Genomic DNA, 47,801 nt, shown 5'->3' with positions numbered 1-47,801 from the left:
CGGCGCCGCCCCCACCCCGCGGGGGCGGTCGGACGCCCTCCGGTGACCTCCGAACAGGCCGGCCGCGCACGGCCCCCACCCCGATGACGCCCGGCCGCCCCGCGGCAGCCCCGGCGGCCGGGGCCTACGCTCCCCCGCCGGCGTCTCGACCCCCGCACGCTCTGGCCCAACATCCTGGAGGCGGTCAAGAACCGCCGTCGCTTCACCTGGATCCTCCTCAGCCAGAACGCCCAGGTGGCCGGCTTCGACGGCACCACCCTCCAGATCGCCTTCGTCAACTCCGGCGCCCGCGACAACTTCGTCAGCAGCGGCAGCGAGGACGTGCTGCGGCAGGCGCTGGCCGAGCTGTTCAACGTCCAGTGGAAGATCGACGCGCTCGTCGACCCGTCCGGCGGCGGCTCCGCACCCCCACCGTCCGGCGGCTTCGGCGGTCCTCCCGCTTCGCCCGGCCCCGGCGGGGCGAACACCGGGGGCGGTGGCTACGGCGGCGGCGCCCCCGGCGCCGGTACGGGCGGCGGCACGACGGCCCCCAGGCGCACTCCTCCGCTCCCCCCGGCCCACCGCAGGCCCGGTCGGCCCAGCCGCAGGCCTCCGCCCACGCCTCCCCGAGACCCCAGTCCCCGGCCCGGGAACACGTCTCCGCGGAGGACGACATCCCCGAGGACGACGACCCCGACCTCAACGAGTCGGCCCTCTCCGGGCACGAACTGATCGTGCGTGAGCTGGGGGCGACCGTGGTCGAGGAGTTCACCAACGAGTAGCGGGCGACGCCCTACGCCCGGCAAGCGGCACCAGGCCGCCCGGTCGGCACCTGCCCGGGAGGGCATCTGCCCAGCTCGCAGCCTCGCTTCGGCGGAACCTACGAACGCCCCGCCCGCCGCCCTTCGGAAGCCCGCACAAAGCACGCACGGCCTGGCCGTTAGGCTGGCCCCGTGAACGTCCTCGTCATCGGCAGCGGCGCCCGCGAACACGCCCTGTGCCGCTCACTGTCCCTCGACCCCACGGTCACCGCTCTGCACTGCGCCCCCGGCAACGCCGGCATCGGCGAGGTCGCCGAGCTGCACCCGGTCGACGCCCTGGACGGCAAGGCCGTATCCGCGCTGGCCACCGAGCTGGGCGCGCAGCTCGTGATCGTCGGTCCGGAGGCACCGCTGGTCGCCGGGGTCGCCGACGCCGTGCGTGAGGCGGGTATCCCGGTGTTCGGCCCCTCCAAGGAGGCCGCGCAGCTGGAGGGCTCGAAGGCGTTCGCGAAGGACGTGATGGCCGCGGCCGGCGTGCCGACCGCCCGCTCCTACGTGTGCACCACGCCCGCCGAGGCCGCCACGGCCCTCGACGCCTTCGGACCGCCGTACGTCGTCAAGGACGACGGTCTGGCCGCCGGCAAGGGCGTCGTCGTGACCGACGACCTGGAGGCCGCGAAGGCGCACGCCGCCGGCTGCGAGCGCGTGGTCATCGAGGAGTTCCTCGACGGCCCCGAGGTGTCCCTGTTCGCCGTCACCGACGGCGAGACGGTCGTCCCGCTCCGGCCCGCCCAGGACTTCAAGCGTGCCCTCGACGGCGACGAAGGCCCGAACACCGGCGGCATGGGCGCGTACTCCCCGCTGCCCTGGGCCGATCCCAAGCTGGTCGACGAGGTCATGGAGACCGTCCTGCAGCCGACCGTCGACGAGTTGCGCCGCCGCGGCACCCCGTTCTCGGGTCTGCTCTACGCCGGGCTCGCGATCACCGGCCGGGGCGTGCGGGTGATCGAGTTCAACGCCCGCTTCGGTGACCCCGAGACGCAGGTCGTCCTGGCCCGCCTGAGGACGCCGCTGGCCGGCCTCCTGATGGCCGCCGCCACCGGCAACCTCGCCGACCTGCCGCCCCTGCGCTGGAGCGACGAGGCGGCCGTCACCGTGGTCGTGGCCTCGCACAACTACCCCGGCACCCCGCGCACCGGCGACCCGATCAGCGGCCTCGACGAGGTGGCCGCCGAGGACGCCCCGCACGCGTACGTCCTGCACGCCGGCACCCGGCGGGACGGCGACGCGGTGGTCAGCGCGGGCGGCCGCGTCCTGTCCGTCACGGCGACCGGCGAGGACCTCGCGCAGGCACGGGAAAGGGCGTACCGGGCGGTCGCGCGGATCGGCCTCGACGGCTCTCAGCACCGTACGGACATCGCCGCGAAGGCGGCGGCGGAGGCGTAACCCTCAGAGCACACTGCCCGCACGGTGCACGTGTCCCAGGGAGCACCTCCCTCAGGGACCACACGGCCCCCAGCAGGCACTTTCCGGCCCCGGGTTCAGGATGGGAACGCCCATCGAACTCGGGGCCTGTTCTTTGCCCACAGTCATCCACCTTTCCCCAAAGCCATTCCATCGAGTGAGCGCTGTTCCAACCGCCTGACGGAGGCCGACGTGCCAACTAGGGTGCGGCGCAAGCGTTCCGGCACTTGGCCCACCGGCATTGCGGTGTCAGTGGCGGGTGCCACAGTGGGGGAGTGAGCAAGACCAGGAGAGCCAGGACGGCCTGCACTGAGGGGAGGGGGTGAGGTCCCGCGTGACCGGTATCGGAGTGGAGGCGCGCGCACAGGGCGCGCGGGCGAGGGCGCTGGCGGTGCTGCGGATCCGCGGCCGGGCGCTGGCGGTCGCGCTGCTGCCCGCCGCGGCGGCGGTGATCCTGCTCGCGGGCGGTTCCAGCGGCCACTTCACGGGCCACGGCTGGGACATCGCCCGCTGGGTGACGTCCGTCTTCGCGGTCCTGGTGCTGCTCGCCGCCGGGGTGATCGCCCTGGTCGTCGCGCGGGCCCGGCCCGCCGTCACCCCCACGGTCGCGATCGCCGAGAGCGCGGCCCCCGATCTGTACCGGCTGGTGCGCGACCTCGCCGACCGCCTCGACGTCCCCGCGCCCTCCGCGATAGCGCTCACCCCGGACTGCGACAGCTGGCTGGAGGACCGCACCCACCCGGCCCACGGCCCGCCCCCCGCCCCGCGCGCACGACGAGATATCCGGCCCCGGCCACCACCCCCACCGCCGTACGACGACGGCGCCGGTCCTCGTCATCGGCTCCCCCTTCCTGTGGTGGATGCGGGTGGGTGAGCTGCGCGCCGTCCTCGCGCCGGTCGTCGCCGGTACGGGCCCGTCGGCGCACCCGGACATAGCGGCGGCCCGGCGTTTCGTGCGCGGGCTGGACGCCGCCGTGGCCGCGGCGGCCGACCGTGACCGCAACCCCGCCGTCCGTCTGCTCTGCGTGGGCATCGGCTGGGTCGTCCGCCTGCTGCTGCGGAGCTGCCAGGTGCACGCCGCGGAGATGGAGCGGGGGGTGGCCGCCGCGGCGGCCGAGCGGGCCCAGTCCGTGGACTACGGGGTGCGGATCGTCGCCCAGGAACAGGTCGGGCTGGCGTACGCCGGCTGGGACCGGCTCCTCACGCGCGTGGCGCTGCCCGCCTGGCGGATGGGCCGCTGGCCCTCCCGTCTGGACGCGGGGGTGGTCGCCGCCCTCACCGAGCTGTCCCGGCGCGACCGGCTGGCCGAGGGCTTCACCTCCCGGCTGGGCGAGCGCCCCGCCTGCGATCTGCTCGAGGAGCCCGGCGCGTCGACGAGGCCACGTCCCTCCTCGCCGCCCGCCTCTTCCACGGCGGCCCCGCCGAGACCGGTCCCGACTGGTCCCCGGTCGCCTGGCAGGAGTATCCGGACGAGGTCGTCGACCGTAAGAGCGTCCGCCGGTAGGGCCTATTTGGCGCAACTGGCAGGTTGAGGCAGCGAAGATTCGTTACGCAGGGTAGTGGCTGGAGGTTCAGGAACTCCATGATCAACGAAAGCCGCACCCGCCGTGCCCACCCCCATGCCATCTCGGCCTATCGGCGGACGCTCTAAGTGGCGCACCGACGCGGCCCGTCTCCACCGCGTCCTGGACGTCCTGGGCGTCCGCCGCACCACCCCGGCCGCCGACGGCCCCACCCTGGCCCGGGTACTGAACCACCTGACCGACCAGGGTCCCGCCGGGGACGGAGAACCGGGTCCTCACCCCGCCTCCCCCGCCTCCCGCACTTCCTTCGGCGACGAGGAGGAGGACGACGATCTCCCCCAGAACCCGCGCAGTGCGGCCCTGGCCACCCGGCTCGGGGCCGCGGTCGCCCGCGAGGAGGCCGAGGCCATGCCGACGGGGCCGGGCGGGCCGCCGGCCGGCCAGGGGCCCGAGGCGGCGCTCTGGGACGACCGCGCGCTCCCCCTCTTCCCGCTGCAGCCCCCGCGCACCGACCGCGAACTCCTCGCCGACCACGTCACGGCGATGGTCTGCTGCGCCGCGATGGACACCGTGGGCGCCACCCCGGGCCTCGACTGGCTCGACGGCCCCACCCTCCTGCTCGACGGCGAGCGGGTGACCGACCTGACGCCCCGCGTGCTCAGCCTGGTCGAGGACGGCGACGCGATCCCCCTGCGCACCTGGCTGGTGGAGGTGGGCATACGCCCGGAGAAGCCGGTACGACTCGGCTGAGGCGGCCCAGCCGACGGAGGACGCCCGCCACCCGCTCAGCCCGCCGTCGCGGACCCTGCGGAGCACTTAGTTCCACTTTCAGCCAATTCGCAACGAAGTGTGACTGTCCGCGCGCGTTATGTGATGTGCTGGGACCGATCCCGCCCATGGCAAGCGCTGGCGACATAGGACAAACACAAGAACTGTCCCATCACCACAGGCCACGGGCGCGACACGACGGAACCAGCGCACCCGAACGCTCAGGCCGCGGGGCGGATGCCCGCAACCGGCCGGGCGTGCGCAGCCGCACCACACGCACCGGCAACACGGGGGTCAGAGGGAGGGAAGCACCATGGGACACAAGCAGATACGCCGATGGGAATCGGGAGCGCTGGCGCACGCCGTGACGGATCCCTTCGGCCAGGGGCCCCTCCCGTGGCTGCGCGGCAGTGAGACCTACTTCGACGACACCGGCCAGGTCGTCCCCTGGTACGTCGACCCGGTCCCCGCCCCCACCCCGGACGCGACCGCCCGGATCCCCGTCCCCCCGCTCCACCGGAGGCCCCCGCTCCGCCGACGACGTCCGCCGCCAGATCAAGGGCTTCGCGTCCACCGGCGCGGTCGCCCCGGGCGAGGCCGTCGACTTCCGCATCACGGTCGACCCGCCCCAGGAATTCAGCGTCGACATCTACCGCATCGGCCACTACGACGGCGACGGCGCGGCCAAGATCACCACCAGTCCCCGTCTCTCCGGCATAGTCCAGCCCCCACCCCTGACCGCCGACCGCGCGGTCTCGTGCCACCACTGGTGGCTCTCCTGGCGCCTCCAGGTGCCCTCGTACTGGAACGTCGGGGCGTACGTCGCCGTCCTCACCACCGCCGACGGCTACCGCTCCCACATCCCGTTCACCGTCCGCGACGACCGCCCCGCCGACCTCCTGGTGCTGCTCCCCGACATCACCTGGCAGGCCTACAACCTCTACCCGGAGGACGGCCGCACGGGCGCCAGCCTCTACCACGCCTGGGACGAGGACGGCCGCCTCCTCGGCGAGGCCGACGCCGCGACGACCGTCTCCTTCGACCGGCCGTACGCGGGCGCGGGCCTCCCCCTGCACGTCGGCCACGCCTACGACTTCATCCGCTGGGCCGAGCGCTACGGCTACGACCTCGCCTATGCCGACGCCGGCGACCTGCACGCCGGACACGTCCAGCCCACCCGCTACCGCGGCCTGGTCTTCCCCGGCCATGACGAGTACTGGTCGACGGCCATGCGCCGCACCGTGGAACTCGCCCGCGACAGCGGCACCTCGCTCGTCTTCCTCTCCGCCAACACCCTGTACTGGCAGGTGGAGCTGGGCCCTTCCCCGTCCGGCGTCCCCGGCCGCCTGCTGACCTGCCGCAAACGCAAAGGCCCCGGCCGGCCCGCCCTCTGGCGCGAGACCGACCGCGCCGAACAGCAACTGCTGGGCATCCAGTACGCGGGCCGGGTCCCCGAACCCCACCCCCTGATCGTCCGCAACGCCGGCCACTGGCTGTGGGAGGCGACCGGCGCGCACGAGGGCGACGGCATCGACGGCCTGGTCGCGGGCGAGGCCGACCGCTACTTCCCGCGCACCCCCCTGCCACCCCACGAGGAACGCACCCTCCTCGCCCACTCCCCGTACACCGACGGCCGGGGCGCCAAGCGCCACCAGGAGACCTCCCTCTACCGCGCCCCCTCCGGCGCCCTGGTCTTCGCCTCCGGCACCTTCGCCTGGTCCCCGGCCCTGGACCGCCCCGGCCATGTGGACCCCCGCGTCCAGCGCGCCACGGCGAACCTCCTCGACCGCATCTGCAAGCGCGACTGACACCCGCCGACCCAGCCGCGGCCATGCCCCGACCCCGCTGTCCCCGGCCAATCCCGATGTACGGGACAATCGAGCCACCAGGCCCGCCCGTCTCCCACCGCACCCATTCGAGCCCTGCGGGCCCCCCATTTTGATGCAGACCACGGGGAGGAACCGTGTCCGGATTCGTAGAGAAGCCCGAGCCCCTGGAGGTGCCGGGCCTGGTGCATCTGCACACCGGCAAGGTGCGCGAGCTGTACCAGAACGAGGCCGGCGACCTCGTGATGGTCGCCAGCGACCGCATCTCCGCCTTCGACTGGGTCCTGCCCACCGAGATCCCCGACAAGGGCCGCGTCCTGACGCAGCTCTCCCTGTGGTGGTTCGACCAGCTCGCCGACCTGGTCCCGCACCACGTCCTGAGCACGGAGCTGCCCGCCGGTGCCCCCGCCGACTGGGCCGGCCGCACCCTCGTCTGCAAGTCGCTGGAGATGGTCCCCGTCGAGTGCGTGGCCCGCGGCTATCTCACCGGCTCCGGCCTGGCCGAGTACAAGGAGTCCCGCACGGTCTGCGGCCTCGCCCTCCCCGAAGGCCTGGTCGACGGCTCCGAGCTGCCGGCCCCGATCTTCACCCCGGCCACCAAGGCCGCGGTCGGCGACCACGACGAGAACGTCTCCTACGAGGAGGTCGCCCGCCAGGTCGGCGCCGACACCGCCGCCCGGCTGCGCCAGGCGACCCTCGCCGTCTACGGCCGGGCCCGGGACATCGCCCGCGACCGGGGCATCATCCTCGCCGACACGAAGTTCGAGTTCGGCTTCGAGGGCGACACGCTCGTCATCGCCGACGAGGTCCTCACCCCGGACTCCTCCCGCTTCTGGCCGGCCGACACCTGGCAGCCGGGCCGCGCGCAGCCCTCGTACGACAAGCAGTTCGTACGGGACTGGCTGACCTCACAGGCGTCCGGCTGGGACCGGGCGAGCGAGCAGCCGCCGCCGGAGCTGCCGCAGGAGGTCGTCGACGCGACCCGCGCCAAGTACATCGAGGCCTACGAGCTACTGACGGGCACGAGCTGGTCGTAGGACGGACACGGAAAAGCCCCCCGGCCGAGACCGGGGGGCTTGTTTCCAGAGCGGACGACGAGGCTCGAACTCGCGACCTCAACCTTGGCAAGGTTGCGCTCTACCAACTGAGCTACGTCCGCAGTGCGCCGTGGCGCGAGAGCAACTATACCCAACCCCGCTCACGTGCGAGACGTACCGCCGCGTGACGGTTCTCGGCCCCCAGCTTGGAGACGGCCGAGGAGAGATAGTTGCGCACGGTCCCCGGCGACAGCGCGGCCCGCTCCGCGATCTCCGTGACGGGCGCCCCGTCGGCGGCGAGTTCGAGCACCTCCGCCTCGCGCGAGGTCAGCGGGGAGTCCCCGGCGGCGATCGCGTCGGCGGCCAACTCCGGGTCGACGTAACGGTTTCCGGCGTGCACGGTCCGGATGATCTCCGCGAGCCGCTGTGCGCTCACCGTCTTCGGGACGAACCCGCGCACACCCGCCGCAAGCGCCCGTTTCAAGTGCCCGGGGCGCCCGTGGCTGGTGACGATCAGGGCTTGGCAGCCGGGCAGTTCGGTGCGCAGCGATGTGGCCACCTTCACACCGTCGGCGCCCGGCATCTGCAGATCCAGGACGGCCACGTCCGGCCGGTGCGCCAGCGCCATCGCCAGGGCCTCGGGTCCGGTGGCGGCCTCGGCGACGATCACCAGATCGTCCTCCAGGGAGAGCAGCGCGGTCAGCGCACCCCGGATCAGGTGCTCGTCGTCGGCGAGCAGCACCCGCACCACGCCGCTCATGAGAGGACCTCGCTCGCCACGGAGTCCTCCACGACCAGCGGCACCTCAGCCACCACCCGGAAGACACCGGCCCCGGCGATCCCCGCCTCCAGCGTTCCGCCCACCTTCCCCAGCCGCTCCGCCAGCCCGGCCAGCCCGGACCCGCCACCGACCGGCCCGCCACCGACCGACCCAGGACCGGTCAGCCCAGGACCGGTCAGCCCAGGACCGGCCGATCCGAGGCCGCCCGATCCGCCGCCGTCCGCGCCGGCCACGGCCCTGGACCCCTCGCCGTCCGCCCCCTCGCCGTCCGCCCCGTCGTTCTCCACCGTCAGCACGACCTTTCCACCCGTCGCCCGCACCTGCACCGCACACCGCCCCGCGTTCCCGTGCCGCAGCACGTTCGTGGTCGTCTCCCGCACCACCCAGCCGAGCGCCGACTGCACCTCGGCGGGCAGCCCGCGACCTCTCCACGCACCTCGCACTCGATCCCGGCAGCCGTCAACACCCCTTGGGCGCCGAGGAGTTCGACCCCCAGGTCGGCCTCCCGGTAACCGCGTACGACATCGCGTACCTCCCGCTGGGACTCCCGCGCGATCCGCTGGACCTCGATCATCTGCTCGACCGCCTCGGGGCGCCCCCGGCGGGCGAGTTGCACGGCCAGCTCGCTCTTGAGGGCGATCACCGCCAGGTTCCGGCCCATCACGTCGTGCAGGTCCCGGCCGAACCGCAGCCGCTCCTCGGCGACGGCGAGCCGGGCCCGGGTCTCGCGGGCCTCGTCGAGCCGGTAGACGGTGTCGAGCAGCCAGACCGAGAACACCGAGGTGGTGGCCATGAACCCGCCGCCGAGCAGCACCGCCGCCACCGAGACCAGGACGGCCGGGGCGGGCGCGCCGAGGAGCAGCGCCAGGGCGCCGGCGGCCGCGGCGTAACCGGCGACGACGGCGAGCGCCTGCCGCCAGCCGCGGACACCGAGCGTGGTGACGCACGCGGCGAAGATCAGGGCGACGCCGAAGACCCCGCCCGCGGCGGTGTCGACCTCCTCGCCACCCGGACCGTGTTCCGCGGTCCACAGCGCGACGGCCGCGACGGCAGCGGTGAGGAGGGCGAACGCCACCATGAGCCGCACCGGCCGGGGCCGCCTGCCACGCGTCCAGTCCAGCGCCCGCGAGGCCGTCACCGCGGACAGCGCGCAGTGCGCGGCCATGATCAGCGGCAGCCACAGCACCGGCCCCTGCCACACCCCGCTGCCGAACGGCACCCCCACCGACGCGAACTCGGCCAGGGCGAAGAAGTGGAACGACCACCGCGTGTAGGTCTCGACCTTCGCCGTCGAACTCTTCCGCCGCCACCAGCCACCCGCCCCCCGCAGTTCCGCGCGAAAGTCGGTGTCGCGCCGCCCGCGCGGACCCGCCTCTTCCCGTACCGCCCCGCGCATCCGTGTCTCTCCCCCGTCGCCCGGCTCCGTCAGCGCCGCGGCTCCCACCGGAACCACCGCCGTACAGCAAACACCGCGAGCACGGTCCAGGCCAGCGCGGTCGCCAGCGCACCCAGGGCCTCGTACGCCGAGAGGTCGCCGCTCCACCCGCCGCGAACCAGGGTGATGACCGGGCTCAGCGGCAGCAGTTCGAGGCCGGAGGCGACCCGGTCGGGCATCAGCTCCAGCGGGACGGCCACCCCGGAGGCGACCATCGACACCAGCACGAACGGCATGGTCGTCACCTGCGCGCTCTCCACGGTCCGCGTCACACTCGCGGTGACCGCTCCCAGCGCCGAGCACATCACGAGGCCCAACAGCACTCCCAGTACGGCGAGGTGGGGCGCCTCGGGGGCGGGCACGTCGAGGAAGGCCGTACAGCCCACCGCCAGCACCAGGCACTGCACCAGCCCCATGGCGAACACCGGCAGCGCGGACCCGGCGACGACCTCGGTGTCCCGCAGTTCGCCGGTGCGCAGCCGCTTCAGCACGAGTTCCTCGCGCCGGGCGGTGTAGATGCCGGTGAGCGCCGAGTACACCCCGAACAGCAGTGAGAACCCGATCGCGGCGGGCAGCAGCACCAGCCCGACGCTGAGCCCGGAGTCCTCGACGTTCATGTCGTCCACCACGGGCCGCAGGCTGAACGGCAGCCCCAGGGGCACCAGAACGGCCGCGATGATGGTGGCCTTGCTGCGCCCGAGCAGCGTGAGTTCGGCGCGGGCGAGGGCGGACATCCGGCTCATGGGAGTGGTCACCGCACCCCTGACCGAGCCCTCCGGAGACCTGGTGACCGTACCGCCGCTCATGCCGCGACCCCCTCGTTCTTCTCCGAGGCCTCCCGGGCGATGCCCAGGAACGCCTCCTCCAGCGAGGCCGACCGCAGGTCGAGCCCCCGCAGTTCCACCCCGGCCGACTCGGCCCACACCAGCAGCGCGGTGGCCGTCCGCTGCAACTCCCGGGTCCGCAGCCGCACCTGACGGCCGTCGATCTCGTGGTCGCACACGCCGAGCGCGTCCAGCGGCGGCAGGTCGCCCACGAAGTACCCGTCGGGCAGCCGGAAGGAGATCCGGGACGGCTGCTCGGCCGTCACCTCGGCGGGGGTCCCGGAGACCGCGATCCGGCCCTTGTGCAGGATGGCCAGCCGGTCGGCGAGGCCCTCCGCCTCTTCCAGGTAGTGCGTGGTCAGCAGCACCGTCGTCCCGGCGTCCCGCAGGGCGCGCACCAGGTCCCAGGTGTCGCGCCGGCCCTCGGCGTCCAGCCCGGTGGTCGGCTCGTCGAGGAACAGCACCTCCGGCTCCCCGAGCAGCGCGAGCGCCAGATCGAGCCGCCGCCGCTCACCCCCGGACAACTGCTTGACCCGCACGCCGGCCTTCCCGGCGAGCCCGACCAGCGCCAGCGCCTCCGCGACCGGCCGGGCCCCGCTGACACAGCCCGCCCACATCCGCGCGGTCTCGGCGACGCTCAGCTCGGACGGGAAGCCGCCCTCCTGGAGCATCACGCCGGTCCGCGGGCGTACGGCGGCCCGCTCGGTGTACGGATCGTGGCCGAGGATCCGCACCCGTCCGCCGTCGGGCCGCTCGAGTCCCTCGAGCAGTTCGACCGTGGAGGTCTTGCCGGCGCCGTTGGTGCCGAGCAGCGCGAAGACCTCCCCGCGTCCGACGTGGAAGGAGATCCCGCGGACCGCCTCGAACCCGCCCCCGTACACACGCCGGAGGTCGGTGACCTCGATCACGTGTTCATTCGTGTCCCTGGCTTCCATGCCCCCAGCGTCCCGGCCGCGGGCCACCGACGGCAGTGCGCGTTGTCATCGCTCCGTATGACAAATGTCAGAACGGAGAGAGAAGGCAGGCCGGGGAAGCGGGAAAGGGGCATACGCCGAAGGCCCCGGTCGGTGACCGGGGCCTTCGAAGTGGAGCGGACGACGAGGCTCGAACTCGCGACCTCAACCTTGGCAAGGTTGCGCTCTACCAACTGAGCTACGTCCGCATTGCATCCGACTGGCTTTCACCGGTCGGCGCGGGCACCAGCCTACCTGATCCACACGTGTGATCGGGACGGCGATGCAGAGCGGGTGACAGGAATTGCACACTGCGCCTTCCCCCTGGAAGGGGGATGTTCTACTACTGAACTACACCCGCACGACCTCTGTGAGCTGGGCTTTTCGGCCCCGCCCCGCTGGCGTGCTCCAGACATTAGCCGACCATGTGGGGGGTAGCGCAAGTCGGTTGCCCCCGGGGCCCGCTGACGGACCCCGGGGCACCACGCGGAGCCCGTACCGGCCGGTGTTCGCGACCGGACCCGCGCTCGGGACCGGACCCGCGCTCGGGACCGGACCCGCGCTCACGACCGGACGAACGCTCACGACCGGATCGAACCGCCAGGCCGCCACCCCGATCCGCCAGGCCACCCCGATCCGTCAGCCCGGACCGTCAGCCCGGACCGGACCGACAGGCAAGGGCGCCCCCGCGGGTTCACTGCGCCTCGGCGAACGCCTCGTACACCTTCTTGGGAATGCGTCCGCGCGCCGGCACGTCCAGCTTGTTGGCCTGGGCCCAGGCCCGGACCGCCGCCGGGTCGGGGGCGACCTCCGTCTGCTTGTACGCCTTGCCGGACCTCGACCGCTTGCGGCCGGCGTCCACGTAGGGCGCGAGCGCCTTACGGAGTTTCCTGGCATTGGCTTCATTCAGGTCGATCTCGTACGACCTGCCGTCGAGTCCGAAGGCGATCGTCTCCGCCGCTTCCGAGCCGTCGATGTCGTCAAAGAGAGTGACCACGACCTTCTGCGCCACGAATATCGGTCCCTTCGTGCGACAGCTCTGCGATGACGTGCCAAGACGCCACGGAGATGTCGACTGTCCGCTAGTTATGGGGCAAAGTATCGGCTAATGCCATTTCATTTGTACAGTGCCCGGCAATCGAATGTGAAGCCCGACTAAATCTCTCAGCGTGTCTCAGGAATCACGAGGGAGCGTGAGCGACTTCGATTGAGGGTGGGGGTGGGAGACGGGCGGGCGCAATAGGCAGCCGGGACGCATCACGGATCTTTCCCGTAATTTTTCGTGAACTGCCTGCTCCGTCACCCGATCCGGTACCCGATCGTGATCACGCTCACGTAGTTTCCTACAACTCTACCCGCGTAGAAATTTTGTACGGGTAGTCTGAAGACACACGCAGGAACCTGCTCAGCACCACAACACCGGGAGTGCCAGTGGCACGCGTCGTAGTCGACGTCATGCTCAAGCCGGAGATCCTCGACCCCCAGGGCCAGGCGGTGCAGCGCGCACTGCCGCGGCTGGGTTTCGAAGGCATCTCGGACGTACGTCAGGGAAAGCGATTCGAACTGGAAGTTGACGGCCCGGTCGACGAGGCCGCGCTCGCCCGCATCCACGATCTTGCGGAATCCTTCCTCGCCAACACCGTGATCGAGGACTTCACCGTCAAGGTGGAGGAAGTCGCGGAGGCCGTGAAGTGACCGCTCGTATTGGCGTCGTCACTTTCCCGGGCAGCCTGGACGACCGGGACACCCAGCGCGCGATCCGACTCGCGGGCGCCGAGCCCGTCGCTCTCTGGCACAAGGACAAGGACCTCCACCAGGTCGACGCCGTGGTGCTGTGCGGTGGTTTCTCCTACGGCGACTATCTGCGCGCCGGTGCCATCGCGCGCTTCTCGCCGGTGATGGAGCCCCTCATCGAGCAGGCGAAGGCCGGACTGCCGGTCCTCGGCATCTGCAACGGCTTCCAGATCCTCACCGAAGCCCACCTCCTCCCGGGCGCGATGCTCGGCAACGACCACCTCCACTTCATCTGCCGCGACCAGAAACTGCGGGTGGAGAACGCGGACACCGCCTGGACGACCGACTACTCGGCCGGCCAGGAGATCCACATCCCGCTGAAGAACATGGACGGCCGCTACGTCGCCGACGAGTACACCCTCGACAAGCTCGAGGCCGAGGGCCGGGTCGCCTTCCGCTACCTGGACCTGAACCCCAACGGTTCGCTCCGTGACATCGCCGGCATCAGCAACGAGGCCGGGAACGTCGTAGGCCTCATGCCGCACCCGGAGCACGCCGTCGAGCCGCTCATCGGCTCCGGCCGCACCGACGGCCTCCCCTTCTTCACCTCGATCCTCAAGAAGCTGGTCAACGCATGAGCCGGACGCCTCTGGACACGGTCGAGCACGCGGCCGCTACCCCCGACGTCGAGCTGCCCTGGGCCGAACTCGGTCTGAAGAAGGACGAGTACGAGCGGGTGGTGGAGATCCTCGGCCGCCGCCCGACCGGTGCCGAACTCGCCATGTACTCGGTCATGTGGTCCGAGCACTGCTCGTACAAGTCCTCCAAGGTCCACCTCCGCCAGTTCGGCGAGAAGGCCCCCCAGTCCGACGCCCTGCTCGTGGGCATCGGCGAGAACGCGGGCGTGGTGGACGTCGGCCAGGGCTACGCCGTCACCTTCAAGGTCGAGTCGCACAACCACCCGTCGTACGTCGAGCCCTACCAGGGCGCCGCGACCGGTGTCGGCGGCATCGTCCGCGACATCATCGCGATGGGCGCGCGCCCGGTTGCCGTGGTCGACCCGCTGCGCTTCGGCGCGGCCGACCACCCCGACACCAAGCGCGTCCTTCCCGGCGTCGTCGCCGGCATCGGCGGCTACGGCAACTGCCTGGGCCTGCCCAACATCGGCGGCGAGGTCGTCTTCGACGCCTGCTACCAGGGCAACCCGCTGGTCAACGCCGGTGCCATCGGCGTGATGCGGCACGAGGACATCCACCTCGCGAAGGCGTCCGGCGCGGGCAACAAGGTCATCCTGTACGGCGCCCGGACCGGCGGCGACGGCATCGGCGGCGCCTCCATCCTGGCCTCGGAGACCTTCGACGACGCCAAGCCGTCGAAACGTCCGGCCGTCCAGGTCGGCGACCCGTTCCAGGAGAAGCTCCTCATCGAGTGCACCCTGGAGGCCTTCGCCGAGAAGCTGGTCGTCGGCATCCAGGACCTGGGCGCGGCGGGCCTGTCCTGCGCGACGAGCGAGCTGGCGTCCAACGGCTCCGGCGGCATGCGCGTGACGCTGGACGACGTACCGCTGCGCGACTCCACGCTCTCGCCCGAGGAGATCCTCATGAGCGAGTCGCAGGAACGCATGTGCGCGGTCGTCGAGCCGGAGAAGGTCGACCGCTTCCTGGAGATCTGCGACAAGTGGGACGTCATCGCCACCGTCATCGGTGAGGTGACCGACGGCGACCGCCTGGAGATCTACTGGCACGGCGGCAAGATCGTCGACGTCGACCCGCGCACGGTCGCCCATGACGGCCCGGTCTACGAGCGCCCGTACGCCCGCCCGGACTGGCAGGACGCCCTCCAGGCCGACGACGCGAACAAGCTGCCCAGGCCGGCCACGGGCGAGGAGCTGAAGGACCAGGTCCTGAAGCTGGTGTCCTCCCCGAACCAGGCCTCCAAGAAGTGGATCACCTCCCAGTACGACCACTTCGTGCAGGGCAACACGGTGCTGGCCCAGCCCGAGGACTCGGGCATGATCCGCATCGACGAGGAGAGCGGCCTCGGCGTCGCCATCGCGACCGACGGCAACGGCCGGTACGCCAAGCTCGACCCGTACGCGGGCGCGCAGCTGGCGCTCTCGGAGGCCTACCGCAACGTGGCGACGACCGGCGCCAAGCCGCTCGCCGTCTCCGACTGCCTGAACTTCGGCTCCCCCGAGGACCCGGCCGTCATGTGGCAGTTCGCGGAGGCCATCCGCGGGCTCGCCGACGCCTGCCAGCAGCTCGGCACCCCGGTGACCGGCGGCAACGTCTCCCTCTACAACCAGACCGGCGAGGTGGCCATCCACCCGACCCCGGTCGTCGCGGTCCTGGGCGTCATCGACGACGTGGCCCGGCGTACCCCGGTCGCCTTCGGGGAGGAGGGCCAGCTGCTGTATCTCCTCGGCGACACCCGTGAGGAGTTCGGCGGCTCGGCCTGGTCCCAGGTGATCCACGACCACCTCGGCGGGCTGCCGCCGAAGGTCGACCTGGAGCGCGAGCGGCTGCTCGCCGAGATCCTGATCTCCGCCTCCCGCGACGGCATGATCGACGCCGCGCACGACCTGTCCGACGGCGGTCTGATCCAGGCCGTCGTCGAGTCGGCGCTGCTCGGCGACAAGGGCGCCCGCCTGGTCGTCCCGGACGGCCTGGACGCGTTCACCTTCCTCTTCTCGGAGTCGGCGGGCCGCGCGGTCGTCGCCGTCCCGCGCTCGGAGGAACTCCGCTTCACCGACATGTGCGGCGCCCGCGGCCTGCCGGCCACCCGCATCGGTGTCGTCGACGGTGACACGGTCGACGTCCAGGGCGAGTTCGCCCTGCCGCTGACCGAACTGCGCACCGCGCACGAGGAGACGATCCCGGCGCTGCTCGCGTAACCGCCCCAGCCCGTACGACGCCGAAGCCCCCGCCCGGAAGCGCGCCCCACGCGCTCCCGGGCGGGGGCTCTCCGCGTCTCCGGCGGAGCCGGGCTGGGCGGACCGGCATCGGGGCGTCTGAACCGGCCTCCCCTCCCGCTCCGGCGAACTCACGGAGCCGGCCTCCCCTCCCGCTCCCGCCGCCTAGGCTGCTTGGCATGTCACCGGCCAAGAAGCGCCCCCGCGCCTATGACCCCGCCAAGATCCGCACCGCCGTGCTCGCCCAGCTCGGCAACGTGCGGGAAGCCGTCCGCACTCTCACCCCCGAGCAGCTCGCGCTGCCGACGCGGCTGGGGGAGTGGACCGTACGGGAACTGGTCGCGCACATCGGGATGGCCGTCACGGCGGTCGGGCGGTCGCTCGATCTGCCGGAGCCGGCGAAGCCGGACGCCACGCTGCTCGACTGGCCGTTCGCGACATCCGTGAGCGCCCCGGCCATCGACGCCTTCACCCGGCGGCTGTCCGCGGAGCACCCGGACCTGGACGCCTACCTCACGGGCGTGGAGCAGGGCCTCGTCGCACAGCTCGACACCCATCCGGGCTCCCGGCTGCTGGAGACGAACGCCGGTGCGCTGCCGCTGGCCGACTACCTGGTCACCCGCACCGTCGAACTCGTCGTCCACACCGACGACCTGAACGCGGCCGTCCCCGGCCTGGACATCCCCCACGACCGCCAGGCCCTCGCCGCCGCCACCCGGCTGTTGGCCGACGCCCTGGCCGTCAAGGCGCCCGGCGGCTCCACCGAGGTGCGGATCCCGCCGTACGCCGTCGTGCAGTGCGTCGAAGGGCCCCGGCACACCCGTGGCACCCCGCCCAACGTCGTCGAGACCGACCCGCTGACCTGGGTCCGGCTGGCGTCCGGGCGCCTCACCTGGAAGGCGGCCGTCGAGGAGGCGAAGGTCGCCGCGAGCGGGGAGCGGGCGGACCTCGCGGAGCTGCTGCCGCTCATGTCCTGACGCGGCGGATGCCCCCTGGTGTGCGACAGCTCACTCATGCCCCCGGAGCGAGCGGCCGGACGGAGGCCGACGAGGTGCCGCCGTCCGGCGAGTCGATCACCATAATCGTGGTCTGACCTGCGGATATGAGCCGATCGTGGTGGCCTCGGGGCACTCAAGATCGAGTTACTCGCGAGTATCCCCAATTCGGACCAGTGGTCGATCTCGCCTACACTCGATGATGTGCCACGTGGTGACGGTCGACTCAGTCATGATCTGCTCCCCGGCGAGAAGGGCCCCCAGGACGCTTGCGGCGTCTTCGGGGTCTGGGCCCCCGGTGAAGAGGTCGCCAAGCTCACTTACTTCGGGCTCTACGCCCTCCAGCATCGAGGCCAGGAATCCGCGGGAATCGCGGTCAGCAACGGCTCTCAGATCCTCGTCTTCAAGGACATGGGCCTCGTCTCCCAGGTCTTCGACGAGACCTCGCTCGGTTCGCTCCAGGGTCATATCGCGGTCGGTCACGCCCGCTACTCGACCACCGGCGCCTCCGTGTGGGAGAACGCCCAGCCGACGTTCCGCGCCACCGCGCACGGTTCCATCGCGCTCGGGCACAACGGAAACCTGGTCAACACCGCCCAGCTCGCCGAGATGGTCGCCGACCTGCCCAAGCAGGAGGGCGGCCGCACTCCGCGCGTCGCGGCGACCAACGACACCGACCTGCTCACCGCGCTCCTCGCGGCCCAGGTCGACGAGGACGGCAAGCCCCTGACCATCGAGGAGGCCGCCCACTCGGTCCTCCCGCAGGTCCGCGGCGCCTTCTCGCTCGTCTTCATGGACGAGCACACCCTGTACGCCGCCCGCGACCCGCAGGGCATCCGCCCGCTGGTCCTCGGCCGGCTGGAGCGCGGCTGGGTCGTCGCCTCGGAGTCCGCCGCCCTCGACATCTGCGGCGCCGCGTATGTCCGCGAGATAGAGCCGGGCGAGTTCGTCGCCATCGACGAGAACGGGCTCCGGACCTCGCGATTCGCGGAAGCGAAGCCCAAGGGCTGCATCTTCGAGTACGTCTACCTGGCCCGCCCGGACACCGACATCGCCGGCCGGAACGTGTACCTCTCCCGTGTGGAGATGGGCCGGAAACTCGCCAAGGAAGCCCCCGCCGAGGCCGACCTGGTCATAGCGACCCCGGAGTCCGGCACCCCGGCCGCCATCGGCTACGCGGAAGCCTCCGGCATCCCCTTCGGCGCCGGCCTGGTCAAGAACGCCTACGTGGGCCGGACCTTCATCCAGCCCTCGCAGACCATCCGCCAGCTCGGTATCCGTCTGAAGCTGAACCCGCTCAAGGAAGTCATCAAGGGCAAGCGCCTGGTCGTCGTCGACGACTCGATCGTGCGCGGCAACACCCAGCGGGCCCTGGTCCGGATGCTCCGCGAGGCCGGCGCCGCCGAGGTCCACATCCGGATCTCCTCGCCGCCCGTGAAGTGGCCCTGCTTCTTCGGCATCGACTTCGCCACCCGCGCCGAGCTGATCGCCAACGGCATGTCGATCGAGGAGATCGGCACCTCGCTCGGCGCCGACTCCCTGGCGTACATCTCCATCGACGGCATGATCGAGGCGACCACCATCGCCAAGCCGAACCTCTGCCGCGCCTGCTTCGACGGCGAGTACCCGATGGATCTGCCCGACCCCGAGCTGCTCGGCAAGCAGCTCCTGGAGACGGAGCTGGCCGCCGGCCCGGCCGCGACGGCAGCGGCCGACGCGATCCGCCGCCCGTAATCGGTCCCGTCATACCTGCCGTACGACACGAAAGTTCTCACTTCCCATGTCTGAGACAACTGGTGCCAGCCACGCAGCGGCGTCCTACAAAACAGCAGGTGTCGACATCGAAGCGGGCGACCGCGCCGTGGAACTCATGAAGGAGTGGGTGAAGAAGACGCAGCGCCCCGAGGTCCTCGGCGGCCTCGGCGGTTTCGCCGGCCTCTTCGACGCCTCCGCCCTCAAGCACTACGAGCGCCCCCTGCTCGCCTCCGCCACCGACGGCGTCGGCACCAAGGTCGACGTCGCCCGTCAGATGGGCGTCTACGACACCATCGGCCACGACCTGGTCGCCATGGTCATGGACGACATCGTGGTGTGCGGCGCCGAGCCGCTGTTCATGACCGACTACATCTGTGTCGGCAAGGTCCACCCCGAGCGAGTCGCCGCCATCGTCAAGGGCATCGCCGAAGGCTGTGTCCTGGCCGGCTGCGCCCTGGTCGGCGGCGAGACGGCCGAACACCCCGGCCTGCTGGGCGCGGACGACTTCGATGTCGCGGCGCCGGCACGGGCGTGGTGGAGGCCGACCGCCTGCTGGGCCCCGACCGCATCCGTTCGGGGGACGCGGTGATCGCCATGGCGGCCTCCGGTCTTCACTCCAACGGGTACTCGCTGGTCCGCCACGTGCTCCTGAACCAGGCCGGCCTGTCCCTGGACGCGCGCGTCGAGGAGCTCGGCCGCACCCTCGGCGAGGAGCTGCTGGAGCCGACGAAGATCTACTCGCTGGACTGCCTGGCACTCACCCGCACGACGGACGTCCACGCCTTCTCGCACGTGACCGGAGGCGGACTCGCGGCCAACCTGGCCCGCGTCATCCCCGACGGGCTGCACGCGATCGTGGACCGCTCCACGTGGACCCCGGCCCCGATCTTCGACCTCGTCGGCCGGACCGGCCGGGTCGAGCGGCTGGAGCTGGAGAAGACCCTGAACATGGGCGTGGGCATGATCGCCATCGTCCCGGAGGAGTCGGCGGACGTGGCGCTGACCACGCTGGCCGACCGCGGGGTCGAGGCATGGGTCGCGGGCGAGATCACCGACCGCGGGGAGCACACGAGTGGTGCGGCCCTGGTCGGGGACTACGCCGGCTGAGACCCGTACGCGGGCTGGAACCCTGTGCGCAGCACAAGACCCGGTCGGTGACCGAAGTCACCGACCGGGTGAGTGCTCGAAGCAAGGTCAAGCGCCGCGACGGTGTTGGTGCGAGGAGTCCTCGTCCTCGTCCTCGTCGTCGTCCCCGTACAGCTCGGCGTACCGTGCGTACGGGTCGTCGTCCTGCTCATCGTCATCGTCCTCGAACGGCTCGCCGTTCGGCGGAATGTTCGATGGCGATGCGCCCAGCTCTTCGGCCAGGCGTGAGAGATCAGTCCCGCCGCTGTTGTACTTCAGCTGGCGGGCGACCTTCGCTTGCTTGGCCTTGGCCCGGCCGCGCCCCATGGCTCGACCCCCTCAACGACGGGGCTCGACGGCCCCAGAGTCTTGACACGCGTTCATGGTCCGGAACGGACTCTCCGCGGAGAGGCCGGTCCGTAGGGCTTCCACGGTACCTGAGCCCGAACCCATACGGTACGTCGCCCGTAGCACGCGCGTGTGCACAGAACCTTCGAGGCGCCCTGTCCTCGCTGGTCAGTGGCGATTTTAACCACTTATTGGCGGGCGACCCGCCGGGAAGAGTGAGAGTTCTCTCGAACTTTCCTCCGGCAGGTACCGAACAGGGTCACCAGCCGCGCCCCCGAGCCGCCTCGTGCATGCGCTGTTCGGCGATCCGGTCGGCCGCCGCGGCCGGCGGAATTCCGTCCGTCTTCGCACGTGCGAATATGGCCAGCGTGGTGTCGAAGATCTTCGCGGCCTTGGTCCTGCACCGTTCGAAGTCGAACCCGTGCAGCTCGTCGGCGACCTGGATGACCCCGCCGGCGTTCACCACGTAGTCCGGCGCGTAGAGGATCCCGCGGTCGGCGAGGTCCTTCTCGACGCCCGCGTGGGCGAGCTGGTTGTTGGCCGCTCCGCACACGATCCGCGCACTCAGCACCGGCACGGAGTCGTCGTTCAGCGCCCCGCCCAGTGCGCACGGGGCGTAGATGTCGAGCCCCTCGGTCCGGATCAGCGCCTCGGTGTCCGCCACCGCCGTCACACCCTCGGGGTGTCCGTCCAGGATCCGGCGTACGGCGTCCTCGCGCACGTCCGTGATCACGACCTCGGCGCCCTCGTCCCGCAGGTGCTGCACCAGGTGGTGGCCGACCTTGCCGACGCCCGCGACGCCGACCTTGCGGCCCCGCAGCGACGGGTCGCCCCACAGATGCTGGGCGCTGGCCCGCATGCCCTGGTAGACGCCGAAGGCGGTGAGCACCGACGAGTCGCCCGCGCCGCCGTTCTCCGGCGAGCGCCCGGTCGTCCAGCGGCACTCGCGGGCCACGACGTCCATGTCGGCGACATAGGTGCCGACGTCGCAGGCGGTCACGTACCGCCCACCGAGCGAGGCCACGAAACGGCCGTACGCGAGCAGCAGCTGTTCGGTCTTGATCACTTCGGGATCGCCGATGATCACGGCCTTGCCGCCGCCGTGGTCCAGCCCGGCCATGGCGTTCTTGTACGACATCCCGCGCGCGAGGTTCAGCGCGTCGGCGACGGCCTCCTCCTCGGAGGCGTACGGGTAGAAGCGCGTGCCGCCCAGGGCGGGGCCCAGGGCGGTGGAGTGGAGGGCGATGACGGCCTTCAGACCGCTGGCACGGTCCTGGCAGAGCACGACTTGCTCATGACCACCCTGGTCCGAGCGGAACAGGGTCTGCAGCACATGATCAGGGGCGCCGGATACGTCGGTCACTGTGGTGACTCCTGGGTGACTAGCGGCGGTCGGGACGGGGGCTCCCGTACGGGTGGCGGGGCCTGTGGGATGAGCGTAGAGCCTGCACCGCCCGCCGAACGCGTCGTGTTGCGGATCACCTCCTCGCGGAGTACGGCCGTGCGACGATTTGCATGTTTTCCGGACGCCTCACCAGATGCCCCGGAAGGTTTCCCGGTCGGCCCAGGGGGGAGGGAGCAGGCGTGTCCCAGGTGTCCTCGGTGATCGTCCCGTACGCGGCCTATCTGCGCGTGTACGAGCCGCTGGCCGCCTTCCCGGAGCCCGAGCGCAGCCACTGGGCGGGCTACGCCCGCCGCTCCGACCGCCCCACCTGCCAGGACGAGCTGCGCCGCTCGCTGGCCGATCTGCTGCCCACCCCGCCGGTCGCCGTGCCGGTGCACGAGAGCGGCGACGCGTTCGTGACGGATGTGGACGGCGTCGTCTGCGTGTGCCCCTGGCGGACCCGGCTGCGCGGCTGGCAGGCCCTGGGGGAGCTGGGCGGCGAACTGCCCGGACCGGTCCTGGACGCGGCCGTGCCGCCCCTGGTCCGCCTCCAGGCCGCCCAGGACTACGAGCGCTGGCTGGTCCGCAACCCCGACGCCCGCCCCTGGATCCGCACGGCGACCTGGCAGATCCCGCTGCACTGGTTCGTGCTCCTCTCCGAGGAGGAGCGCGAGTACGAGAAGGGGACCGCCGAACAGGCCCCCGTGCTGCGCTACCGCACGCCGATGGTGCAGGCCCGCCGCCGGGTGGCGCGGGGCCTGCGCGCCCTCAAGGACGCCATGGACGAGGGGCCGCTCATCGACGGCCTGGTGGACGTGGGGCGCTGGCTGGAGGAGTTCCATCCGCGTTCGCTGGTGGAACTGGACTACGGCGGGCTCGTCCACGTCCTGCCGGCCGGCGACCTGGAGGGCGATCACTCGGCGGCCGATGTCGCCGCCGGCATCGGCGCCCTGCGGCGCGGTGACGGCCCCGCGGCGGGCGAGGCGTACGCCCGGCTCGCGGAGCGCTGGCGGGCCGTACGGGACCGGCGCTCGGCCAACTGACGGTGTGACAGAGGCGACAGACGATTCCATCGTGATCTGCGTCACGGTCATATGCCCTCGAACAGCGTACGGTCAGCGCACTTCACGGAACTGACGGGGCGTAGGTCTCGATCCGGGCTTTTGTGTCAAGGGTGACGGACCGCACGTACGCGGCCCTTGCGCCGCTTGCCCCTCCTCGTGCCAAAATAGGACAAGGAGTCCGGGGAGGGCTCCTCCGTCCACTTGTGCTCCACTGTGGGGGGAATCTCAGCATTGCACGCTTTGGGGGGTCTGATGACTCCTGATCGCCGTGTGACTGATCGTCACACTGGCGTGACTGTCCGCTATGGCCCGGTCCATCGGCTTCCGTCGCCGATGAACACCTGGGGGGCAATTCCATCGGTTTGGCCGACGCGGCTGGACGGATGGTGTAGTTGTAGTGCCGAGGACAAGCCGTTCGTCCTATAACCGACTCGACTCGCGTCCGCCATTTCGGGCAACGCGGGTCAAGGTGCAGAATTTAGAGGAAAGAACCGAGAAGGTTCGGTTCTCCCGAGGAGGCCGCTCATGACCGCTCGCACCCCTGATGCTGAGCCGCTGCTGACCCCGGCTGAGGTAGCCACGATGTTCCGCGTGGACCCGAAGACGGTCACACGGTGGGCCAAGGCCGGCAAGCTCACGTCGATCCGCACGCTCGGCGGACACCGCCGTTACCGCGAGGCTGAGGTTCGCGCACTGCTCGCGGGTATTCCGCAGCAGCGCAGCGAAGCCTGAGCAACTGAACAACCGGGCAACAACACCGCAGGTCCCCCAATCTGCCGAGATGTCCGAACCCTGGCTCCAAGCGACGCGGGTCCTGCCCCAACAGGCCCGTAGCCCACACGGTGCGTCGTCGATCGCGCTGGACTCCGCCGAGTCCGGCGCGATCTTTTTTGTGTGCCTGGGGCCCTGCCGGCGGTCTCCGTTGCGCGCCCTTGTCGAAGTGTGGGGCGCCCTGTGGAGGGCTGTCGGATCCGCTGTGGGCAGCCTCTGGGGGAGCCGTGGGCACGTCCTGCGGAGCAGTGCAATTGCACATATTAAATTGACCAGTTGTAGGTAGAGGGTAAGAACCCATCTTTCCGAAACTCATGCGGTGACACCCGTCACATGCCACTGGCCTTGTTGCCGCCGACACGTGTGCGCTATTGGAACCGTCAAGGGTCAGGCCGTGTACGGCTGTTCGTCCTCGTCGGCCTCGCGTGGCGCCCCCATGGGCTCCTCGGCGGCCTGAGGGGTGCCGTCGGTCACCAGCCGCTGAAGACGGCGGCAGACGGGGCAGTGGCGGGTCAGATGCCGGAGGGACGAAGCGGCCGACAGATGCGCGCGGAGCAACGCCCGCGTCTCGTGCCCAGCCGACGCCGCCATACGCCACCTCCGGTGCAGCCCGCGGGATGCGGATCCCTGAACTTCTGGGGTACCGGCCGAATGTGACGCCGTCAAGGCCGCGCAGAGGAGCCCGAAGCTGCCCGGTTCGGGCTCCTCTGCGCGGCCTTGACGGAATGGCGAGCGGGCGGGGAAAGCGAAGAAGGCCCGCACCCAGTGGGTACGAGCCTTCTTCATTCTGCGGTCCTGACGGGATTTGAACCCGCGGCCTCCACCTTGACAGGGTGGCGAGCACTCCAAACTGCTCCACAGGACCAGGTTTTGCGGCACATTGTGTTGCGCTGTGCTGCGAGACCAGACTCTACAGGAGGGTGGCCTGCCTGGTCGAACTCACCCTCCGTGCGGGCAGCGTCACGGTGCGGCGGCGTCGATCGCCTTCACGATCCGCTTGTCCGAGACGGGGTACGCCGTGCCCAGCGCGTGGGCGAAGTAGCTGACCCGCAGCTCCTCGATCATCCAGCGGATGTCCAGGACCGAGGACGGCACCGGGCGGCCCTGGGGCAGTTGCTCCAGCAGCCAGGCGTACTCGTCCTGCATCTCGTGGACCTTCTCCATGCGGGCGGTGTCCCGCTGGGCGTTGGTGGGCATCTGCTGGAGGCGCCGGTCCGCGGCCACGAGGTACCGCATCAGGTCCGGCATCCGGCGCAGCCCCGCCCGCGTCACGAAACCGGGCCGTACGAGCGCGTCCAGCTGCTTGCGCACGTCCGTCAGGTTCGCCAGCAGCGAGGGGCTGCGTACGCCCTTCAGGCGGCGCTCACAGGACTGCCAGGCCGCCAGGACCTGCTGCACCTGCCCGACCGTCCGCACGGTCGTGTCGACGATCTCCGCCCGCACCTTGTCGTACAGCTTGCGGTACGACTCCTCGTCCCACGCCGGCCCGCCGAAGTCGCCGATCAGCTTGTCCGCCGCGGCCATCGCGCAGTCGTCGAACAACGCCTGGATGGAACCGTGCGGATTCGCGGACAGGGCGAGCTTGTGGGCGTTCGTCAGCTTCTCGGACGCGAACTTCGCCGGGTTGACCGGGATGTTGCGCAGGATCAGCCTGCGGGTGCCCTTCCACATCGCCTCGGCCTGCTCCTCCTCCGTGTCGAAGAGGCGGACGGAGACGGTGTCGCCGTCGTCGACCAGCGCCGGGTACGCCTTCACCGGCTGGCCGGCCCGGCGGGTCTCGAAGACGCGGGTGAGCGTGCCGATCGTCCAGTCGGTCAGCCCGGAGCGCTCCAGCGACTCGCCGCCCTCCCGTTCGGCGATGGCCGCGGCTGCCTGGGAGATGGCCTGGCGGGCCTTGGGCTTCAGCCGCAGCTTCAGCGCCTCCAGGTCCTTGTCCTCGGCCAGCTTGCGGCGCCGCTCGTCGACGATCCGGAAGGTGATCTTCAAGTGGTCGGGGAGGCGGGACCAGTCGAAGTCCTCGGCCTCGAAGGGGACGCCGACCATCCTCTTGAGGTCGCGGGCCATCGCCACGGTCAGCGGCTCCCGCAAGGGCACCGCCTGGTCCAGGAACCGCCGCGCGAAGTTCGGCGCCGGCACGTAGTTGCGGCGGATCGGCTTCGGCAGGGAACGGATCAGCTCGGTGACGACCTCCTCGCGCAGGCCCGGGATCTGCCAGTCGAAGCCCTCGTCCGTGACCTGGTTGAGTACCTGGAGCGGGATGTGGACGGTCACGCCGTCCGCGTCCGCCCCCGGCTCGAACTGGTAGGTGACCCGCAACTTCAGCGGACCCTGCCGCCAGGTGTCCGGGTAGTCGTCCTTGGTGACCGTCCCGGCGGACTCCCGGATGAGCATCTCCCGCTCGAAGTCCAGGAAGTCGGGCTGCTCGTGCCGCTTGCGCTTCCACCAGGAGTCGAAGTGGGCGCCGGACACGACGTGGTCGGGCACCCGCTGGTCGTAGAAGTCGTACAGCGTCTCGTCGTCGACGACGATCGTCCGGCGCGGCCCGGTGCTCCAACTCCTCGACCTCGCTGAGGAGTCTGCGATTGTCGGCGAAGAACTTGTGGTGGGTGCGCCAGTCGCCCTCGACGAGGGCGTTGCGGATGAACAGCTCGCGGGAGACCTCCGGGTCGATCCGCCCGTAGTTCACCTTGCGCTGGGCGATGATCGGCACGCCGTACAGCGTGACCTTCTCCAGCGCCATCACCGCGGCCTGGTCCTTCTCCCAGTGCGGCTCGCTGTACGTCCGCTTCAGGAGGTGCTCGGCGAGCGGCTCGACCCACTCGGGCTCGATCTTGGCGTTGACGCGCGCCCAGAGGCGGCTCGTCTCCACCAGCTCCGCCGACATGACGAACCGGGGCTGCTTCTTGAACAGAGCCGACCCCGGGAAGAGCGCGAACTTGGCGCTCCGCGCGCCCAGGTACTCGTTCTTGTTGCCGTCCTTGACGTCCTTCATCCCGATGTGGGAGAGCAGGCCGGCGAGGAGCGACACGTGGATGCTGTCGCCGGCGGCGTCCCGCTCTTCGAGGTGAATGCCGAGCTGCTTGGCGACGGTCCGCAACTGCGAGTAGATGTCCTGCCATTCGCGGATGCGCAGGAAGTTCAGGTACTCCTGCTTGCACATCCGGCGGAACGACGACGAGCCGCGCTCCTTCTGCTGCTCGCGGATGTACCGCCACAGGTTGAGGTAGGCGAGGAAGTCGCTGGTCTCGTCCTTGAAGCGGGCGTGCTGCTGGTCGGCCTGGGTCTGCTTGTCGGCCGGGCGCTCGCGCGGGTCCTGGATGGACAGCGCGGCGGCTATCACCATGACCTCGCGGGCACAGCCGTTCTTCTCGGCCTCCAGGACCATCCGGGCCAGCCGCGGGTCGACGGGCAGCTGGGCCAGCTTGCGGCCGGTGTCCGTGAGCCGTCTGCGCGGGTCCTTCTGCGTCGGGTCGAGCGCCCCCAGCTCCTGGAGGAGCTGCACGCCGTCCCGGATGTTGCGGTGGTCCGGCGGGTCGATGAACGGGAACTTCTCGATGTCCCCGAGCCCGGCCGCGGTCATCTGGAGGATGACGCTCGCCAGGTTGGTCCGCAGGATCTCCGCGTCGGTGAACTCGGGCCGGGCGAGGAAGTCCTCCTCGCTGTACAGGCGGATGCAGATGCCGTCGGAGGTTCGGCCGCAGCGGCCCTTGCGCTGGTTGGCGCTGGCCTGCGAGATCGCCTCGATGGGCAGCCGCTGCACCTTGGTGCGATGGCTGTACCGGCTGATCCGGGCGAACCCGGGGTCGATGACGTACTTGATGCCCGGGACGGTAAGCGAGGTCTCGGCGACGTTGGTCGCGAGAACGATCCTGCGCCCGGTGTGCTGCTGGAACACCCGGTGCTGCTCGGCGTGCGAGAGGCGGGCGTACAGCGGCAGCACCTCCGTACCCTGCCAATGAGCGCCTCCGGCGCGGGGGTACTGCTTCTTCTCCAGCGCGTCCGCGGTGTCCCGGATCTCCCGCTCACCGGAGAGGAAGACCAGGATGTCGCCCTTCCCCTCCCCCATCAGCTCCTCGACGGCGTCGGTGATCGCGGTGATCTGGTCGCGGTCGGCGTCCTCGGACTCCTCCTCCAGAAGCGGCCGGTAACGCACCTCCACGGGGTATGTCCGCCCGCTGACCTCGATGATCGGCGCCTCACCGAAGTGCCGGGAGAACCGCTCGGGGTCGATGGTGGCCGAGGTGATGACGACCTTCAGGTCCGGGCGCCTCGGCAGCAGCTGGGCGAGGTAGCCCAGCAGGAAGTCGATGTTGAGGGACCGCTCGTGGGCCTCGTCGATGATGATCGTGTCGTAGGCGCGCAGCTCGCGGTCGGTCTGGATCTCCGCGAGCAGGATGCCGTCCGTCATCAGCTTCACGAAGGTGGCGTCCGGGTTCACCTGGTCGGTGAAGCGCACCTTCCAGCCGACGGCCTCGCCGAGCGGCGACCGCAGCTCCTCGGCGACCCGCTCGGCCACCGTCCGGGCGGCGATCCGGCGCGGCTGGGTGTGCCCGATCATGCCGCGGACGCCCCGGCCCAGCTCCAGACAGATCTTCGGGATCTGCGTCGTCTTGCCGGACCCGGTCTCACCGGCGACGATCACGACCTGGTGATCGCGGATCGCCTCCGCGATCACGTCCTTCTTCTGGCTGACCGGCAGCTGCTCGGGATAGGTGACGGCGGGCAGACGGGTGCGCCGCGCGCCCATCCGCTCCTCGGCGGTCGCGACCTCCGCCTCGATCTCGGCGAGGACGGCGGCCCGGGCCTCCGGGTTGCGGATCTTGCGCGCGCCTTCGAGCCTGCGCCCGAGCCGGTGCGCATCACGCAGGGACAGCTCGGCCAGACGGGGGGCGAGAACGCCGAGGGCGGGGGCAGGGTGCGTAGACATACGGGATCCAGGATCTCATCCCGCGGAAAAACGTGGCGAGTGCTTTTGCCGGCGTCGGCTCGGGCGGCCCGTTCGGCGCTGTCGCGGGAACACGAACAGGGCCCCGATCCGGAGATCGGGGCCCTGTTCGATGTGGTGGCTGGGGCCGGGGTCGAACCGGCGACCTATCGCTTTTCAGGCGATCGCTCGTACCAACTGAGCTACCCAGCCACGGAGTTCACGAGGAACTCCAGCGGTCCTGACGGGATTTGAACCCGCGGCCTCCACCTTGACAGGGTGGCGAGCACTCCAAACTGCTCCACAGGACCAAGCTGTGTACGACAGTGTCGCACACGGTGTTGCGTGCCCCCAACGGGATTCGAACCCGTGCTACCGCCTTGAAAGGGCGGCGTCCTAGGCCGCTAGACGATGAGGGCTATCGGCCCGCCTGGGCGCTTCGCAGCGCGTCGGGGACGTGAGAAGCATATGGGATGGCGGGAGGTATCGCCAAAACGGTTTAGGAGCGGGAGCCGGAGGGCGTGCGGGAGCCCGGTTGCGGGGTCCCGGAGGTCGGCGTGGACGGGGTGGGCGCGGGGGTGGACGGGGTGGGCGTCGGGGAGGCGCCCGGCTGGTTCTCCTTCGGGAGGTGGCGGCTGACCTCGGCCGTCGTCAGGCCCAGGCCGCCGAGTCTGATCTCGTCCCAGGCCTGCAGGCGGCGGGAGTCGCGGTCGAAGTAGAGGATCGACGCCTCGATGGGGTCGGGGTACTTGCCCTCGACGGCTCGCAGTCCACTGCCGCCGGTGGAGCCCTCGACGCGCAGCCGGGTGCCCTTCTCGAGGATCTCCATCTCGGTGTGGTGGACGTGGCCGGCCAGCACCATCGGGACCTCGCCGTCGGTCCGGCGGGCCGCGGCGGGCTCGTGGGCGATGGCCACGTCCACCGGGGTGCCCGCGGCCCGCTGGGCGCGGAGCGCGTCCGCGAGGCGGTCGCCCGCGGCCTCCTGGGTCCCCTCGGCGTCCGGGACGGTGGAGCGGTCGGGGGTGAACTGGGGGTCGCCGATGCCGGCGAAGCGCAGTCCCGCGAGGGTCACGGCGCGGCCGTCGTCCAGGACGTGGACGTTCTTCATGTTCTCCAGGTAGGCCTGGGTGGTCGTGGAGTCGTGGTTGCCGCGGACCCAGACGTAGGGGGCGCCGAGGTCGGGGATGGGGTCGAGGAAGCCGTTCTCGGCGGCCGTGCCGTGGTCCATGGTGTCGCCGGAGTCGACGATCACGTCGACCTTGTACTGCTCCACCAGCGAGGCGATGATCTTCCAGCTCGCGGGGTTGAGGTGGATGTCGGAGACGTGCAGGACGCGCACGGTGGTGGGGTCGGGCTGGTAGGCGGGGAGGGTCGAGGTGACGTCGTAGAGCTTGGTCACGTTGGTGACCAGGCGGGCCAGTTCCTGCTGGTAGACGTCGAACTCGGTGACGATGTTGCGCGCGTTGCCGACGACGGAGGGGGCGGAGGAGAGCAGGCCCGAGAAGCGGGGTTCGAGGACCGACTTGGGGTTCCAGGTGGCGTAGGCGGTGACGCCGGAGGCGGCGAGCAGGGCCAGGGCGAGGCCGCCTGCGCCGAGGGCGCGGCGGGCCGGCGGTAGACGGCGAGGCCGAGGGCGGTGGCGCCGGCCACGACGGCGACGCAGGAGCGCACGGCGAGGTCGAGGGTGCCGTGTTCGATGTCCGCGGTGACCTCGTCCTGGAGTCCGGAGAGGCGTTCGGGGTGGTCGACGAGGGCCTGGGAGCGGTCGGGGTCGAGCTGGTCGACGTTCACGTCCAGGCGGACGGGGGCGATGTGGCTGTCCAGGTGGAGGGCGCCGAGCGGGGAGATGTTGATCTTGGTGCCGCCGTCGAGGGCGGGGCGCAGGGTCATCGTGGTGTTCATCGGGCCGACGGGCACGCGGACGTTCCCGACCACGAGCAGCCCGAGCCAGGCGCCCAGCAGGACGACCGTGGTGAGGCCGAGGGCGCGGGCCCAGGGGCGGGGCCGGGCGGCGAGTTCGGGGACGGGGCTCTCGGATCGGCGGGTGGTGCGGAAGCGGTTCAGGGCGTTCAGGACTGCGGCGGGGACGCGGACGCGGGCCATTGGTCGCGTATGCCCACGTGTGCGCCCGGACATGCGGACGTACCCGCCGTACGGCGCTGTCGTACCGGAGAATGGCCCCGTGCTGGAAATGACGCGCGAGGAGTTCGAGGAACTGGTCGCCGAGGCCCTGGACCGGATTCCGCCGGAGTTGACGCGGCTGATGGACAACGTCGCGGTGTTCGTCGAGGACGAACCGCCGGCGGACGATCCGGAGCTGCTCGGGCTGTACGAGGGGACCCCGCTGACGGATCGCGGCGAGTGGTACGCGGGGGTGCTGCCGGACCGGATCACGATCTACCGGGGGCCGACGCTGCGTATGTGCGAGTCGCGGGAGGAGGTGGTCGAGGAGACCGAGGTGACCGTCGTGCATGAGATCGCTCACCACTTCGGGATCGACGACGCCCGGCTGCACGCGCTCGGGTACGGCTGAGCCGGCGCCGCGGGGCGCGTGTCCTCCTGCGGGCGGCGGGAGTTGGGGAGGTTGACTCCTGCGTCTGCCCCCGGAGGTGGCCCGTGCGCCCCTTGTACGTACCCGTTCGCCTGGCCGTCACGGTCCTGGCCGTCGCCGCGGCCGCCGGTTGCATGAGCGTGGGTGACGAGGAGCGGGGCCGGGCCCAGCCCTCGCACTCGGCGGGCGAGCACGGTGGTGACGGGCCGGACGGCGGGTCCGGCGGTCAGGCGGGCGGGGGCTGGTCGGGCGAGGACGCGGGCGGCGGGCACCGGGACGGCAAGGGCGGGAAGAAGGGCGGGCCGGACGGGTCCCGATCCCCTACGGCCCCGCCGTCGGCGGGGCACAGCGCGGGGGCCCCCGAGGGGCCGGAGCCGGACCGGAGCGAGCGGCCGGGGATGCCGCACCCGCCGGAGGAGGAGCCGTCGCCGACGCGTTCCGCGGACCCGGAGCCGCCGGCCTCGCCGGAGCCCCCGGCGTCGCCCTCTCCCGAGCCGACGGTGGCCGAGCCGTCCTCGTCGGCGGACGCGGAGCCGGTGCCGCAGCTGGTCGAGCGGGAACCGGCGCCGGAGGCCGGAGCACCGGTGTAGATGCCGTACAGTGGTGTGCGACCCACGTCTACGCAGACCGGTTTGCCTCAAGGGGTACAGGGTGCGTATGGTGGTAGATCGTTTGAACCCATTTGCCCGGCGCCACAACAGAGCGCGCCGTGTGGCGCGTACTCTCCCTTACCGTGACGGACCGCATTGAGGCGGTCGAATGCGAACACGGAGTTGACGGGCGCGTGCCGACGAGACTCCGGAAGGTTTCGCATTCGCATGTCCATTTCCAGTACTGATCACGCCGTCGTGTCCGAGAACAGCGAGGCGGTCGAGGCCGTCGAGGTCACCGCGACCGTCGACGCCGTGGAGACCGTCGAAGCCGTCCGGGCCACCGACGCCGTCGGGACCGCTGACGCCGACGAGGCCGCGGCCGACAAGGCGCCCGAGCTGACCTTCACCGACCTCGGTCTCCCCGAGAGCGTCGTGCGCAAGCTCACCCAGAACGGCGTGACCTCCCCCTTCCCGATCCAGGTGGCGACCATCCCGGACGCCATGGCGGGCAAGGACATCCTCGGCCGCGGCCGCACGGGCTCCGGCAAGACCCTCTCCTTCGGTCTGCCGACGCTGACCACGCTGGCCGGCGGCCACACCGAGAAGCGCAAGCCGCGCGCCGTCATCCTCACCCCGACCCGTGAGCTGGCGATGCAGGTCGCCGACGCGCTCCAGCCGTACGGCGACGTCCTCGGCCTGAAGATGAAGGTCGTCTGCGGCGGTACGTCGATGAGCAACCAGATCTACGCCCTCGAGCGCGGCGTCGACGTCCTCGTCGCCACGCCGGGCCGACTGCGCGACATCATCAACCGCGGCGCCTGCTCCCTGGAGAACGTCAAGGTCACCGTCCTCGACGAGGCCGACCAGATGTCGGACCTGGGCTTCCTGCCCGAGGTCACCGAGCTGCTCGACCAGGTCCCGCAGGGCGGTCAGCGGATGCTGTTCTCGGCCACGATGGAGAACGAGATCTCCACGCTGGTCAAGCGCTACCTGCACAACCCGGTCACGCACGAGGTCGACAGCGCCCAGGGCAACGTCACGACCATGTCGCACCACATCCTGATCGTGAAGCCCAAGGACAAGGCGCCGGTCACCGCCGCGATCGCCTCCCGCAAGGGCCGCACCATCATCTTCGTCCGCACCCAGCTGGGCGCCGACCGCATCGCCGAGCAGCTCTGCGACTCCGGTGTGAAGGCCGACGCGCTGCACGGCGGCATGACGCAGGGCGCCCGCACCCGCGTGCTCGAGGACTTCAAGAAGGGCTACGTCAACGCGCTCGTCGCCACCGACGTCGCCGCGCGCGGCATCCACGTCGACGGCATCGACCTGGTCCTGAACGTGGACCCGGCCGGCGACCACAAGGACTACCTGCACCGCGCCGGCCGTACGGCCCGCGCCGGCCGCACCGGCACCGTCGTCTCGCTGTCGCTGCCGCATCAGCGCCGCCAGATCTTCCGCATGATGGAGGACGCGGGCGTCGACGCCGGGCGTCACATCATCCAGGGCGGTACGGCCTTCGAGCCCGAGGTCGCCGAGATCACCGGCGCCCGGTCGATGACCGAGGTCCAGGCCGAGTCCGCGGGCAACGCCGCGCAGCAGGCCGAGCGTGAGGTCGCCGAGCTGACCAAGGAGCTGGAGCGCGCGCAGCGGCGTGCGAACGAGCTGCGCGAGGAGGCCGACCGCCTAGTCGCGCGGGTCGCCCGCGAGCGTGGTGAGGACCCGGAGACGGCGATCGCCGAGGCGCAGGCCGCGGTGGCCGGCACCGGCGAGACCACGTCCGTCGTGGCGGAGGCCGTGACCGAGGTGTCCGTGCCGGCGCAGCCCGCCGCGCGCGACGCCGACCGTCCCGTCCGCGAGGAGCGTCCGGCGAGTTCGTCGTCGTACGAGCGTCGCGAGCGTCGGGACGACCGCGGTGACCGTGGCGGTGACCGCGGTGGCTTCAACCGTGACCGTGACGACCGCGGTGGCCGTCCCGCGTTCAACCGTGACGACCGTGGTGGCCGTTCCTTCGAGCGTCGCGACGACCGCGGTGGCCGTCCCGCGTTCAACCGTGACGACCGTGGTGACCGCGGTGGCGACCGTGGCGCCGACCGCGGTGGCTTCAACCGTGACCGTGACGACCGCGGTGGCCGTTCCTTCGAGCGCCGTGACGACCGTGGCGGCTTCCGCTCCGGCGGCGAGCGCGGTGGACACCGGGGCAGCGACCGTCCGTTCAACCGTGACCGCCGTGACGACCGTCCGGGCACCGGCTTCCGCGCCGGCGGCCACGAGCGTCCGGCCGCCCGCCGCGACGACCACCGTGGCACCGGTACCGGCACCGGCACCGGCTCCTTCGGCCGCCGCGACGACAAGCCGCGCTGGAAGCGCAACGGCTGACGTCGGCTCGGCTGACGTCGGCTCCGTCGGCTGAACGCCGACCGAGCACCGGCCGCATCTGTGGTTCGCATCGGGAAGGGCCCGTACGACTTCGGTCGTACGGGCCCTTCCCGTGTCGGCGGGGCCCTATTTCCCTACCGCCGTGCGTGCGCCGGTTGTTAGCATTCGCTGGCTTGGCATGGACAGAGCGGCCGGAGGGGGAAAACCGCCGCCGCCATGCCGTTCCGGCTTTTCCCTGGGGAGGGACCCTTGGCCCGGCGTGCCCGGATCACACTCACTTTCGCGAGCCTCGTCGCCCTCGGCGCGGGCTTGCTGACCACCGCGGGCCCGGCCGCCGCGGACACCACACCCTTGCCGCTGAGCACGGGCGGCGTGTGGGGGATCGACTTCGCCGGCGGTGTCCTGACCACGGTGGAGCGAGCGCCGAACGGCGACCCGTACGTCACCAACCGACCGGTCTCGGCCGACGGGACCACGGTGGGCGGGCGCGAGGTGCGCGCCTACGCGGGCGAGTACGCGACCGGCGCGCACGTGACGCGCACCCCCTGCGACGCCGGCACGTGCGTGCCGCTGCGGGCGGCCGGGAACGGGAACGTGGGCGTCTTCTTCGGCAACTCCGAGGAGTACGGCGGCAAGGAGCGCGCCCAGATCTGGACGGCCCGCGACACCTACCACTCCGGCTCCGAACCCCTCGTCACCGGCGGCAGGTACGTCGACACGACCGGCCGCTACTTCGTGTACGAGGCAGCCTCGACCGGCAAGCAGTACGTCGACGCCGTGCAGCCGTACCGCGTGCAGCAGGTGCGTCTGACCCGTCCCGTCACCGCCGCCTCCGTCTGGGGCTCGCGGCTCTACGCGCCGGGCTCCGGCAACGGCACGGTCACCGGGTACGACCTGGAGCAGAAGAAGACCGTCGAGACGCTGGCCACCGGCGCCCCCTGCACGGTCAAGGAGCTTCAGGTGGTGGGCCGTTGGGTCTACTGGAACTGCGGTCCCACGGGCGCGGCGGGAGTGTTCGACCGTACGGCGAGGAAGAACGTCACCGTGGAGCCGGGGCCGGTTCTCGTCGGCGACGGCTACCTGGTCCGGCACGACCGGGCGGCCGGGAAGCTGACGCTGACCGACTTCCGCACCGGTACGGCGGCCGCGGCCCGCGAGATCGCCGATCTGCCGGCCGGGAACACCGCCGACCAGCGGCGGCAGACCTGGTCCGTCGACAAGTTCGGCGGGGACATCGCGTACGTGGACGCGGCAAGCACCGTGCACGTGGTGCCGAGCGGGGTGCCCTCACAGCCGCTGGCGGTGATCGAGTCCGAGGTCGACGACGGTTCCGTGCACATCAGGGACGACTGGTGGAACAGCACCTGGCAGCTGAGCAAGCCGGCCGCCTGGACCTTCACCGTGAAGGACGCCCAGGGCCGCCTCGTGCACACCCGGAGCGGCGCCGGTACCGCGCCGGACGCCCACTGGAACGGCAGGACGGACGCGGGCGCCATCCCGTACAACGGCCGTTTCACGTGGAGTCTGACGGCCACGGCGACCGAGGGTACGGGCACGTACACCACGGGCGGTGCGATCGGGCTCAGCGGTGGCCGGCAGGGCCATCACGACCAGGGCGGCCACAGCTACGGCGAGCTGGTCACGCTGAACGCGTCGGGGGTCCTGAGCCTGCACTACACCCACGGCAAGGGCACCTTCGACTGGAAGACGTCCGGCGGCGGCTGGCCCGCCGGGACCGTGGCGATTCCCTTCGGCGACCTGACCGGTGACCGGTGCGCCGAGATGCTGGTCCGGATGCCGACCGGCGAACTGCGCCGCTACACGGGCCACTGCGGTGCGTCGTACATCCCCTCGGGCGGCCGGCTGTCGCTCGGTACCGGCTGGAACACGTTCGACGTCCTCACCGCTCCCGGTGACGTCAGTGGGGACGGCCGGCCCGACCTGATCGCCCGCAAGGCGGCCACCGGTGCGGTGTACCTCTACAAGGGCACGAGCACGGGACGGCTGGCCTCCGGCGTGAAGCTGTACGACAACTGGAAGACGTACAAGAAGGTCGTCGGGGCGGGGGATTTGAACGGGGACGGCATCGGGGACCTCGTCGCGCAGGACAGGGCGAACAACCTGTACCGGTACTACGGGACGGGTAGGGGGACCTTCTCCGGGCGCGTGAAGCTGTACGCCAACTGGGGTGCCCCCTACAACGTGCTCGTCGGTGTGGGGGACATCACCGGGGACGGGAAGGCCGACCTCGTGGCGCGGGACACCGCGGGGGTGCTGTACCGGATCCCCGGGACAGGCAGGGGCTCATTCTCCCCGCGGGTGAAGATCGCCGGCGGCTGGCAGGGCTACAAGGGCCTCTTCTAGCTCCGGGATCCGCAGGGGTTCTTTCTGGCCAAGTTGTGACGTGTGTCACGCCCCCGGTGAGGGAATTGCTGGGGGCATGACAGATGACGGCAAGGCGACTGGGCTCTCGGACGAGGAACGGCTGGCCCAGCTCGGATACACGCAGGTCCTCGCGCGCCGTATGTCGGCGTTCTCCAACTACGCGGTCTCCTTCACGATCATCTCGGTCCTGTCGGGCTGCCTGACCCTCTACCTGTTCGGCATGAACACCGGCGGCCCCGCCGTGATCACCTGGGGCTGGGTCGCGGTCGGCCTGATGACCCTGTTCGTCGGGCTGTCGATGGCCGAGATCTGCTCCGCCTACCCCACCTCGGCCGGCCTGTACTTCTGGGCCCACCGGCTGGCGCCGCCCCGCAGCGCCGCCGCCTGGGCCTGGTTCACGGGCTGGTTCAACGTGCTCGGGCAGGTCGCCGTGACGGCCGGCATCGACTTCGGTGCCGCGTCCTTCCTCGGCGCCTACCTCAATCTCCAGTTCGACTTCGAGGTCACGCCGGGCCGCACGATCCTGCTGTTCGCGGGCATCCTGGTGCTGCACGGCCTGCTCAACACCTTCGGGGTGCGGATCGTCGCCCTCCTCAACAGCGTGAGCGTGTGGTGGCACGTCGTCGGTGTCGCCGTGATCGTCGGCGCGCTGACCTTCGTCCCGGACGACCACCAGTCGGCGTCCTTCGTCTTCGGCGAGTTCGTGAACAACACCGGCTGGGGCAGCGGCGTCTACGTGGTCGCCCTCGGCCTGCTGATGGCCCAGTACACCTTCACCGGCTACGACGCCTCCGCCCACATGACCGAGGAGACGCACGACGCGTCCACCGCGGGCCCCAAGGGCATCGTGCGGTCCATCTGGACCTCGTGGATCGCCGGCTTCGTCCTGCTCCTCGGCTTCACCTTCGCCATCCAGTCCTACGACGGCGCCCTCGGCTCCCCGACCGGCGCCCCGCCCGCCCAGATCCTCCTCGACGCGCTCGGCGCCACGGCGGGCAAACTGCTGCTGCTCGTCGTGATCGGCGCCCAGCTGTTCTGCGGGATGGCGTCCGTCACCGCCAACAGCCGCATGATCTACGCCTTCTCCCGCGACGGCGCCCTGCCCTTCTCGCACCTCTGGCGCACCGTCAGCCCCCGCACCCGCACGCCCGTCGCGGCGGTCTGGCTCGCGGCCGGCGGCGCACTGCTGCTGGGCCTGCCCTACCTGATCAATGTCACGGCGTACGCGGCCGTCACCTCCATCGCGGTCATCGGCCTCTACATCGCCTACGTCATCCCGACCCTGCTGCGGCTGCGCAAGGGCGACGACTTCGCCCGCGGGCCGTGGCACCTGGGCCGCTGGTCCCGGGCGATCGGCGTGGTGTCCGTCATCTGGGTGGGCGTCATCACCGTCCTGTTCATGCTCCCCCAGGTCTCCCCGGTGACCTCCGAGACCTTCAACTACGCCCCGGTCGCCGTCCTGGTCGTCCTCGGCTTCGCCGCCGTCTGGTGGTTCGCCTCGGCCCGGCACTGGTTCCTCAAGCCCACGGCCACGGAGACCGCCCCCGGATCGGCGGCGCCTCCGACGACTTCGCCGGCCACGTCCCCGGAAGCGGGGGTGACGGCCGAACCGGTCGATCCGTGACCGATCTCCCGCCACCCGGCACGGCCGTGTCCCGATACCCGATCGGCGACACGGCCACCTCCCGCTATGCTCGGGGAGGCAACATCGCCTGGGCCCTTAGCTCAATTGGCAGAGCAGTGGACTTTTAATCCATTGGTTGTGGGTTCGAGTCCCACAGGGCCTACGGAAGAGCCCCCACGTCAGAGTGTTCTGAGGTGGGGGCTCATGCGTTGTCCGGAGCTCGCGCTCAGGCGCTCGCGCGCACGATCAGCGTGCCGATGTGCCCCGCCTTCGGAGCGTCCACCACGGTCGCCTCCGCCGCGGCGAAACCGGCCCGCGGCAGGTGCCGCCCCCACACCCCGCCCGGGACCAGGTGCTGCCGCACGAGAGGGAAGAGTCGCGATGGGTCGGTGAAGGATCTCCCCCTGCTCGATCCGCACACCGAGCGGTGCCCACTTCTCGGCCGAGCAACTCGGCCCGGGCCCGTGGCCGGTGTACTGGGTCCAGCAGAACGACGGCTGTGCGTCGTCTTGGAACGCCGACTCCGCGAAGGCGTCCCACAGTGCGGTCTCGGCGGCGATGCCGTGCGGTACGGCACAGCGGTTCCTCCGGTCGACGGGATGCGGGAGCGTACGCCGTCCCTCCGCTCCCGCACCTCCCCGGTCACCGCTCCCCGTACGGTCTCGCCCGCACCGGAACCGGCGGACGCCGACCGCGAGTAGCCGGGAAGTACGCCGCAGGACGCCTCGGACGCGTGAAAGCGGCCCCGCCCTCCTGGTGGAGAACGGGGCCGCATTCGGGCCCGGTCAGCCGTTGACGACGATCCTGGCCGAGTTGTTGGTCAGGTCGGGGTCGTAGGCGCGGATCGGGGGCTCGTGCTGGTCGTTGTCGATGGTGACCGGTGCGGCGGACCGGGTCGCGCTGTCGATGCGGAGGTCGAAGGGGAAGGTGTGGGTGGCCCGTTCGTTCAGGTAGATCGGGGTGGTGCAGCGGTAGCGCGGGGCACCGAGCTGCTCCTCGACCCACTCGCCGTCCGCGGTCAGGGCGTAGCAGTCGTCGGGGCGGGCGGTGACGGTCGCGCCGGCCGGGATGCGGACGTCGACCGTGGCCACGGGCTCGCCGGCGCCGAGTGAGGCGACCCAGGCGGGGCCCCGGTTCTTGACGGTGATGTCGGCCCGTACGGTCTCGCCGACCGCGCCCTCGACCCGGCTGCCGTTCAGCTTGAGGTCGGCGGTGTTGGTGGCGTGGATGATGACGGAGCGGGAGTTGTCCTGGGGGTCCAGGTCGGGGACGGCGGCCGTGGCGGTGGCCGTACGGGGCGTCTGCGCGGGGGCCGGGTCCAGCTCGGCCCCCGTGCCCGGCGTGTACGTCCGGCCGGCGCGGGCCGCTTCCAGGGCCTCGGCCGAGTAGGGCTCGACGGAGTAGTCGTAGCGCTCGTACAGGGCGTTCCGGCGGGCCTTCAGGGGGTTGGCCAGGGTGATCGAGTCGCCGGGGGCGAGCGTCTCGTCGAGGACGCACAGCGCCTGGGTGCTGACCTCCGTGTCCAGGTACTCGCAGTTCGCGGGCCGCTCGGTGTACGCGAGGCCGCGGGAGGCGGACAGGCGCAGCAGGACGCCCTCGGCGGTGCGGTTGCCGTTGTTGGAGAGGGTGGCGGGGGCGCTGATCAGGGTGCCCGGCGTGACGCCGTCCTGCCGGGGGGACTGGCTCAGGGCCAGGTCCGGGCCGTTGCCGACGGTCACCCGGGTCTCGCCCGGGTAGGACGTCAGGTCGCCGGCGACGGCGGTGTAGCGCAGGGTGCCCACGGCGCCGTCAGGGGCGTCCGGCAGCGCGCTGACCTGGAGTTCGGCGGCTGTCACCCGGTCGGTGCCGGTGAGCGAGGGGATGTCGCAGACGGCCGTGACGGAGGTGTCGGCCGCGCAGTTGGCGGGCCAGGTGATCTTCACGAAGGCGGCGAGCTCGCCGGCGTCCACGGTCAGGTGTCCGGTGCCGACCGGGTTCGCGATGTTGTCGTGGGAGACCTGGAGCGCGACGGTCCGCTCGGGCGCGGACCCGTCCTCGTACGCGCCGGGCAGGATCAGCTCGTAGGGGTCGGAGTACGTCCAGAGCTGGTCGCTGTCGGCGGCCGCGGGGCCCGCCGTGCCGAGGGTCAGCAGGGCGGAGGCGGCGAGTACGGGTACGAGCGCGCGCCGGGTACGGCGGGTCGTCGTGAACAAGCGTGTCATGCCCAGGCTGACTCTCACCGGGGCCGATGGGTTGTACGGCGGCGGGTGGCGCTGGCGCTGTCGCGGCCGTATCGGACGGCGTGGACGCACGGCCGTGGAGTGGTGACATACCGCCGTGGAGCCGGACGCACGGTCGCGGAGCCGTCGGGGCGAACAAATTGATGTGCGTTCTCACATGACAGTGATAGAACTGCTCTCATGGGTATCGCCAACCGCCTAGATCTGACCCTGCGGCTCGTCCAGGGAGCCGTGGGGCAGGTCTCCGTCGCCGAACTCGCGCAACGGCTCGGGGTGTCCGAGATGACCGTGCGCCGTGACCTCGACGCGCTGGAGAAACAGGGCCTGGTACGCCGGGTGCACGGCGGGGCCGTACCGGCGCGGGCCCGTGAGGAGGGCGCCGGCTTCGACGCGCGGGAGGCGTGGCAGGGCGCGACCAAGGACCGGCTGGGCGCGGCGGTCGCCGGTCTGGTGGAACCCGGCTCGCGGGTGCTGCTGGACGCCGGGACCACCACCGCGCACCTGGCCGAACACCTCGCCGCGCGCGGCCCCTTGACCGTCGCGGTGCTCAGTCTCCAGGCGGCGGTACGGCTGGCCGACCGGCCGGGCATCGAGCTGCTGGTCGTCGGCGGCCGCTCGCGGCCCGGTGAGCGGTCCCTGGTGGGGCCGCTCGCGCTGCGCACCCTGGAGTCCCTCGCCTTCGACCTGTTCGTGATGTCCATCGGCGGGGTGCACGCCGGGCACGGCTGGTCGGAGTTCTCCCTCGACGACGCGGCCGTGAAGCGGGCGGGGCTCGGTCAGGCGGACCGCACGGTCGCCGTGGCCGACGCGACCAAGCTGGGCGTGCGCGCCTTCAACCGGGTCGCCCCGCTCGACGCCGTCCACACCTTCGTCACCGACACCGCCGCGGCCGAACCCGGCACCCACCCCGCGGGCCCGGAGACCCTCCGCGCCCTGGGCGAGGCCGGCGTCGAGACGCTGCTGGTCTGAGAACGGCCGCCGGGACGCGCGCACACCGCCGGGACGCGCGCACACCGCCGGGACCCGCGCACACCGCCGGTCCGTCAGTCCGCCACCCTGCCCGAGGAGTGAACCCCGTGAACCACCCGCCCCTGATGATCCTCGTCGCCGGCCCGTACCGGCGCGGGCACCGGCGAGACCCCGCGAAGCTCACCGCGAACGTACGGGCCATGAACGACACCGCCCTCACCCTGTACCGCGCTGGGCACCTACCGGTCACCGGCGAGGCCCTGGCGCTGCCCCTGCTGGAGTCGGCGGGCAGCACCGGCCCCGGCGACCCGCTCTTCGAGGAGCTCTTCCACCCCGTCGCCGAACGCCTCCTCGACCGCTGCGACGCCGTCCTGCGGATCGGCGGCCCCTCGCAGGGCGCGGACCGGATGGTCGAACGGGCCCGCGCGCACGGCAAGGACGTCTACACGGACCTCGCCGACGTACCGGCCCCCGGCGGCACCCGATGACCGCCCCGACCGGCCGGCCCGGCATCGACGTCCCCGACCCCCGCGGCCGTACCGGGCTGGACCGCCAGGGCCGCGACCTGACGGGCAACGCGCGCGTGCGCGTCGTCGACGTCGAGGTGCTCGCCTGCGACTGGTCCGTGCTGCGCCGCACCACCTTCGACTACCGGCACGGCGACGGCCACTGGAGCCGCGAGCGGCGCGAGACCTACGACCGCGGCGACGGCGCCACCATCCTGCTCTACGACCCCGACCGGCGTACGGTCCTGCTGACCCGTCAGTTCCGGCTGCCGGCCTACGTCAACGGCCACCCCGACGGCATGCTGCTGGAGACCGCGGCCGGACTGCTGGACGGCGACGACCCGAGGGAGGCGATCCGCCGCGAGGCCGTGGAGGAGACCGGCCGGGCCGTCCACGAGGTCGAGCACGTCCTCGACGCCTTCATGAGCCCCGGCTCGGTCACCGAACGCCTGAGCTTCTTCGCCGCCCCCTACGACGGCTCGGCACCCGGAGCGGAGAGCGCCGGCGTCGCGGCGGAGGGGGAGGACATCGCGGTCGTGGAACTGCCGTTCACCGAGGCGCTCGCCCTGATCCGCACGGGCGGGATCGCCGACGCGAAGACCATCATGCTGCTCCAGTGGGCGGCGCTGGACGGGCCGTTCGCCCTCAGCTCGCGCTGAGTCCGGTGACGTCTGTCAGTTCGGCCATTTCCGTCAGCTCCGTCAACTCCGTCAGGTCGGCCAGTGGCAGCGTGTGCTGGGTCGTCAGGACCTTGGCGCGCAGGTAGCGCACGTTGTGCGGGGTCGTGAAGACGCCGGTGGGCACGCGCTCCCGGACGCCGATGCCCAACCCGCGGAGCTGCTCGGCCTTGTCGGGGTTGTTGGACAGCAGGTCGAGTTCCGTGATGTCCAGGGCGCGCAGCATCTGGGCGGCGGCGGTGTAGTCGCGGGCGTCCTCCGGCAGCCCGAGGGCGGCGTTCGCCTCGTAGGTGTCGAGACCCCGGTCCTGGAGGGCGTACGCGTCGAGCTTGTTGTAGAGGCCGATGCCGCGGCCCTCCTGGCGCAGGTAGAGCAGGATCCCGCCGCGGTCCGCGATGCGCTCGACCGCCTCGCGCAGCTGCGGGCCGCAGTCGCAGCGGGCGGAGCCGAAGACGTCGCCGGTCAGGCACTCGGAGTGCAGCCGGACGAGGGGGACGGGGCCGGGTTCGCCGAGGACGACGGCGACGTGCTCCTGGCCGTCCGCGAGTCCGTGGAAGGTGACGAGTTCGGCGTCGACCGAGTAGCCGTCGTGGAAGCGCAGCGGTACCCGGACGCGGGCACGCTGGGTGGCGGCGGGGGTGTCGGGCATACGGGTCTCCGGATCCGGGTTTCTGCTTCAGATTTGAAGCAGATCTACGGTCGTGACCCTACTCCATGCTTTAAATTTGAAGCAACGGAATTATGCCGCGGCTCACGGTGGCGTGGTCACGGCGTCCCGGAGCAGGGCGAGGAACGCCGGCGCCACGGCAGATCCTCGGCTGCGGCATCGCCGCCGTCTCCCTGGAGGCCCCGCGCGACCTGAGTGAAGATCTCCTCGAGCTGTCCCACCTGCTCGGGTGTGAGGCGGTCGAACAGCACGCTGCGTACGGTGTCCACATGACCGGGCGCCGCGTTCTCCAGGGTCGCCATGCCCTCGTCCGTCAGGACCGCGACGCTCCCCCGCCTGTCCCACTCGCAGTCCTCGCGCCGCACCAGCCCGTCCTTCTCCAGCCGCGTCACCGCGTACGTCAGTCTGCTGCGGGTCGCCTTCAGCCGCTCCGCCAGGTCGGTCATGCGCAGCCGCCGCTCCGGCGCCTCGGAGAGGTTGGCGAGGATGGAGTAATAGGCGTGAGGCATGCCGGCCTCCTGCTGGAGCTGCCGGTCGATCGCGTCCTCCAGGAGGAGGTATCCGGCGATGTAGGCGCGCCAGGCGCGCTGCTCCTCGGGGGTGAGCCAGCGGGTCGTCATGCCTCCAGTGTAGGTTTGTTTCAAACTTGAACCAAGCCCCGCGGTGCGAGCCTCACCACCCGTCCCGGCTTCGCCGTTCGACCCCCGGCACCCGTCCGACCTCCAGCACCCGTCCGACCCGACCCGCCCGATCCGATCCGACCCTGATCCCGGCCTACCCCACCCTGATCCCGGAGAGACCCGCGCCGATGCCGTACCCGTACGTCCTGCTGTCCGCCGCCGTCTCCCTCGACGGCTACCTCGACGACACCGGCCCCCGACCGGCTGCTGCTGTCCGGCCCGGCCGACTTCGACCGGGTGGACGAAGTACGGGCCTCGGTCGACGCCATCCTGGTCGGGGCCGGCACGATCCGCGCCGACAACCCGCGCCTGCTGGTCAACTCGCCCGTCCGCCGCGCCGCCCGGGTGGCCGCGGGCAAGCCGGAGTACCCCCTCAAGGTGACGGTCAGCGGTACCGGGGAGCTGGACCCGGGGGCGCAGTTCTGGCACACCGGCGGCGACAAGGTCCTCTGCACGACGGACGCCGGCGCGGACCGCGCCCGGGCCCTCGGCCTGGGCCGCGCGGCCGACGTCGTCCCGCTGGGCCCCGGCCTCGACTGGCGCCGGCTCCTGGAACACCTCCACGACGTACGGGGCGTACGGCGTCTCATGGTCGAGGGCGGCGGCACGGTCCACACCCAGCTCCTCCAGGCGGGCCTCGCCGACGAACTCCAGCTCGTCATGGCCCCGTTGTTCGTGGGTGACCCGGACGCACCCCGGCTTTTCGGCCCCGGGGGCTATCAGGGTGGCCGCCTGCGGCTGATCGGGACACGGCGTATCGAGGACGTGGTCCTCATGTCGTACGAGCCCACCGCACCCGGCACCGGCCCGCTCCCCGCCGCCGCCGACCGGCACTGGCTGGCCCTGGCCTGCGAGCTGGCCGCCCTCTGCCCGCCCTCGCGGACCGCGTTCAGTGTCGGCGCGGTCGTGGTGGCGGCCGACGGCACGGAGCTGGCGCGCGGCCACTCCCGGGAGGCGGGTGATCCCGTCGTCCACGCCGAGGAGGCCGCCCTCGCCAGGATCGACCCCGCCGACCCCCGGCTGGCCGGCGCGACCGTCTACAGCAGCCTGGAACCCTGCGCCCGGCGTTCCTCCCGGCCGGCTCCGTGCGCCCGCCTCATCCTCGACGCGGGCGTGCGCCGGGTCGTGACGGCCTGGCGGGAGCCGGACACCTTCGTCACCGACGCCGACGGGAGCGGCCTGCTCGCCGCCGCGGGTGCGGACGTCGTCGTACTTCCGCAGTACGAGGTGCAGGCGAAGGCGCCGAACGGTCACCTGCTCTGACGGACCCCCTGCGCGGCCCCCCGGGTCCGGCCGTGGTTCTGAGCGTCCCCCGCATGGCGTAGACTGGTGTCACACCGACGCGGGGTGGAGCAGCTCGGTAGCTCGCTGGGCTCATAACCCAGAGGTCGCAGGTTCAAATCCTGTCCCCGCTACTCAAGGCCTGGGGCCGGAATCCTGATCATGGGATTCCGGCCCCAGGTGCGTTCGGGCCGGCATTGGTGTCACCGTCCGTGATCGCGTCGGAGCCCTGTGCATAACATCTGAGTCACCATCAAAACGCGGGTGACTCCTGTGGGGCGTCCGACCGGTGGTCAACTCGCCCGTTTTTCACCGGTCGTGGGCCGAAAGTCCAGGCCAGAAATGTTGTTGATCAAGCAGAACGGCTTGGAATCCCGCCCCCGGGTCTATTAACGTTCGATAACGCAGCGCGGTCGTCCCAGCCGTCACAAGAGTCGGCTCCGCGCGCACGCGTCGAATCCCGCAAGGGAACCGGGGAACCACCAACTTGGGGTGAATCACGCGGAAGCCGCCGTACAGTCACGGCCGGTATACGCGCGTAGGAGACCTTCCCGCTCCGAACCCGTCAGCTAACCCGGTAGGCGACGGAAGGAAAGGAGCACGCCCGCGTGGCGTCCAACCGGCCTGTCCCAGAAGCCCCCACCGTGCCCGCCCAGCAGACCTTCGGCTACGGCACGTACCGCACCGATGAGGGCCCCTGGGAGGAGTGGAACCCCACCGCGGACTCCATTCGCCCGGTGCGCGGCAAGCACCGCGTCGCCAAGCAGCGCGGCGGGCTCGCCCGCAGCTCCACCGTTCTCGGCGTCGGTGTCATAGCCGCCGTCGGCGGCGCGGGCATGGCCAGCGCCAACACCGGCAAGGCGCCGGTCTCCATCTCCCTTCCGGACCTTCCCTCAGTGGGTTCCCTCATCTCGGACGACGACACCTCCGAGGAGACGGCGGCGCCCGCGCTCAGCACCTTCGGGGCCGAGACCGTCGCCGCCGAGAGTGCCGACAGCGGTGCCGACGCCGGTGAGGCGCTGCGCAACCGGATCATGGCGCAGGTCGAGTCGCAGCAGACCCAGCTCGAGACCAAGGCCCAGGAAGCCGCCGAGGCCGCCGCGGCCAAGGCCGCCGCCGACGCCGCCGCGAAGGCCGAGAAGGAGGCCGCGGCCAAGGCCGAAGCCGCCAAGAAGAAGGCCGCCGAGGAAGCCGCCAAGAAGGCGGAGGCCGAGCGCCTCGCCGAGCTGGCCAAGCAGTACACGCTGCCGACCTCCTCGTACACGATCACCTCGACCTTCGGTCAGGCCGGCGCCTACTGGTCCTCCGGGTACCACACGGGCCTCGACTTCGCCGCCCCCACCGGCACCCTCATCAAGGCCGTGCACAGCGGCACCATCACCGCCGCCGGCTATGACGGGTCGTACGGGTACAAGACCGTGCTCACCCTCGACGACGGCACCGAGATCTGGTACGCCCACCAGTCCTCGATCAGCGTCAGCATCGGCCAGAAGGTCGCCACCGGCGACGTCATCGGCCGCGTCGGCGCCACGGGCAACGTCACCGGGGCGCACCTCCACATGGAGGTCCACCCGGGCGGCAGCAGCACCGGCATCGACCCGGCCGCCTGGCTGCGGGACAAGGGGCTCAACCCCTGAGATTCCTCCCAGGGGGCCTTGTCCGGTCACCCTGAGGTCTTCCGGGAAGTGTCACGGGGGTCGGTGAGGTCTACGCCCGGATGTTTCCCGGATATTCGTGAACCCTGACCGAGGCGCGGAATGCGCGCCTCCGGCCAGGGTGTTGTCATCGACCATGACTTCTCTGCGCAAGCTCGGCTCCTCCGGCCTGGAGGTCTTCCCGCTCGCCCTCGGCGGCAACGTGTTCGGCTGGACCGCGGACGAGGCGAACTCCTTCGCCGTCCTCGACGCCTACACGGCCGCCGGCGGCAACTTCGTCGACACCGCCGACTCCTACTCCTCGTGGGTCGCGGGCAACAGCGGCGGCGAGTCCGAGACCATCATCGGCAACTGGGTGAAGGCCCGCGGCAACCGCGACGACGTCGTGATCGCGACCAAGGTGAGCCAGCACCCCGACCACCAGGGGCTGAGCGCGGCCACCATCAAGGCCGCCGCCGACGCCTCGCTGCGGCGCCTGGGCATCGACCGCATCGACCTCTACTACACCCACTTCGACAAGCCGGAGGTGCCCGTCGAGGAGATCGTCGGCGCGCTCGACGACCTGGTGAAGGCGGGCAAGGTGCGGCACATCGCCGCATCCAACATCACACCGGAACGCCTGCGGGCCTCCCTGGAGTTCTCCGACCGCGAGGGTCTCGCCCGGTACGTGGCACTCCAGCCCCACTACAACCTGGTCTCCCGCGACACCTACGAGGGCGAACTCCAGGACCTCGTCGCCGCCTCCGGCCTCGCCGCCGTGCCCTACTACGCGCTCGCGTCCGGCTTCCTCACCGGCAAGTACCGCCCTGGTGCCACGGTGGACAGCGCCCGTGCCCAGGGCGCCGCCAAGCACCTGGCGACCGAGCGGGGGCAGAAGGTGCTGACCGTCCTCGACGAGGTCGCCCGCGCCCATGACGCCGAGGTCGCCACGGTGGCCCTGGCCTGGCTCGCCGCCCGGCCGACGGTCGCCGTGCCGATCGCCTCGGCCCGCACGGTCGACCAGCTGCCGGCCCTGCTGGCGGTGGCCGACCTGGAGCTGACGGAGACGGAGATCAGCCGCCTCACGGAGGCATCCGCCTAGCGGAGGCATCCGCCTAGCGGGTACGAGTCGTACGGCGTGACGGGTCGTTCGACGTGACGGGTCGTTCGACGTGACGGGTCGTTCGACGTGATGGGTCGTACGGCGTGACGGCTCGTACGGCGCTCAGGACTGGTGCGGGTGGGGGTAGGAGGGCTGGGGGTACGGGGCGGTCGTG

Annotated in this window: 30 protein-coding genes, 9 tRNA genes, 9 pseudogenes and 1 riboswitch; of the genes and pseudogenes, 27 read left to right on the top strand and 21 right to left on the bottom strand. The window is 71.3% G+C overall.

Annotated features, from left to right (window positions below; translation table 11 throughout):
• The 6 genes and pseudogenes from BM536_RS44845 to BM536_RS16725 all read left to right on the top strand — a co-directional run.
• Positions 1-116: pseudogene (locus BM536_RS44845) on the top strand (Rv3235 family protein); the annotation flags it as partial.
• A 118-nt stretch (positions 117-234) separates the two neighbouring features.
• Positions 235-711 carry a DNA polymerase III subunit gamma/tau gene (locus BM536_RS42860; RefSeq protein WP_245873566.1) on the top strand — a complete coding sequence of 159 codons (477 nt, stop codon included), beginning with the start codon at positions 235-237 and terminating at the stop codon, positions 709-711.
• A 221-nt stretch (positions 712-932) separates the two neighbouring features.
• Positions 933-2,186, top strand: coding sequence for a phosphoribosylamine--glycine ligase (gene purD, locus BM536_RS16740; protein WP_073500028.1), 1,254 nt, complete (start codon positions 933-935; stop codon positions 2,184-2,186).
• A gap of 352 nt (positions 2,187-2,538) precedes the next feature.
• Positions 2,539-4,477, top strand: a pseudogene (locus tag BM536_RS16735) (hypothetical protein).
• Between the two features lie 331 nt (positions 4,478-4,808).
• Positions 4,809-6,303: pseudogene (locus BM536_RS16730) on the top strand (N,N-dimethylformamidase beta subunit family domain-containing protein).
• Positions 6,304-6,458: 155 nt separating this feature from the next.
• Positions 6,459-7,358: a phosphoribosylaminoimidazolesuccinocarboxamide synthase gene (locus BM536_RS16725; protein ID WP_073492841.1), complete on the top strand. Its 900-nt coding sequence runs from the start codon at positions 6,459-6,461 to the stop codon at positions 7,356-7,358.
• A 49-nt stretch (positions 7,359-7,407) separates the two neighbouring features.
• On the opposite strand, the gene BM536_RS16720 is transcribed toward BM536_RS16725, so the two are convergent.
• The 8 genes and pseudogenes from BM536_RS16720 to BM536_RS16685 all read right to left on the bottom strand — a co-directional run bounded on the left by BM536_RS16720 (position 7,408) and on the right by BM536_RS16685 (position 12,363).
• Positions 7,408-7,480: transfer RNA gene (locus tag BM536_RS16720), tRNA-Gly, on the bottom strand.
• A 23-nt stretch (positions 7,481-7,503) separates the two neighbouring features.
• Complete coding sequence (locus BM536_RS16715) at positions 7,504-8,118, bottom strand: response regulator transcription factor (protein WP_073492843.1); 615 nt, start codon at positions 8,116-8,118, stop codon at positions 7,504-7,506.
• Positions 8,115-9,469: pseudogene (locus BM536_RS16710) on the bottom strand (sensor histidine kinase). The gene BM536_RS16715 and the pseudogene BM536_RS16710 overlap by 4 nt, the downstream one beginning before the upstream one ends.
• Positions 9,470-9,564: 95 nt before the next feature.
• On the bottom strand, positions 9,565-10,380 hold the full coding sequence (locus BM536_RS16705; protein WP_073492850.1) for an ABC transporter permease: 816 nt from the start codon (positions 10,378-10,380) through the stop codon (positions 9,565-9,567).
• Complete coding sequence (locus BM536_RS16700; protein WP_073492852.1) at positions 10,377-11,333, bottom strand: ABC transporter ATP-binding protein; 957 nt, start codon at positions 11,331-11,333, stop codon at positions 10,377-10,379. Before BM536_RS16700 ends, BM536_RS16705 begins: the two co-directional genes overlap by 4 nt.
• A 151-nt stretch (positions 11,334-11,484) precedes the next feature.
• Positions 11,485-11,560 (bottom strand) — tRNA-Gly (locus BM536_RS16695).
• 80 nt (positions 11,561-11,640) lie between these two features.
• Positions 11,641-11,712, bottom strand: a tRNA-Gly gene (locus tag BM536_RS16690).
• Positions 11,713-12,045: 333 nt separating this feature from the next.
• A complete protein-coding gene (locus BM536_RS16685) occupies positions 12,046-12,363 on the bottom strand; it encodes a histone-like nucleoid-structuring protein Lsr2 (RefSeq protein WP_073492854.1) in 318 nt (105 codons plus the stop codon).
• 419 nt (positions 12,364-12,782) lie between these two features.
• Here BM536_RS16685 and purS point away from each other — a divergent pair, with 419 nt between their 5' ends.
• From purS to purM, 6 genes and pseudogenes are all read left to right on the top strand, one after another.
• Positions 12,783-13,046: a phosphoribosylformylglycinamidine synthase subunit PurS gene (purS, locus tag BM536_RS16680; RefSeq protein WP_003999970.1), complete on the top strand. Its 264-nt coding sequence runs from the start codon at positions 12,783-12,785 to the stop codon at positions 13,044-13,046.
• On the top strand, positions 13,043-13,723 hold the full coding sequence (gene purQ / locus BM536_RS16675; protein WP_073492856.1) for a phosphoribosylformylglycinamidine synthase subunit PurQ: 681 nt from the start codon (positions 13,043-13,045) through the stop codon (positions 13,721-13,723). Before purS ends, purQ begins: the two co-directional genes overlap by 4 nt.
• A complete protein-coding gene (gene purL / locus BM536_RS16670; RefSeq protein ID WP_073492858.1) occupies positions 13,720-15,978 on the top strand; it encodes a phosphoribosylformylglycinamidine synthase subunit PurL in 2,259 nt (752 codons plus the stop codon). Before purQ ends, purL begins: the two co-directional genes overlap by 4 nt.
• A gap of 197 nt (positions 15,979-16,175) precedes the next feature.
• Positions 16,176-16,973 carry a maleylpyruvate isomerase family mycothiol-dependent enzyme gene (locus tag BM536_RS16665; protein ID WP_073492860.1) on the top strand — a complete coding sequence of 266 codons (798 nt, stop codon included), beginning with the start codon at positions 16,176-16,178 and terminating at the stop codon, positions 16,971-16,973.
• A 222-nt stretch (positions 16,974-17,195) separates the two neighbouring features.
• Positions 17,196-18,725, top strand: coding sequence for an amidophosphoribosyltransferase (gene purF, locus BM536_RS16660; RefSeq protein ID WP_073492862.1), 1,530 nt, complete (start codon positions 17,196-17,198; stop codon positions 18,723-18,725).
• A 46-nt stretch (positions 18,726-18,771) separates the two neighbouring features.
• A pseudogene (purM, locus tag BM536_RS16655) lies at positions 18,772-19,853 on the top strand (phosphoribosylformylglycinamidine cyclo-ligase).
• A gap of 87 nt (positions 19,854-19,940) precedes the next feature.
• Here purM and BM536_RS16650 read toward each other — a convergent pair.
• On the bottom strand, positions 19,941-20,198 hold the full coding sequence (locus tag BM536_RS16650; RefSeq protein WP_073492864.1) for a DUF3073 domain-containing protein: 258 nt from the start codon (positions 20,196-20,198) through the stop codon (positions 19,941-19,943).
• Between the two features lie 280 nt (positions 20,199-20,478).
• Positions 20,479-21,582: a Leu/Phe/Val dehydrogenase gene (locus BM536_RS16645; protein WP_073492866.1), complete on the bottom strand. Its 1,104-nt coding sequence runs from the start codon at positions 21,580-21,582 to the stop codon at positions 20,479-20,481.
• Between the two features lie 221 nt (positions 21,583-21,803).
• Between BM536_RS16645 and BM536_RS16640 the strand changes: the two genes are divergently transcribed.
• Together BM536_RS16640 and bldC are read left to right on the top strand one after the other, a co-directional pair.
• The gene (locus BM536_RS16640) at positions 21,804-22,646 is read left to right on the top strand and encodes a DUF8083 family protein (protein ID WP_073492868.1); all 843 of its coding nucleotides are present in this window, start codon (positions 21,804-21,806) and stop codon (positions 22,644-22,646) included.
• Between the two features lie 546 nt (positions 22,647-23,192).
• Positions 23,193-23,399, top strand: a complete 207-nt coding sequence (gene bldC / locus BM536_RS16635) for a developmental transcriptional regulator BldC (RefSeq protein ID WP_003949541.1) — start codon at positions 23,193-23,195, stop codon at positions 23,397-23,399.
• 426 nt (positions 23,400-23,825) lie between these two features.
• Here the strand turns inward: bldC and BM536_RS16630 are convergent, their stop codons facing one another.
• The 7 genes and pseudogenes from BM536_RS16630 to BM536_RS16600 form a co-directional block, all read right to left on the bottom strand.
• A complete protein-coding gene (locus tag BM536_RS16630) occupies positions 23,826-24,029 on the bottom strand; it encodes a DUF6274 family protein (RefSeq protein WP_073492870.1) in 204 nt (67 codons plus the stop codon).
• 199 nt (positions 24,030-24,228) lie between these two features.
• Positions 24,229-24,303: transfer RNA gene (locus BM536_RS16625), tRNA-Asp, on the bottom strand.
• A 95-nt stretch (positions 24,304-24,398) separates the two neighbouring features.
• A pseudogene (gene hrpA / locus BM536_RS16620) lies at positions 24,399-28,365 on the bottom strand (ATP-dependent RNA helicase HrpA).
• Positions 28,366-28,498: 133 nt separating this feature from the next.
• Positions 28,499-28,575: transfer RNA gene (locus BM536_RS16615), tRNA-Phe, on the bottom strand.
• A 23-nt stretch (positions 28,576-28,598) separates the two neighbouring features.
• Positions 28,599-28,673: transfer RNA gene (locus BM536_RS16610), tRNA-Asp, on the bottom strand.
• Positions 28,674-28,708: 35 nt separating this feature from the next.
• Positions 28,709-28,781: transfer RNA gene (locus BM536_RS16605), tRNA-Glu, on the bottom strand.
• An 80-nt stretch (positions 28,782-28,861) separates the two neighbouring features.
• Positions 28,862-30,465: pseudogene (locus BM536_RS16600) on the bottom strand (metallophosphoesterase family protein).
• A 79-nt stretch (positions 30,466-30,544) separates the two neighbouring features.
• Here BM536_RS16600 and BM536_RS16595 point away from each other — a divergent pair.
• The 6 genes from BM536_RS16595 to BM536_RS16570 all read left to right on the top strand — a co-directional run bounded on the left by BM536_RS16595 (position 30,545) and on the right by BM536_RS16570 (position 38,054).
• A complete protein-coding gene (locus BM536_RS16595; protein WP_211362888.1) occupies positions 30,545-30,895 on the top strand; it encodes a metallopeptidase family protein in 351 nt (116 codons plus the stop codon).
• Positions 30,896-30,978: 83 nt separating this feature from the next.
• Complete coding sequence (locus BM536_RS16590; RefSeq protein ID WP_094103077.1) at positions 30,979-31,503, top strand: hypothetical protein; 525 nt, start codon at positions 30,979-30,981, stop codon at positions 31,501-31,503.
• Positions 31,504-31,731: 228 nt separating this feature from the next.
• A complete protein-coding gene (locus BM536_RS16585; RefSeq protein ID WP_094103076.1) occupies positions 31,732-33,882 on the top strand; it encodes a DEAD/DEAH box helicase in 2,151 nt (716 codons plus the stop codon).
• A 249-nt stretch (positions 33,883-34,131) separates the two neighbouring features.
• Positions 34,132-36,246, top strand: a complete 2,115-nt coding sequence (locus BM536_RS16580; protein WP_073492874.1) for an FG-GAP repeat domain-containing protein — start codon at positions 34,132-34,134, stop codon at positions 36,244-36,246.
• Between the two features lie 76 nt (positions 36,247-36,322).
• Positions 36,323-37,891 carry an amino acid permease gene (locus tag BM536_RS16575; RefSeq protein ID WP_073492876.1) on the top strand — a complete coding sequence of 523 codons (1,569 nt, stop codon included), beginning with the start codon at positions 36,323-36,325 and terminating at the stop codon, positions 37,889-37,891.
• A 90-nt stretch (positions 37,892-37,981) separates the two neighbouring features.
• Positions 37,982-38,054: transfer RNA gene (locus BM536_RS16570), tRNA-Lys, on the top strand.
• A gap of 63 nt (positions 38,055-38,117) precedes the next feature.
• On the opposite strand, the pseudogene BM536_RS16565 reads toward BM536_RS16570, so the two are convergent.
• A pseudogene (locus BM536_RS16565) lies at positions 38,118-38,451 on the bottom strand (hypothetical protein).
• A 225-nt stretch (positions 38,452-38,676) separates the two neighbouring features.
• Positions 38,677-40,092, bottom strand: a complete 1,416-nt coding sequence (locus BM536_RS16560; protein WP_073492877.1) for a COG1361 family protein — start codon at positions 40,090-40,092, stop codon at positions 38,677-38,679.
• Positions 40,093-40,290: 198 nt separating this feature from the next.
• On the opposite strand from BM536_RS16560, the gene BM536_RS16555 reads away from it, so the two are divergent.
• The 3 genes from BM536_RS16555 (at position 40,291) to BM536_RS16545 (ending at position 42,244) form a co-directional block, all read left to right on the top strand.
• Positions 40,291-41,079, top strand: coding sequence for a DeoR/GlpR family DNA-binding transcription regulator (locus BM536_RS16555; RefSeq protein ID WP_094103075.1), 789 nt, complete (start codon positions 40,291-40,293; stop codon positions 41,077-41,079).
• A gap of 125 nt (positions 41,080-41,204) precedes the next feature.
• Positions 41,205-41,567, top strand: a complete 363-nt coding sequence (locus tag BM536_RS16550; protein ID WP_073492894.1) for a DUF4406 domain-containing protein — start codon at positions 41,205-41,207, stop codon at positions 41,565-41,567.
• Positions 41,564-42,244 carry an NUDIX domain-containing protein gene (locus BM536_RS16545; protein ID WP_073492881.1) on the top strand — a complete coding sequence of 227 codons (681 nt, stop codon included), beginning with the start codon at positions 41,564-41,566 and terminating at the stop codon, positions 42,242-42,244. The genes BM536_RS16550 and BM536_RS16545 overlap by 4 nt, the downstream gene beginning before the upstream one ends.
• Here BM536_RS16545 and BM536_RS16540 read toward each other — a convergent pair.
• The gene (locus BM536_RS16540) at positions 42,231-42,911 is read right to left on the bottom strand and encodes a GTP cyclohydrolase II (RefSeq protein WP_073492883.1); all 681 of its coding nucleotides are present in this window, start codon (positions 42,909-42,911) and stop codon (positions 42,231-42,233) included. The two genes, BM536_RS16545 and BM536_RS16540, sit on opposite strands and share 14 nt — an antisense overlap.
• Positions 42,912-43,027: 116 nt before the next feature.
• A complete protein-coding gene (locus BM536_RS16535) occupies positions 43,028-43,549 on the bottom strand; it encodes a MarR family winged helix-turn-helix transcriptional regulator (protein WP_073492885.1) in 522 nt (173 codons plus the stop codon).
• Positions 43,550-43,737: 188 nt separating this feature from the next.
• Between BM536_RS16535 and BM536_RS16530 the strand changes: the two are divergent.
• From BM536_RS16530 to BM536_RS16515, 4 genes and pseudogenes are all read left to right on the top strand, one after another.
• Positions 43,738-44,872, top strand: a pseudogene (locus BM536_RS16530) (dihydrofolate reductase family protein).
• Between the two features lie 78 nt (positions 44,873-44,950).
• A tRNA-Met gene (locus BM536_RS16525) sits at positions 44,951-45,024 on the top strand.
• 307 nt (positions 45,025-45,331) lie between these two features.
• A riboswitch (cyclic di-AMP (ydaO/yuaA leader) is annotated at positions 45,332-45,489 on the top strand.
• A 9-nt stretch (positions 45,490-45,498) separates the two neighbouring features.
• Positions 45,499-46,527 (top strand): M23 family metallopeptidase, encoded by a 1,029-nt coding sequence (locus BM536_RS16520; RefSeq protein WP_073492887.1) that lies wholly within the window; start codon positions 45,499-45,501, stop codon positions 46,525-46,527.
• A gap of 154 nt (positions 46,528-46,681) precedes the next feature.
• Positions 46,682-47,626 carry an aldo/keto reductase gene (locus tag BM536_RS16515; protein ID WP_073492890.1) on the top strand — a complete coding sequence of 315 codons (945 nt, stop codon included), beginning with the start codon at positions 46,682-46,684 and terminating at the stop codon, positions 47,624-47,626.
• Positions 47,627-47,801 lie beyond the last annotated feature (175 nt).

The sequence above is a fragment of the Streptomyces phaeoluteigriseus genome (assembly GCF_001896135.2).
GTDB lineage: Bacteria > Actinomycetota > Actinomycetes > Streptomycetales > Streptomycetaceae > Streptomyces > Streptomyces phaeoluteigriseus.
Note: the sequence above shows the minus strand (reverse complement) of the source record. Positions and strands in the feature narration are given on the sequence as shown.

Coding starts and splice junctions, on each gene's coding strand:
- BM536_RS16715 (WP_073492843.1), bottom strand. CDS start 8,118: ATGAGCGGCGTGGTGCGGGTGCTGCTCGCCGACGACGAGCACCTGATC.
- BM536_RS16705 (WP_073492850.1), bottom strand. CDS start 10,380: ATGAGCGGCGGTACGGTCACCAGGTCTCCGGAGGGCTCGGTCAGGGGT.
- BM536_RS16700 (WP_073492852.1), bottom strand. CDS start 11,333: ATGGAAGCCAGGGACACGAATGAACACGTGATCGAGGTCACCGACCTC.
- purL (WP_073492858.1), top strand. CDS start 13,720: ATGAGCCGGACGCCTCTGGACACGGTCGAGCACGCGGCCGCTACCCCC.
- BM536_RS16665 (WP_073492860.1), top strand. CDS start 16,176: ATGTCACCGGCCAAGAAGCGCCCCCGCGCCTATGACCCCGCCAAGATC.
- BM536_RS16650 (WP_073492864.1), bottom strand. CDS start 20,198: ATGGGGCGCGGCCGGGCCAAGGCCAAGCAAGCGAAGGTCGCCCGCCAG.
- bldC (WP_003949541.1), top strand. CDS start 23,193: ATGACCGCTCGCACCCCTGATGCTGAGCCGCTGCTGACCCCGGCTGAG.
- BM536_RS16630 (WP_073492870.1), bottom strand. CDS start 24,029: ATGGCGGCGTCGGCTGGGCACGAGACGCGGGCGTTGCTCCGCGCGCAT.
- BM536_RS16585 (WP_094103076.1), top strand. CDS start 31,732: ATGTCCATTTCCAGTACTGATCACGCCGTCGTGTCCGAGAACAGCGAG.
- BM536_RS16575 (WP_073492876.1), top strand. CDS start 36,323: ATGACAGATGACGGCAAGGCGACTGGGCTCTCGGACGAGGAACGGCTG.
- BM536_RS16560 (WP_073492877.1), bottom strand. CDS start 40,092: ATGACACGCTTGTTCACGACGACCCGCCGTACCCGGCGCGCGCTCGTA.
- BM536_RS16555 (WP_094103075.1), top strand. CDS start 40,291: ATGGGTATCGCCAACCGCCTAGATCTGACCCTGCGGCTCGTCCAGGGA.
- BM536_RS16550 (WP_073492894.1), top strand. CDS start 41,205: ATGATCCTCGTCGCCGGCCCGTACCGGCGCGGGCACCGGCGAGACCCC.
- BM536_RS16545 (WP_073492881.1), top strand. CDS start 41,564: ATGACCGCCCCGACCGGCCGGCCCGGCATCGACGTCCCCGACCCCCGC.
- BM536_RS16540 (WP_073492883.1), bottom strand. CDS start 42,911: ATGCCCGACACCCCCGCCGCCACCCAGCGTGCCCGCGTCCGGGTACCG.
- BM536_RS16535 (WP_073492885.1), bottom strand. CDS start 43,549: ATGACGACCCGCTGGCTCACCCCCGAGGAGCAGCGCGCCTGGCGCGCC.
- BM536_RS16515 (WP_073492890.1), top strand. CDS start 46,682: ATGACTTCTCTGCGCAAGCTCGGCTCCTCCGGCCTGGAGGTCTTCCCG.